Here is a 57,671-nt window from a genome sequence, read left to right as displayed (position 1 = left end):
CGCAGGTTGGCCAGGACCAAAGGACGCTGGACCTCGACTGCCTTCAACAAGACGTTATGGACGCCGGGCTTGGTGTTGCCTTGCTCATCGAAGACAGCGTTGTGGGCTGTCTCCTGGGCGATCTTCACCGCCGGGTTGGGTCGCTTGGGCATCTTCACCTCTCCTTGGCAGCTGGTTCGTCATAAGGGGAACTACTGGATTCAGCCTATGCCACACCCCAGGCGGACGAGGCTTCGCCGGGGGCCTATGTGGATACTATTCCGCGCACAGCTGACCTCGCACCAGCCATTGTGCGGCGTAGACTGGGGGCACTCACGGAAGCAGTCCACGCAAGGACAGGGAGTATCCGCCATGAACACCCCGGACAAGAACGACGACGCTGCCAGGCGCCACGCCGACGCCCCTGCGGAGGGCCAGCCGGAGGGCTGGGTTCCGCACGATACCGGCCTCCATAGCCAGAACCCGGCGGAAGGTGCGGACACCGACGACGGCGACGCCCCGCCGTCGGACGCTTCATAACCGCAGGTTCCTTCCGCCCCGCGCCCACCGGCACGAGTGCCCTCCACCCCGTGCCCACCGGCACGAGGGCCTTCCGCGGCATCCACGCGCAGGCATAGGGTGGTGAAATGGCCGCGTTGAGAGCGCTGCGTCCCTTTGCGCACAGGGAATTCAGGGTGTTGATTGCCGCGCTGTCCATTTCCATTTTTGGCTCCGGCATGTGGGCAGTGGCCATGGTCTACGAGGTCATCCACCTCGGGGGCGGCCCGCTGGAACTATCGCTGGTGGCAACTGCGGCCAGCGTCGGCCTGGTGGCTTTCGTGCTGGCCGGTGGCATCGCTGCGGACAGGCTCCCGCAACGGCTCCTGATCATCGCGGTAGAGGGCGCCAACCTGGCCGTCATTGCCACCATTGCGGCGTTGGCCATGGTCGATGTCCTGCAACTCTGGCATCTTGCCATCGGCGCTTTTGTCCTCGGCGTGGGGCAGGCCTTCTTCTTCCCTGCCTATTCGGCGATCCTTCCGCGGATCCTTCCCGCTGACGACCTCCTTGCCGCCAACGGTTTGGAGGGCACCGTGAGGCCTGTCCTCCAACAGGCAGCCGGCCCCGCGCTTGCCGGAATACTGGTGGCCTCCCTGTCCCCCGCCCATGCCGTCGCGGGGGTTGCCATGTGCCATTTGCTGGCGTTTGGAATCGTGAACTTCCTGAGCCGGCAAACCCCAGGGTTTCCAGTCCAGCTGGGCGCAGAAGCCGCCGGGATGGTTGGTCCAGGTGGAGCCCCGGCAAATTCGTCCCTGTTCAAGGATCTCGCAGAAGGTTTCAGCTACACCATCCGGACGCCCTGGCTTCTGTGGACCCTGATCTGGGCATGCTTGTCCGTGCTGTTCCTCATCGGGCCCATTGAGGTTTTGTTGCCCTTCGTGGTGCGGGACCAACTGGGTGGGGACTCCAGGATGTTCGGTTTCCTGCTGGCCATCATGGGGGTTGGCAGTGCCATCGCTGCCCTGGCAACAGCGTCCCTGCGCCTTCCCCGCCGCTACCTGACCGTCATGGTGCTGACATGGGGCCTGGGAAGCCTGCCCGTTGCCGCGATTGGTTTCATGGACTGTTTCTGGATGCTCGGCGCCGCCATGCTCGTCTTCGGGGTCACCGAAGGAATTGGAACGGTTATCTGGGGCACGCTGCTGCAGCGGCGCGTGCCGCGGCACTTGCTCGGCAGGATTTCCAGCCTGGACTTCTTTGTCTCCCTGGCGCTGATGCCCGTTTCCATGGCCCTCGCCGGACCCATGGCCCAGGTGGTTCCCCTGTGGCTGATCTTCCTCATCGGAGGCCTGGTGTGCCCCCTCATGGCTTTCGTTGCGCTCTTCGTAGCCCGCATGATGACCGATGAGATCGGAAATCCTTTGACCCCGGATGCCGCACCTGACGAAGCTGCAGACACCCAGCCCGACGCTGTGTAGCGTGGGCACCACCACGAAAGGACACATCATGGCCGCAGGAACCAAGGACGATCCCTGGCAGCTCACCACTCCGCCGGGATCCTCCGACTACACCATGTACAGGGACGATGCTGCCGATCCCCCCGCCATTGTCTGCCAGGTTGGATCCACCAAGCTGCTGTACCAACTGCGTGCGATCGATGACCTCCATGCCTGGCTTATGGAACAGGGCGACTGGGTACCGCTGGGAGCCGCCGACGAAGGCAAGGATGCCGCGGCCGGAACGGTGGAGGCGTGGGGCCGCAGCGAGGACAACCCCGTGGGTGGTTGGTACGGGCTGCGCAAGGGCTACCGGGGCCGCTTCGGAATGTACATGCCGCCGCTGCTCGAGGCTCTCGGCCTGGCAGAGCTGACGCATGAGAAGCGGAACAACAGCATGCGGGGCATCGCGCAGTAGCTTTCGCTCAGGCATTCCCGGGCTTGGGCTCCTGTGGATCGGGGATCTCGTGGGGCCGGTACTTGGGCAGCTTGGTGGCGGGAAGGATCGCGACGGCGCTCACGGCTGCCAGGATCAGCAGTCCCGTTTTGAGCGCCCTGAGCCGGGCGTCGGTATTGATGGCGACGGCGGTCTCCACCTGCGCTTCGGTGGCGTCGGTGGTGTTGTTGAGGACTTCCCTGAGGTTGTCATTGCTGACGAAATTGACGTTGTCCAGATTCACCTGCTGTTTGAGCGGGTCCGGGAGTTCCACATTGTTCATGACCGCCTGACCAACGTTGAGGCTGAGGATGGTCACCAGCAGTGCACCGGCCAAAGCGGTGCCCACGGCCGAGGCCAGGTTCTGGGTGGTGCCACGGATCGAGCCGACGTCGCCGGCAAGTTCCTTGGGGGCAGCGGTGACCAGGACGTTGAAGACCAGGGTCACCAAGGCTCCCTGCCCAACGCCGAAGACGAACAGGCCCAGGATGGTTGGCAGCGTCTCCCAGTTATTGGTGACCACCAAGGCAAGCCACGCCAGCGCGACGGTGGTGAGGATGAAGGAAAACACGGCGATGGTCCGTGGGCTGTAACGCTTGTAGAACCGGACAACGAGGGTGGCGGTGATGAAAACCGTCAGGTTGAACGGCATCATGGCCAAGGATGTATCGAACGGGGTGCGGCCTTGGACGATCTGGATGTACAGGGGAACAGTGAAGTTCAGCGCCGCCTCCAGGGAAACCACAATGAACATGGCATAGACCGCCGCCCGTTCCCGGGATGATCCCAGAACTGCCAGGCTCACCAGGGGCACTTTCCCATCCTTGGTCCGTTTCCTGGTCCACATGAAGAAGGACTGGCCAAGGATGACGCCGATAAGGATCAGCAGGGGCGCGGGTGAGACTCCCAGGACATCGAAGGGTGCACCTTCGGTTGCGGCCAGCGGACCCCAGGCGTTGAGGTTGTTGAAGCCGAGCGTAAGGGAGACGATGCCCGCACCGATAAGGGCGGCAGCGACGACGTCGATCTTCACATCAGGGTTGCCGCGGTCTGAGCGGAGCTTGAAGCTGAACGCGAAGACCGCCACGGCGAGTCCCAGCACGATGCCGAACACGGGCCGCCAGCCCACCAGGGTGCCCAGGGTGCCGCCGATGAGGAAGGCGCTGACACCGGAGAGGGCACGGGCTGAACCGAGCGAGCCGATGGCGGTGGCCTGCTGGGCGCCGTGGTAATTTTCGGCGATCAATGCCACCAGCGAGGGCACGATGATGGCCGCCGACGCTCCCGCGAATGCCTGGGCCGCAATGGCCCATCCCACCGTTGGCGCGAAGATCATCATCAAAGCCGATGCGGCGAACAGCGCCACCACCACCCTGAAGATGACCACCCATCCGATGCGCTGACCGAGTTTGGCACCCACCATGACCAGGGCTGCCACCACCAGCCCATAGGTCACGATGACGGTGCTGACGGTGGTGGGCGGAACACCGAAATCCTGGACCATTCCGCCCAGTGATACCGGGAGCGCTGCAACGTTGAAGGACATGAGGACCTAGGCCAGGAACAACCCGATCATGGGAATCCAGGACGCTTTTTGTTCCGTGCTGGAGGAGACCGCCGTACTAGTGGACATTCGAGGACCTCCCGGTTGGTGTGTGGGCTTGGGACGCAAAAATGTTCAGGCCCAGGACGCGCGACAGATACGCGGTGGCCTGCTGGCCACGGACACTGTTCCCCGCGTGATCAAGCCGGGGCGAAAAGGCGCCGATTCCGGCCTTCCCGGGCGAGACCGTGAGGAGCCCCCCGGACACCCCGGACTTACCCGGGAGCCCGATCTCGAACAGCCATTCCCCTGAGCGTTCGTACAGTCCGTTGGCCGCCAGGACAGCCAGGGTATCCCGGCAAACCTCGGCTGAAACCACCCGTTTGCCGGTTACGGGATTGACGCCGCCATCGGCCAGGGTGGCGCCCATGATGGCGAGATCGCGGGCACTGACCTTCAATGAGCATTGCTTGGTATAGGTATCGACGACGCCCAGCGGATCACGGCCGATCCTGCCGTAGCTTTCCAAAAGCCGGGCAATGGCCCGGTTCCTGGTATTGGTGGCAGCCTCGGATTCATAGACTTCCCCATCCAGCACCAGGTCACGGCCCGCGAAGGCAGACAACCCGGATTGGATGGCGGCCCACTGCTCGTCCGGTGTTGTGCCTGGCATCAGCGCTGTTGTTGCCAGCGCGCCGGCGTTGACCATGGGATTCATGGGGTGTCCATCATTGAGCTCGATGGCTATCACCGAGTTGAAGGCCAGCCCGGTGTTGTTTACCCCCACCAGGTCAGCCACAGCCGCATGCCCGAATTCCTCACAGACCAGGGCGTAGACGAAAGCCTTGGAAATGGATTGGATGGAAAACTCCACGTCCGCATCACCCACCACATGCACTCCGCCGTCCACTTCAACCACGCAGACGCCGAACAGTTCAGGGTCGGCCTGCGCCAGGACGGGAATGTAGTCCGCCACCGCACCGTCCGTACACCCGCGGTTCCGTTCATGGGCGGCCGCGACCAGGGAATCAACCTGCTCCCAGCCGGGCAATGTTCCCGTTGAGGCTGTCTGCTCAACGCCATCAGTATTTGAATCCAACACAGCTACCCCCAAAGATTTCGTTGGAAAACTTCCTGCTGAGGAACTCCCTTACTTGCCGGCGGTGAGCGTGCCTATCTGGTCTTCTCCCTGATCGAAAACCGCAAGCTTTCCGTCTTCCTGGATCTTGGCTGTGGCGGCGTTCGAAAGCCACGCATCTACCCCTGGACATGCCATGCGGGTGGAGGAGAACCCTCCGAACGAGATGGTTTTGCCGTCCTCTTTCCAGGAGCCGACGAGCCTGTTGCAGCCGTCAGTCCCAGTGGCGGTGCCATCTGATTTCAGGTCGAGGGAGGGCTGTTTGGTGTCGCCGGCGTCACCCCACACACCGACGAATGGACTTGTACCGCTTCCCGCGCAGCCGCCCAAAAATGTGGCAGCAAGGAATGCCAGGGAAACAGCGCTAAAAATGCGGATCCGGGTCTGCACCATGCGGCCAGTTTAGGTTTGCAGCCCGGATCTTCACCACCAATTTGTGAATTTATCTGTAAACATTTGATGGCGTTCACAATTCAGCATGCCGGATCGTGCGGCCGGTCGCGACTCAGACGACCGACCGCACTAGCCCGGTTTACGCAGCGACGGCGCCCCGGGCGGGCCCCAGAACCCACCACACCCATCGCTGCTAACTCCGTCCTTGAACCGCAACGCAGCCGAAAAGGGCAACGGCGCAGTCCGCGGTTCAACGACATGGGCACTCATTATGTGCCTTGACCTGCGGAAACGTGACGCGGAGTTTGAAGAAATGTTTGATTGGCGGAAAAGTGCTCTGCAATCCGATGGTGCAAGCCTGCCCCTGATTGAGGGCCGCTCCCTGTTTAATGTCTTCCATGAGCACTGTGGATCCGATCGCCGCCAGGAAACTCCGCGCGAACAAACGCCCGGGTCCGGTGGGCATTGTGCTGGCCCTGGGCTTCCAATTCATCGGAGGACTCGCGGCAGGTTACGGCTGGCCCCATCTGGCAGTACTGGAGGATGCCGAGCCTCCGGCCCTCGCCCTGACGGCCATCATTGTGAGCATCCCGATCCTTGTCCTGAGTTCCATTGCGTGGACGGCCCTGGCCATCAGGAGCAGCAATCTGGGCCTGGCCCTGGGCGGAACCTTGGCTTGGCTGGGTGCCACCTTGGGGGTGGGAACCGCCGCTGCCCAATTGGACTATCCGCCTCTCCTGACGTGGGCGGGCGGTGGCTGCCTGCTGATCTTCCTTCTTCTGGGTTGCCTGGGCATCATCGGCGCCAGGGCCCGCAGGAACGCCGCCCGGCGTGAGGCTGACGTCATGAGGACCGGCACCATGACCCCGGCGAGAGTCACTGACAAGGGCTACGTCTCGTTCAGTGACAGCGCGAAGATCCTGACCACCGTCACGTTCACATTCCATGATGCGGGCGGCGTCCAGCGGTGGGTCCAGAGGGCCTTGCTGATCACTGCCGCAGAGCCAGTGGTGGACGGCCAGGAGACCATGCTGTGGTACGACCCCACAGATCCGGGCAACGACAAGAAGATCGTTGTGCAGCTGGCAAAGGATATGCCCTTGCGCCGGTCCTGAAGAACATTGGGTCCCGGAAACCGCATCATGATTCCGCTGTTCCGCCTACGTATCAGGTGACGGAAGAACAGCCAACGGATGCGCCAGGAGCACGATTGTGAAGTCACCCAACGGAATGGCCCTGACGGCCGCCCTTGCGTCCACCGACGCACCGGATATCCACCTCATGTTCATGGCCGGGGTGCTGGTCCTTGCCGGCGTGGCCGGGCTGGGTACGGTGACCCTCCTGCTGCTCCTGGCACCATTCGCCGCGCTGTTGCTTCCCCGCCCCCACGCGAAAAAGCCCCAGGAACGCACCACCGAACACGGGTTTGTCCCCCTGCAGCTCCAGAGTCGCGACGGCGGTGCGGTGCGGCTTCCGCCACCGCACAGCAGGCGGGACGAAGCTGCTTAGCGAGGCACCCACGGTAAAACGCAAGCGGACGACGGCGGGTAGTTCCCGGCGTCGTCCGCTTGCGTTGAGGCGTAGTGGGTTATCCGGCTTTTCCTGAAAGGGCTACCAGCACGCCCGCTGCGGCGAAGAACTTATTGCTGCCGAGGTCCCGGACTGTCTTTATGCCCAGATCTGCGAGCAGTTCATTGTGTTTGTCAGTCAGGCCGGCAAGTGCCGACGGTGGGGCGGCGAGGATTTCATCCAGTGTTGAGTTTTCGTAGGCTTTGTCGAGTGCTTTGCCCAATTCAACAGAAACAGCCACAGCATTTCCTTTCATCGATACGGAACAATTGCAAACGTACTAAGTAGCCTGTCAATTTGTGATTTCTCCACATGAAAGGCCACATAACGATCAAGATAGCCCACCATTGCCCGCCTTTGGGGCAATATCCGCAAAGCAAAGGAAAATTCGCGGCGAAGGATCCACAACCGCTCCCGGCGTGCCGTATAGCTAAGTATGCTTACTATGTCCTCAGGCAGTAACTCACCCCTACTGACGAGGAGCCCAAATGACGCAGCGAACAGTTTCAGACCTCATGGTGGAACGACTCCAGGCCTGGGGCGTGGACAGGGTCTTCGGCTACAGCGGCGATGGCATCAACGGTTTCATGGGAGCCCTTCGCCGGGCCGAAGACACAGTGGAGTTTGTCCAGGCCAGGCACGAGGAAGCAGCAGCCTTCATGGCCGTAGGGCACGGCAAGTACACCGGCGGCGTAGGCGTCGTGACGTCCACACAAGGCCCAGGCGCCGTCCACCTGCTCAACGGACTCTACGACGCGAAGATGGACAGCGTCCCCGTCGTGGCAATCATCGGCCAACAGAGCACCACGGTTTTGGGCTCGGCCTACATGCAGGAGATCGATCTGCTGACACTGTTCAAGGATGTGGCAGCCCAGTTCGCCCAGCTTGCCAGCTCGCCCGAGCAGGTCCCCATGCTGATCGACCGGGCCTTCCGCACCGCACTCGAGACCAGGTCCCCGTGCGTTGTGATTGTTCCGCACGATATCCAGTCCGCAGAGGCACCTGAGCTGGAACAACAACACGGCATTGTTGTCACGGCGCCCGTATGGCACCCGGCGCAGGTCATGCCCCGCGAAGAGGACCTGGACGCCGCGGCGGAAATCCTCTCCGCGGGGGAACGGATCGCGCTGCTCGTCGGCCAAGGTGCCCGGGGCGCCCAAAAGGAAGTCGTGGAGTTGGCCGAACAACTGAACGCCGGAATCACCACCAGCCTCCTGGGCAAGCCCTGCGTTGACGAGACCCTCCCCTTGGCAGCCGGAACGATAGGCCACCTCGGTACCACTGCCAGCGCCTACCTTATGGAGAACTGCGACACCCTGCTCATCATCGGCTCCAACGATCCCTGGACCGAGTTCTACCCGAAGCCGGGCACCGCCAAGGCCGTCCAAATCGACATCGACGGCCGCAAGATAGCCAACCGCTACCCCGTCGAGGTGGGCCTGGTGGGCGATGCCGCCGGAACGCTCACCGCCTTGGGCAAGCGCCTTGCGGGCAGGACCCAACCGTCCCGCGCCTCGTGGCGGGAGGACGTCGAACACCAGGTGCGGGCATGGCGCCGGCTCTCGGAAGAACGGGCCAACATTCCTGCCCGGCCGGTCAATCCCGAACTGGTGGTCCGCGAACTCAGCGGAAGGCTCCCCGGCGACGCCCAGCTGAGTATCGACGTCGGCAGTTGCGTTTACTGGTACGCCCGCCAACTGGTCCTTCCGCCCGGGGTTCCCGCCCACGTGAGCGGCACGCTCGCCAGCATGGGTTGCGCGATCCCCTACGGCCTGGCGGCGAAACTGGCCTACCCGGACCGGCCGTTGGTGGCACTGGCCGGGGACGGCGGCATGCAGATGCTGGGCGTCGCCGAGCTGATCACTGTTGCACACCGTTGGCGCGAGTGGGCTGATCCGCGGTTCGTGGTCTGCGTGTTCAATAACCGGGACCTTGCCGAGGTCTCGTGGGAGCAGCGGGAAAACGAGGTGGAACCAAGGTTCCCGGCCAGCCAGCAGATTCCCGACTTCCCCTACGCAGCCTATGGCGAGCTGCTGGGCCTTGCCGGCGTCCGGGTGGAAGACCACGCCAAGCTGGGCGAAGCGTGGGACTACGCCCTGGGCATGGACCGGCCCACAGTCCTGGAAGTTCTGACCGATCCGAACACCCCGCTGCTTCCGCCCTTCCCGGCCGGCGAAGAGAAGCTTGAGGGCATGAGGTCCGCTTTGTCGCAGGAGGGCCCGGACGGAGAGCATGCGCGCAAGCTGCTGGACACCTACGCGGAGGGTGAATCGGAGTTACGGGGCAAGTAGCCACCAGGCACAACGCAAAAGCCGCCCGCCGTCGTCGTGCGTTGGATGAAGCACGACGGCGGCAGGCGGCTTTAAGCGCAAACCGGAGCCTTAGAGGTTCTCGATCAGCGAAACGTCACGCACGGCGCCCTTGTCCGCGGACAGGGCCATGGCGGCGTAGGCGCGCAGGGCCGGGGACACGTGGCGGTCGCGGTCCTTCGGCTTGTAACCGCCGTTGACCTCCAGCTTTTCGCGGCGTTCGGCGAGGATCTCGTCGGAAACCTGCAGCTGGAGGGAGCGCTGGGTGATGTCGATGCTGATGATGTCGCCATCCTCCACCAGTGCGATGGCACCCCCGGAAGCAGCTTCCGGGGAAATGTGCCCGATCGACAGGCCCGAAGTACCGCCGGAGAAGCGTCCATCGGTGATGAGGGCGCACTTCTTGCCCAGGCCCCTGCCCTTGAGGAAGGAGGTGGGGTAGAGCATTTCCTGCATGCCCGGCCCGCCCCGGGGGCCTTCGTAGCGGATGACCACCACGTCGCCTTCCTTGATGGACTTGTTCAGGATCTTCTCCACGGCTTCGTCCTGTGACTCGCAGACAACGGCGGGGCCCTCGAAGATCCAGATGGACTCATCCACGCCTGCGGTCTTCACGACGGCGCCGTCCACGGCAACGTTGCCGCGCAGAACGGCCAGGCCGCCGTCCTTGGAGAAAGCGTGCTCCACCGAACGGATGCAGCCACCCTCAGCGTCGGTGTCCAGGGAGGTCCACTGGTTCGACTGGGAGAAGGCTGTGGAGGAGCGGACTCCGCCGGGAGCCGCGTGCCACAGTGCCTGCGCTTCCTCGGTGGCCTTGCCGCCGCGGATGTCCCAATCGTCCAGCCAGCCGTCGAGGTCGTTGGAGTGGACGGAGTGGACGTTCTTGTGCAGGAGTCCGCCGCGGTTCAGCTCGCCCAGCAGCGCGGGGATGCCGCCGGCGCGGTGCACGTCCTCCATGTAGTAGGTCTTGTCCCCTGCGACGTTCGGGGCCACTTTGGCAAGGCACGGCACCTGGCGGGACTTGGCGTCCATCTCGGCAAGGCCGTAGTCAACGCCGGCTTCCTGGGCCGCGGCCAGCAGGTGCAGGATGGTGTTGGTGGAGCCGCCCATGGAGATGTCCAGGGCCATGGCGTTGTCAAAGGCCTCTTTGGTGGCGATGGAGCGCGGCAGTACGGAGTCGTCGTCGCCGTCGTAGTAACGCTTGACGAGATCAACCACGGTGGCGCCGGCCTTTTCGTACAGTGCCTTACGGGCCGTGTGGGTCGCCAGCACGGAGCCGTTGCCCGGCAACGCCAGGCCGATCGCCTCGGCGAGGCAGTTCATGGAGTTCGCGGTGAACATGCCCGAGCACGATCCACACGTGGGGCAGGCGTTCTCTTCAATGAGGTTGATGTCTTCATCGGAGATGGATTCGTCCACGGCGTCGGAGATGGCGTTGACCAGGTCCAGGGAGCGCACGGAACCATCGGTCAGGGTCACCCGGCCGGCCTCCATGGGGCCGCCGGAGACAAACACTACGGGGATGTTCAGGCGCAGCGCGGCCATGAGCATGCCCGGGGTGATCTTGTCGCAGTTGGAGATGCACACCAAGGCGTCGGCACAGTGGGCGTTGACCATGTACTCCACGGAATCGGCAATGAGATCCCGGGACGGCAGGGAGTACAGCATGCCGGAGTGGCCCATGGCGATTCCGTCGTCCACGGCGATCGTGTTGAATTCGCGCGGCACCGCACCGGCGGCAAGGATCGCGTCGGACACAATCCGGCCCACGGGGGCCAGGTGGGTGTGGCCGGGGACGAACTCGGTGAAGGAGTTGGCCACCGCGACGATCGGCTTGCCGATGTCCGTGTTGGCAACGCCGGAGGCACGCAACAGCGCGCGGGCTCCGGCCATGTTGCGGCCGTGGGTGACAGTTCTTGAGCGTAGTGCAGGCATGAATACCATCCTGCTGGTCTACGCCACGGAGCGGAAGTCGGTGCTGCTACTAGTACTGAAAGTAACAGAGTAATAGTGTTGGGTGGTGAGTAATGAGAGACGCAAGGAGCTTGGCCTCTACCTGAGGACCCGCCGGACCCAGGCCCTGCGATCCGATTACGGACTGCCCCCGGTGGGCAGGTCCCGGGAGCGCGGCCTCCGCCGGGAAGAGATCGCTTTCCTCTCCGGAGTCAGCGTCACCTGGTACACCTGGCTGGAGCAGGGGCGGGACATCAGCCCCTCGCGGCAGGTCCTGGAATCCATTGCCCGCACCCTGCACCTCTCGGACACCGGCCTGAGCTACGTGCTGTCCCTGGGCGGATATTCATCGTCCCTGCCCAAAGGGCCGGTGGCCGCCGATGCCCCCGCCCATGTGCAGCGGCTGCTGGACGCTTTGGATCCCAACCCGTCCTATGCGTTGTCCCCGGACTGGGGCGTAGCCGGGTGGAATCGCGCCTATGAGGCGTTGTACCCCAACATAGGAACGTTCGACGCCGTGGACAGGAACCTGCTGTGGTTGGTGTTCACCGACCCCTATGTCCGGGACCTGCTCCCGGACTGGGACGTCACCAGCAAAAGGTTCCTTGCAGAGTTCCGGGCAGAGACCGGGCAGCGGCTGGGCGATCCGGACGTGGCCTACCAAGTGGAGCGGCTCAAGGAAGCCAGCCCGGAATTCCAGGAAAGTTGGGACCGCTACGACATCCTGGGCTTCGAGTCCCGCGAACGGCAGTTTCACCATCCCGCCGTCGGAGTGCTGCAGATGGAACACCATCAGGTCTCTCCCTCGGACCGGCCGGACCTGCACATTGTGGTGTACACCCCCGCGCCGGGGAGTGACGCCGGGGAGCAGATGCAGCGGCTGAGGTCGGTCTCCGGCTAGGGAGAGAGGGCTGCCTCGTCCGAAGTGGCCAATGTCAGCACAGCCTCTTCCACAGTTTCGTGGTCTTCGAGTTCGCGCTCGATCCTGCGCAGGGCCACGGCGACTTCGTGCTCCGGGTGGTCCCCCTGCAGGTCCACTGCCGCCACAAGGTAGAGCTTCCGCGGACCCACGAATTCCAGGTGCAGATAGGTGAGCCGGGCGATGTCCCGGTGTTCCAGAAGCCTCAGTGCCATGGAGCGCTCAATGTCCGGAGTGACACCCTGGCCCACCAGGAACCGCCGGTTGCGGTCGATCAGCACCACGGCAACTATCGCCAACAGGACCCCAACAACGATCGAGCCAACGGCATCCGGCAGGGGTGATCCGGTGATTTGATGCAGGAAAACACCAATGAAGGCCACTACCAGCCCTATCAGCGCGGCAGCATCCTCGGCGAAGACGGCGCGCAGGGTGGGATCGGAGCTGACCAGGACCTGCTCCAGGGTGCGGCGTTCCAGCTGCCGGGCGGCTTTCCTCGTCTGCCGGAAGGCCTGCGCAAAGGAGAATCCTTCCAGGACAAAAGCCACTGCGAGCACCACATACGCGATAGTGAAGTCCGAGGCCGGTTCCGGCTCAATGATTTCCTGGATGCCGTGCATGATGGACACCACCGCTCCGGCGGTGAAGAGCCCGAAAGCGGCAAACATCGACCACACGTACGCTTCGCGGCCATAGCCCATCGGATGGCCCTTGTCCCGCGGGCGTTGGGAGCGGCGTTCGGCGATGAACAGGAAAACCTGGTTGCCGGTGTCAGCCCAGGAGTGTGCGGCTTCGGCAGTCATCGACGCCGAACCCGTCAGGGCAGCCGCCACCGACTTTGCCGCCGCAACCAGCGCGTTCGCCACGAACGCGATGATGACCGTGAGCAAGGTGGAGCCGGACTCTGTTCGCTTCTGGGATGCCGCCATAGGGAAACCGTACCCAACCGCTGCCGGAAGGTGTCCCGGCGTCGCATATTTTCCTCAATGGCGGCAGCCCGCGCCAAGCGGACTCCGGAGACTGCTCAGTCGTCCAGAACGCGATAGTTGAAGTTCCTGAACCGCACTTCCCCCGCCCCGGAAGCAAACAGTGCCGGGCGCAGGCTGAGGAGTTCGTCGGCCGTATTTGTGTTGTAACCCTCCACGTTGAAACGAAGTCCATGCCTGGTCCAGTCGATCCCGTCCAGGCTGTAGTACTGGGTGACGATGTGGTTGTCATTGACTATCCGAAGGTGCATGGTCCGGGCTGCAGGGGCTGGTTCACGCCAGTAAGGGATGGCCCTGCCGGCACGGTAACTCGTCATGCGGCCGCCGTCGTGGCCCATGCCGCAGAACAGGCGGTCGCTGTAGTACAACAGCATCCCGCCCTGGGCATCGCCACGCACTTCCATTTCCACCGTGATCTCGTAGCGCTTGTCGCCAACAATGCACGTTAGCGGCGAGCTGTCCGAGGGGGCGGTTCCGCGGGACTGCAGGACCAGTCCGTCGTCGAAGGATGCCCGAAGGTATTCATCCTTGGACGGTGAGTGGAACGACCACTGGGTTCCAAAGCGCTCCGTGGAAAAGTCGTCGGACAAAGGAACTCCGTGGCCCTGGCCGGGTGCCGGTGAGGCAGCCGGAACTGAAACCGGCACTGGCAGTGGCGCAGGCAACGGTGCTGAAAGGTCTCCCCCGCCTGCCCTGGGCCATCCGTCCCCGTCCCATTCGATGGGTTCCAACAGTGTCTGCCGGCCGAGGGTGGCGAAGCCCTTCTCATAGCCGTGATAAATGCTCCACCATTGGCCGTTGGGGCCCTCAAACAACGTGGCATGGCCCTTGCTCCACCAGGGCTCACCTGCATCCCACGTCCTGATGATGGGGTTGCGGGGACAGTCCTCCCAGGGGCCATCAATGGAGCGGGACCTGGCCACGGTGACCATATGCCCGGTGGGCGGACCGGAGGTGCCGCCAACCGCCGTCGTGAGATAGAAGTACTCGCCGCGGCGGGTCAGTTTTGGCCCCTCCAGGGCGTAGGCCTCAACAACCCAATCGTCGGGGTAGCGCCAGCCATCGTAGGCGTGTTCCACGGGGCCGGCTGTGGCCAATCCGTCGTCGGTAAGCCGGACACGGCTGACACCGCTGAGGAAAAGATAGCGTTTCCCGTCCTCCCCCACCACATGCCCGGGATCGATGTGCCCTTCGATGCCCAGGCTGATGGGCTCACTCCAGGGCCCGGCCATGTTTTCGGCATGGATGACATAGGTCAGGACAGGCGCTTTGGGGTCCGGGGAGACGGCAGTGGGGATGACCGGAATGTAGATGAAGTACCGGCCGTCCACCTTGCACATGTCCACTGCGAAGACACAGCCGATCGGCGTCGAAAGGGCCGGGCCCAGCGGTTGCCAGTTCAGCAGGTCCTTCGAGTGCCAGATGACCAGTCCGGGCGTGGATTCAAACGACGAGAAGGTCACGTAGTAGTCGTCACCGTCGCGCAGGATTGCCGGGTCCGGGTGGTCCCCGGCAAAGATCGGGTTCAGGTATGTTCCGTCGCCGAGGTCGGCCTGGCGTTGGCCCTCCAGCGCCGCGGCGGAAGTCATTGCTTGGTTTTTCATGCATCCAGTCTTTTCACTAGTGGGGATCATGGGCGGTCTCCGTAGACCAAATGCAGTGGTCCCAGTAACCCTGCGGGCAGGATCCCGGCTTCATTGTTGAACACGGCGGTCATGGGCGGGAAGAGCGTCCCGGTGCTGCTGCGGGCTTCAGCAATCAGCCGGTTGCGCCACGGGTTGGTGACGCTGATCCGGATGCGGTTCATCCCTGGCTTGAGCGCGTTGGTGGACACCCTGTAAGGAGCGGTCCAGAGAATTCCGGACTCTTCTCCGTTGATATTGACCTGCGCTACATCAGAAACCTCGGCGAACTGGATGGCGTGCGGGAGTTCGGGGCCGTGGAGCTGGAAATCAACCTCGTAAGTGGCCGTTCCAGAGAAGTCCACCGCCCCGATTCCGGGATCTGTCCAGAAGGCGGCGTGGGCCAGCTGCACAGGATCCGAGCCCGGGATGGTGAGGGTCCATTCTCCGCTGACCTCCGCGAGCCACTCCTTTTCGGGACGAGGCCCGGCTTCACCCGTGAGGATGAAGAGCGAACCATAAGGGGGCAGCCATACGTCGAAACCCTCTCCACCTTCCGCGGGTGTGAGGGCATGTTGTTCCAGTGTCACCGGGTTCCAGGCAACGAACGTGCCATCGGAGTCCGGCAGGGTCACCGTGGTGCGCAACTCTTCATTGGCTGGGTTGGCGATGAACAGCAGAGGCTGGTCATCACCGAGCCAACGGGCGATCCGCCTTACGCGGGGGTCCCCGATTATCACCCGGGGTGGAAAATGATCCCGCAGCACGGATGCCAGGTCTGCGGTGGCGTAAACTTGGCCGCTGTTCCAGCTGCCCCAGATCGCCTCGCAGAGCCGTTGATGTTCATGAGGGTCGTCAGCAAGTGAGCGCAGGGCCGTTGGACGTTGCCCAACGACCACAGCCCCCTGTTCCACCAGTCGCAGGATTGCGCGCAGCGCGCCTGTGCTCATGCGGTGGCAGGCGCCGCCCAGATAGAGCAGCTTGTAGCGGGAGGCGCCTGCCCGCAGCTCCCCCTCTTCAACATCCATGACAGTACCGAGTGCGTCCGGGCCGATGTAGTCGTAGTCGTAGTCAACGGGAACATCGTGGTTGAAGGTGTTGCCGAAGAGGGCGGTGACAGGGGCTTCCTCCCCTATGAAGTAGGCAATATCCACCGCCGGCCTGCCCAAGGACAGCAGATGGGAGCACCGGGCCAAGTAGTCCACCCAAGGCCTGGCACTGGATGCCCAGGTTTCGTTGCGGGTAAAGGACTGCCCGAGCGAGGGCGCCAGGGCGATCCCGGGTGGCGGTACCTGGCTGGGTTGGTGCGGGGAAGTATGGAGGCAGAAGCGGGTCACCCCCAAGGTGAGCTGGAGGTCGGCGACGTGTTTCAACGACTTAGGCGAATCACTCCACGGGTTCCGTCCTGAGGTGAAAGCTTCAGCGCCCGTGCGGCTGCGCCCGTAAACGTGCGCCACCGACGACGCCCCTTTCAGGTCCGCCACGTAGGTGGGGGCCGGGCCTCCTTCAGGACTGAAGGTCCACATGGCTCCCATCGGAACGTCTGCGTGCGAGCGCATGGCAAGATCATCGCCGAGCTGCGGCCTGCGGTCTTCCAACGCCTCGGCGTAGTAGATCGCGCCGCGCTTGTGCGCTTCTTCGGACAACGTTCCGTAGTACGACTCAGCGAATACCTCAGCGATCGTCCGCCGGAAATCGGCAAGGAAGAGGTCAGTGGATGCCGGGTCCTCCACCAAAAAACCGGCCACGGAAAGCATCCAGGGGATCATGTCGTAGCCCCGGCGATCGAAGAACCGGTGGTGGAGCTGGTCCGTGATGTTCTGCAGCCCGGCCTCAATGCTGTCGCTCAGGAGGCCGTCAATCGGGGCGTCACCGAACTGTGCCAGATGGGTGGAGATATAGCGCCGCACCCTTTCGCTGTCGAGTTTGTCGACCTCGAGCCCGGTGGCTTCCGGGAGGGCCGGCCCGTTGGTCTGTCCCGTCAGGGAGGCCCCGAAGCGAATGACCCGCCACGTACCCTCCGGGAGCGGGCTCGAAAGCATTCCCCGTGAAACCCGGCTGCTGACATCAAGGATCCCGGCCAGCGGAACCACCCCGGTTCCTGCCCGCGGATCAGTCTCCAGCTCGTCGTAGTCGGTTGCCGTTGCGAAGCCGCTCTTGGCCTCCCGGTGCGCGGGCATGCCGGCTTCGTAGAGTGCAAAGGTGGTGACCACGTACTCGCTGAGCGGCCGGAACACCGGCGGGGGCACCACGCCTTTCTCGAACGCTGCCAGGACGGTCGATATCCCCTCAGCCTGCAACAGCACCCGAAAGTGGGTACCGCTGACCGGGGCGAAGGACATGCTCCGGGACGGACACTGCGTCGCCGGGAGGGTGCAGACGGTGACGTAACCGCCGTCGGCATCCCGGACCTGAAGCGTGGCACTGGCGGGCGGAGCCGCACCGAAGCCGTGGGGGCCCGGGAGCTCGATGACGCACGAACGCACCGTCACCGGCGCGGCAAAGGACTGTTCAACCCAGGCGACCGAATGGTTGTCAGGATCGCGCGCCAGGCGGAAACCTTCGACGACGGCGGCATGGCCGACGCTGACCGCTTCGGCGGGCGAATCGGAGCTGCGCACGAAAGCGGGCTCCAAAGCATCGTGGACGCTGTGGAAAGGGATGGCCAAGGCAAACAGGTCTTTCGCATCTCCCGACCCTTCATCCGGCTCAATTCCGGGGCCCGATCCCCATTTTGGGATGTCCTGGTACGGCCCTGCGATGTCCGGCAGATGGTTGAGCTGGGCCGGTTCGCCGCCTTCGACCACAGTCTGCGACCACACCAGCTTGCGCATGGCATCGGCCTTATCAACCCACGGAGCCCCCGAGGCACTCCAACCGGCCGATGTGGCAACAGTGAAGTCCAAGCCGAGCTCGTGGGCGGTAGCGACGGCAACGTCAATGGCTTCGCGCCACTGCTTGCTTCCGGGAATCACGGCTTCCTCCACCACGAGCGGATTCCCCAGCGCGCCGTCGAAGGCCTGGACGCCCCGGACGCCCACCGAGTGGAGCCAGCGGAGGTCAGCGCGGATGCCTTCATGTTCTACGTTGCCGTCCATCCAGTGCCACCAGGCACGTGGCCGCGCCGAATCCGGGGCATCGACGAACTCACTCCAGGAAACCTCGCCCGATTGATGTTTTCCGGTCATCCCGTTCACGTGTGCATTCCGGATTCGCTCCGGGCAGTTGATGGCAGGCTGAGGCCGGCACCGTAGGGGTAGAGCGGGTCTTCGGTGTCATTGGGCACGTCAGGATGTGAAGCTTCGACGGCGGCCATGGAGCGCGGCAGCTCAATCGGCAACCGGCCTTTGGGCGGGATAGCGCCCGTTAAGGCGTCGAACAGGGCAGCGTCGGAGGCACCGAAGTTAGCGGTGATGGCCGAGGCAATGTCCACGAAGGGGGTCAGGATTCCTGCCCGTTCCAAGTAGACGTCCAGGATGACAGGGAGTTCTTCTGCCAGGGCCCTCACCCGCGCTATGTCTTCCTCCGGGAAGTCGAGGCTTCCCTGGTGCGTCATGGCGTCCAGGAAGTACTCGTTGCGGGGTTCGTAGGGGACCGTGAGGCGGACCAGAGCCATGTCGGCATCCTTCGCGTCATCCACAAGGGTGACCCGATCCCCGACGACATCCGGGTTGATGCCTTCGACATATACCCGGGTGTCTGCCGGCAGCGGCAGCAACCCATCGTTCTTGAGGATCGTCACTGATTCCGCCTGGGCGCGGTGTCCGGCGTCACGGAACGGGGCCGAACCGACCACCGCGCTGACAGCATCCACGTCAACGTAGGGATTGTCGAAGAGACCGAGCTCGAATTTAACCTGGAGGATCCTCAGCACAGAAGCATCAACCCGTTCCGGGGACAACCTGCCGTCGGCCAGCAGCTCAAGCACCAACTCGGTGCAGGATTCGCCCCCAAGCTGGTCCACACCGGCGTCGAAAAGCCTCTCCACCCGCTCCAGCGGGCTGAGGTGCTCCACGCCCCACGCTTTGGCAGGGAAGGGCAGGCCGAAGACCTCGAGGTCCGTGACCAGCTGCCAGTCAGTGAGGATAACCCCCTCGAAGCCGAGCTGCCCGCGAAGAAGGGAGGTGATCAAATACTTGTTGTACGAAAAGCCCACCTCCTCCACTTCGGTACCGTCGATAACCAGGTCTTTCGCCAGTGAGTAGTAAGGCATGATCGCGCTGGTGCCGGCGGCGATCGCCTCCCGGAAGGGGGCCAGGTGCTCTTCGAAGTTCCCGCCGGGGTAGACCTGGGCCTTGCCCGAGGGGAAGTGCGGGTCCTCTCCGTCTTCCTGCGCGCCACCGCCCGGGAAGTGCTTGGCGGTGCAGGCGACGCTCGTGGAGGACAGCTTTTGGCCCTGCAGTCCTGCGATGAGCAGCGCACCGTACTCCGAGGCAACCGCAGGAATTGAACTGAAGCTCTGCAGTTGACGGGCCCAGCGGGGATCAGATGCCAGGTCAAGCTGTGGATGAAGGGCCGCGCGGAGTCCGACCGCGACGTACTCGCTCCTGGCCGTCTGTGCGAAGTCGCTGACGACGGCGGCGTCGCCGAGAGCGGCCAGCCCCATGGGCTCGGGCCACTGCGAGAACGAGCCGGCGGCAAAGGCCATTCCGTCATTTTGTGCGAAACCGTGGCGGGGATCGGTGCCAAAAGTAATGGGGATCCCGTGCGGGGTGAGCTCGGCGAGTTCCTGCATGGCGTTCTGCCAGCGGGCCATGTGTTCCGCCGAAGGGAAGTGGCCAACGTTGAAGTGGTTGATGGACCTGCCCACCACAAAGTCGCGGGGAGTCTCGGGCCCGAAGGGGCTGGCGGCATCGTGGTCCCCCGGCTCACCGACGACCATGACCGTGTTGAACAGCAGTCCGACTTTTTCTTCCACCGACAAACGCGACAGGAGATCCGCGGCGCGCGTTGCCGCATCCAGGCGGGGATCTTCGTAGGGATCCAGTACACCGTTCCCGTTCAAGTCCCGGTACTGGACACCGTCTTCAGTGGTTGAAACAGATCGCCGCACGCGGCCTCCTTGTGTGATGGGTTTCATATAGTTTATCCGATGACCGGTAAAAGTTGCTAGACTTTTATTGTTTGGCGACGCGAAGCTGGAGGATGATGGCACGTGGAAGTGCCCGAACGGCTTCGCTTTGCGGACTGGATTCATCACCACGGCACTGACGCGGTGGGCGACGGCATGCAGGAAGAGATCTGATGGCAATAGAGCGATACACCGGACTGGCATCCGTATTGGAAACCATCCGGTGGGAAGAGGGCATAACCCAAGCCACCCTGACCGACCAGGTGGGCCTGGGCCGGAGCGTCGTTGCCGAGCGGGTTGCAGAACTCGAACAGATCGGGCTCATCCACTCCCCCGGCCGCGCCCCCTCTACAGGAGGGCGGACAGCAAAGCTCTTGTCCCTCAACGCCCAGGCGGGCTACGTGGTGGGCGTGGACATCGCATCAAATGAAATGGTCATCAGCGCCTCGGACCTTGCCGGCGCCCTGCTCGGCACCCGCCACCGGGAACTATGCGACGTCGGCGAAGGGCCCGCCCGGATCCTGGACCAGGTCAACGTGATCATCCAGGAAGTGGTCAGGGAACAGGGCCACAACAACATGCTCGGAATCGGCGTAGGCCTCTCAGGGCCGGTCAATTTCGATACCGGCACCCCCGTTGGCGTGCCGGTCCTGCCCGGCTGGGACGACTACCCGGTGCGGGAAGAGTTCGCAGCGCGGTGGCCTGTTCCAGTATGGGTCGACAACCGCGTCAACCTCCTCGCCCTGGCTGAGATAGAGAGCAATCCGCGGGCCGCCAAGGCAAAGCACCTGCTCTATTTCGGAGCCGGAGCTGGAGTTGGAGCCGCCCTCATCACCGACAGCAGGCTGTACAGGGGCTCGCATGGACTGGCCGGCTCCATCGGGCACGTCGCCGTTCCCGAAGCCGGGGTAGTTGCCTGCAGGTGTGGACGCACAGGGTGCCTTGAAGCAGTCACCAGCGGGTGGGCGATCGAACGGGATGGCCTGATGCTGGCCGAAACCGGGCGCAGCCCCTACCTGGCGAAAGTGTTCAAGGAATCCGGGCGCGTTCGCGCCTACGACGTCACGCTGGCCGCCGAGCATGGGGACGCCGCGGCGACTGAACTGCTCAGCCGGACCGCTGCGCTCCTTGGCAGCAGCCTCGCAACGCTTGTCAGCTTCTTCGCGCCGCACATGCTGGTTGTGGGCGGTGGCATTGCCCGGGCGAAAGACATCGTGCTCAAGCCCATCCAGCAGGCGGTCCTGGAGCGACTGCCATCAACGGGCGCACCTGACCTGATCGTGGAGTTGTCGGCAATCGACGAACAGGTGGGCGGGGTTGTCGGAGCAGCCCAGCTGGTGCTCGGCGAGCTCTTCTCCAAGCAAAACCTTCCCGGGCTCCTTGCCCGGCTGACCGAACCGCTGAAGCGGTCCTTGGAGCAGGACCAGAAGCAGGACCAGGGCCCGGTCACCGAGGACCTGTCCGCCTAAGTCCGCTCATCGGAATAAGTCATTGACTTATTCCGGTGACCGGATTATCTTTGTAATAGACGCCACAAAGCGTCCACTGAGCAACATTGACCTCGACGGCGAGGGAGACCGGGATGAAGCACACCACCTGCATCCCGTGGCCCTGCGCCAGTACAGCATTCAAGGAATCCGCAGGATTTCCTGTGAAGCAAGGCGCCTTCCAGAGGCATTCCAGCCAGCATTTACCGCCATACCTATCCATCTCCGTTGCGTCGTTGCCGGAGACCAGTCGAATCCCTCGAAGCTGAGCTTTCGACGCCTTGTCTAGGAGAAACATGCGCAAATTAGTCGGCATTGCCGCCGTCACAGCCGTCATGGCGCTTACCGCCTGCACCGGCTCTTCACCTGGCGGTTCCGCCGCCCCCACCGAATTGGACATTGCAGCCATTGCCCCGCCCGAGTCCTTCTCTCCGGGAAACTTCGGAACCGGCCCCACCACCCAGTTCCTCCAGCCCGTCTACGACTCCCTCTTCAGGAACACCAACGAGGGAGAACCGGCCGAGAACATCGTGACCAAGTGGTCTTACGATGACACCCGGACGAAGCTGTCCCTCACCATCAGGGAAGGCGTCAAATTTACCGATGGCACACCCCTGGATGCGGCTGCAGTCAAAGCCAACCTGGACTCGGCCCGCAAGGGGACGGGCGAAGCCGGCGGCCAGCTGCGCTTCATCCAGGAGGTAACCGTCACCGACGCCACCAACCTCATGGTCACCCTCTCCGCTCCGGACCCCTCGCTCGTCCCGAACCTGGGCGGAACCGCCGGTGTCCTTGCCAGCCCGAAGGCCTTGGGAACACCGGCGCTGGACACCACTCCCATCGGTTCCGGCCCTTACATCCTGGACGCAGCAAAATCCCAGACCGGCATCAAGTACGTCTACACGCGGAACGCTGACTACTGGAACGCCAAAGACTTCCCGTTCGACACCGTCGAAGTCACAGTCTTCAACGACAACAACGCAATCCTCAACGCGCTGCGCGCCGGTGAAGCAGACTTCGCAGTAGTGACCGATAAGGATTCAAACAGCCTCAAGTCCGCAGGCCTGAATATCCAGACAAGCCCCGCCTACACCACCAGCGGCCTCTACTTGTTCGACCGCAAGGGTTCCCTGGTCCCTGCGCTCGCCGAGCCGAAGGTCCGCCAGGCGATCAACATGGCCCTGGATCGCGACGCCATCCACGCGAAGGTCTTTGGCGGTAAGGGCAAGGCCACCAGCCAGGTCTTCAGCTCCACCAGTGATGCCTTCATTCCTGAGCTGGATAAGAAATACCCCTTTGACGTCAACGCCGCGAAGAAGCTCCTGGCCGACGCCGGCTATGCGAACGGCTTCACGCTGCCGATGCCGGATGTATCCCCCGTCTACCCCGACCAGCAGGCAGCGGTGACCGAAGCGCTGACCGCCATCGGCGTCACACCGCAGTACCAGCCTGTGAACGGCCAGACCTTCATCTCGGACCTGCTGGCAGGCAAGTACCCCGCCGCAATCTTCGGACTCAACAGCCCGCGTCCGTGGGATTTCGCGCAGATCGCGCTCACGCCTGAATCACTGTGGAACCCGTTCCACGTCTCCGATCCCACCGTGGTTGACCTGATCAACAAGGCCCAGGGCGAAACCGGCGACGCACAGACCGAAACGTTCCGGAAACTGAACACCTACCTGGTGGACCAGGCCTGGTTTGCCCCGTACATCCAGTCCGACAACGTCTTCGCAAGCACCACTGAAATCACCGTCACGCCGCAGCGCTATTCCACGCTGCCGCCCCTCTGGGGCTTCACAGCCTCGAAGAAGTAGGTGGGTGGCCGGCCCGTTCCCGGGCCGGCCTCCCCCTGCCAATCCATTCATCTTCCGAAGCCCAAGGAGCTGCCGTGCTGATGTTTATCCTTCGCCGCCTGGCCTCAGGACTGGTGCTCATGTTCGTTATTTCCACAGCGACGTTCTTCCTCTTGAACCTCACGGGGCAGGACCCTGTACGCCAGGTGCTGGGGCCTGTGGCTTCGGCCGAACAAGTGGAGGCCAAGCGCCAACAGCTGGGCCTTGATGAACCGTTGATCACCCAATACTTCCAGTGGCTCGGATCGGCCGTGCGCGGAGACTTGGGCCGGTCCTGGTTCACCAACCAGCCCGTAGGGGAATTGCTTTCCCAAACACTTCCTCCCACCTTGTCCATGGTGATCGGATCACTGATCCTCGCCGCCTGTTTCGGAACGTTGATCGGGGTTACCGCGGCGTTGCGCCGGGGCCGCCTGGATCGCGGCCTCCAGGTGGCATCCACCCTGGTCCAGGCAATTCCCGGCTTCCTGGTAGCACTGGTCCTGGCTTTGGTTTTCGCTGTTCAACTTCGCCTCCTGCCGGCCACGGGCTTCACGGCCTTCACCGACTCCCCCGGCAAATGGCTGGCCTCCATCACGCTCCCGGTCATTGCACTGGCGTTGGGTTCCCTGGCTTCCATTGCACTGCAGGTCCGTGGATCGATGATCGATGTCATGCAGCAGGACTTTGTCCGGACGCTTCGCAGCCGCGGTCTCCCCGAGCGAAGCGTCGTGGTCAAGCATGCCTTGCGCAGCGCAGCGGGTCCGAGCCTCACCACCGTGTCCCTGATGTTCATCGTGGCCATCTCCAGTTCGGTGATCATTGAGAAAGTTTTCAACATCCCCGGAATCGGCACCCAGGCCAACAACTCTGCCGGCCGCGGCGACCTTCCCGTTGTGCTCGGGATCGTCCTGGTCACGGTGGTGCTGGTGGTCGTCGTCAACCTCCTCGTCGATCTGGCACAAGGCTGGATCAATCCGAAAGTTCGTGTCTCATGACCGATAACCTTGTCACCGGCACCCGAAAGTCGCTGGAAGTGGTCGGCTCCGCACCCCAGGCCGACAACCTGTTCAAGAAGTTCCTTCGTGAACCTGCCGCAGTGATTTCACTGGTGTTCCTGGTCCTGCTGGCCGTGGTTGCGGTCCTCGCACCGTTGATCTCCTCCTACGACCCCACCGCCACGCGCCTCGCTGATGTACTCGCGCCCCCGTTCACTCCCGAGCATCCGCTGGGCGCTGATGGTGTGGGCCGCGACGTCCTGGCAAACCTCGTGTACGGCGCCCAAACCAGCCTTTTGAGTGCCGCGATCGTCATCGCCGTGAGCTTGCTGATCGGCGTACCCACCGGACTCCTGGCAGGTTACCGCCAGGGATGGATCGACGGCGTCAGCATGTGGATCAGCGGCGCGCTCCTCTCCCTGCCGGCCATCGTGGTGCTCCTGGTGGTGCTGGCCCGAGTTGGACGCAGTACCTCACTGGCACTGGTGGTGTTCGGCATACTGATCGCCCCATCGGTGTTCCTACTGATCCGTGGCTCGGTCCGGGCCGTACGGGAAGAGCTGTACGTGGACGCTGCCCGGGTCTCCGGGTTGAGCGACATCCGCATCATGGTCCGCCACATCCTTCCGGTGGTCATCACGCCCACCATCATCCAGGCGGCCCTGTTGGCAGGTGCCGGCATCGGCATCGAGGCAGGCATTGCCTTCCTTGGCCTCGGCTCCTCCGACACAGCCAGTTGGGGCCTGATGCTCAATGACGCATCACAGAACATCTTCAACGCTCCCTGGTTGCTGCTCTGGCCAAGTGTCGCACTGGTGTTGACCGTCATGGCCTGCACCCTGGTGGGCAACGGCTTCCGCGACGCCCTGGCGAATTACGGCTCTACGGCCGGCCGCGCCAAGACTGCCAAACGCACCGCTTCCACTCCGGAACCGGCACGGCCGCTGGAAAAGGCACCCGTGGACCCGGGAGACACGCTCCTGGTCATCAACGACCTCCGGGTTTCCTATCCCCGCCCCAACGGTGGGAAGGCCGACGTCGTCAAGGGCATTTCCTTGAGGGTGGAGCGCGGCCAGATCCTTGGCCTGGTGGGAGAGTCCGGTTCGGGCAAATCGCAAACTGCCTTCTCGGTCCTCGGGCTCCTGCCCGGACAAGCCGACATGACTGCGGGAACCTTGAGTTTCGCCGGAGCGGACCTGCTGGGGATGACTCCGAAGGAGCGCAACCGCCTGCGCGGCGCCCGGATCGGCTACATTCCCCAGGAACCGATGAGCAACCTCGATCCCGCCTTCCGCATAGGGTCCCAACTCACCGAGCCAATGCAGCACCACCTGGGCATTTCGGCGAAGGCCGCCAAGGACGAAGCCCTCAAACTCCTCGCCCGCGTTGGCATTCCCGATCCCGAGCGCGTCTTCAAGTCCTACCCGCATCAAGTCTCCGGCGGAATGGCGCAGCGGGTGCTCATCGCAGGAGCTGTGTCCTGCAATCCGGAGCTCCTGATCGCCGACGAACCCACCACCGCACTGGATGTCACAGTCCAGGCGGACGTGCTGGACCTCATCCGCAGCCTCCAGGCAGAACGCGGCATGGGCGTGGTCCTGGTGACGCACAACTTCGGTGTGGTAGCCGACCTCTGCGACCAAGTGGCCGTGATGCGCAACGGAGAAATCGTGGAGGTAGCCGCAGTCAATGACCTGTTCGCGAACCCCCGGGAAGAGTACACGCGCCTCCTCCTGGACTCTGCGCTCGATTCGACGTCGGACACTCCGGGCCACCACCCCATCGACCCAGGCCTGACCGCCGAGACAGAAGGTGCACGATGACTTCCGTCAACCAAACCCCAACCCTCGCTGAGCCCCTCCTGCGGATCACTGACCTGACAGTGGACTACAAGGTGGGCGGGTTCGGCCGGAAACGCACATTCCGGGCCTTGCAAGGGGTAAGCCTGGACATCAAGCCCGGCGAAACCCTGGGGCTGGTGGGCGAGTCCGGCTCGGGCAAATCAACAATCGGCCGTGCCGTGCTGGGCCTGGCTCCCGTGAGCGGTGGAGACATCCATTTCGATGGCAGGTCCATCACCAAGCTCAACAAGAAGGAACGCCGGGCCCTGAGCAGCGATATCCAGGTGGTGTTCCAGGATCCCTACACCTCCCTGAATCCTTCAATGACCATCAGCGACATCTTGTCGGAGCCCATGCAGGTATCGGGCACCTCCAGGGCTGATGCCCAACGGCGGGTCCGGGAACTCCTGGATGTGGTGAATCTGCCCTCCAACGCCAGCACCCGCTACCCCCGGGAGTTCTCCGGTGGCCAGCGGCAACGCATCGCAATCGCCCGGTCCTTGTGCCGGAGTCCCAAGCTCATTGTGTGTGATGAGCCCGTCAGCGCACTTGACCTGTCCACCCAGGCGCGGGTCCTCCAACTGTTCGCCGACATACAGGAGCAGACCGGTGTTTCGCTCCTGTTCGTCACGCACGACCTCGACGTGGTGCGGCATATCAGCCAGCGCGTCGCGGTGATGCGACGCGGAGAAATTGTGGAGGCAGGAGCCACGGACCACGTTATTGCCCAGCCGGACCACGCTTACACCAAGGCCCTCCTTCTCGCCTCGCCCATCGCCAACCCGGCCCGCCAAGCCGAGCGTCGTCGGGAACGGCGCCTGTTTCTCGACACTCAACCCGCACTTTCCACAAATGCCGGCTGAGTAATCCCCCAAGGGCCCTGGCGCCCTCCCTTCTACAGACTCCTGGAGAACAGCATGACCACCACAGCAGTACCTTCAGCGCGCCCTTATCCAGCCCGCGTCGACGTCGCAATCATTGGAAGCGGCCCCGCCGGTGCAACGTATGCACGCATCCTTTCCGAACTCAGCCCCGAGGCATCCATTGCCATCTTCGAGGCCGGTCCAACCATCAGCGATCCCCCCGGTTCGCACGTGAAGAACATCGCCAGCGTGGAGGACCGCGAAGCCGCCCAGCGCCGTTCGGAAGGAAAAGTCAGTGCCGTGCCAACAGGAGGGGACCTCGCTGAGTATGCCCGCGATGTTGCCCGGCCGGTGCGGCCAGGCACTTTCCTCCTCGACGACGGTTGGCAGCAGCCGGGCGAGGCAGGACTGCCTGGCCTCGCCTTCTCCAGCAATGTTGGCGGCATGGCAGCCCACTGGACCGGTGCGTGCCCCCGTCCCGGCGGAAGCGAGCGCATCGCCTTCCTCCCGGACATGGATGAGCTCCTGACGGAGGCAGAACGCCTCCTCTCCGTGAGTGCTGAGGCCTTGGCTGACGCTCCGCTGGCCGACCTCGTCCGCTCGCGGTTGTCCGCAGCGCTCGACGGCGGCCGCGCACCCGGGCGTCAGGTCCAGCCCATGCCGCTGGCGGTCCGCCGCACCGATGACGGCCGGTTCATCTGGTCCGGAGCGGACGTGGTGTTCGGCGACGAAACGCGAAACAATCCCCGGGCACAGTTGTTCGACGAAAGCGTTGTCGTCCGGGTGCTGACCGCCGGGAACGAGGTCAGCGGCGTACGGGTGCGTGACGACAAGACCGGAGACGAGCACGAAATTGCGGCCGGGTACGTCGTGGTTGCCGCGGATGCCCTGCGCGGCCCGCAGCTGCTGTTCGCCTCCGGTATCCGCCCGGAAGCACTGGGCCGTTACCTCAATGACCAGCCGCAGATTGTCCACGCTGTCCGGCTGACCGGCGTCGGGGACGATACTCCGGCGGCCTCCTCACGCGACACCACCATCACCGCCCAGAGCGGTGTCAGCTGGGTGCCGTTCACCGATGAGCAGCCCTTCCATGGGCAGGTCATGCAGCTCGATGCCTCGCCGGTGCCGATCTCAGGTGACGTCATCCCGGGTTCGATCGTGGGGCTTGGATGGTTCTGCGCCAAGGACCTTCAGGCCTCCGATCGCGTTGAGTTCTCCGAAGACACCACGGACGCATACGGGCTGCCTGCGATGAACATCCACTACACCTTCACCGAACGTGATGAGCAGACGCTGTCTGCTGCGCGCGAATCTGTGATCGCCGCTGCGCGGTCCCTGGGAGAGCCGCTCGGGGAAGAACCGCTCACATTCCCTGCCGGGGCCTCACTGCATTACCAAGGCACCTTGCGCATGGGCACCACCAACGACGGAACTGCCGTCTGCGATCCCACCGGGCAGGTCTGGGATGTCAGGGGCCTGTTCGTTGCCGGCAACGGTGTCATTCCGACCCCCACGGCCTGCAACCCCACCTTGACCGGTGTGGCCCTGGCCGTCGCCGGCGCACGCCATATTGCTGAATCAATCAACACCACGTCAACAGAGAAGTGAGGAAAAACATGGTCCTCGAACGAGAACTGATCCAAAGCCGGGGCTTTCGCAACGTCCAGGAAGGAACGGACACGGTGGGCTTCGAAATAGCCCTGCGCATGCCCAATTACCGGGGCGTCTGGGGAAGCCTCATCGACGGCGTGGCTGTCACCGTAGACGGCCAGGAATGGAGCCGGGAAGTACCGCGCTGGACACTCCAGGGACGAACTTTCAGCATCCAGGAACTGCGCCGGTCCACCGATGTCCGCTGGCAGCTCGATGAACTGGCCACCGTCATGGTGCCGCTCGCAGGCGGCCTGGCCGTAGGTGTCCACGATGTGCGCGTTGATATCGCGCTGCACGCACCTTACATTCCAGCTGAATTCCAACCGTCAATTTTCACGTCCCAGCGAAAGGTCACGGTCCTCGCATGAGCAACCTCAAGTACGGCGTCTCCCTCTACAGCTACACCGGTGATATGAACACCGTCCTCACCCTCGAAGACGCCATGGCACAAATAGCTGACATTGGCGCCACCGGGATCGAGATCCTGGGCGAAGGTCACGTGCCCAACTATCCGGAACCGTCCACCACGTGGATCGACCAATGGTTCGGGCTGCTCGAAAAATACCAGCTGGAGCCTACCAACTACGGGTCCTGGATCGATTCCAGCATGTGGCGCCACCGCGACCTCACAGCTGATGAGGGTGCTGTGATGCTTGCCCGCGATCTCCGGCTGGCCCATCGGCTCGGATTCACCTCGGTCCGCCCCAAGATCGGTGTGGTGTCCATGGACCTGCGCCCGCATCCGATCTGGGAAGAGGTGATCGAACGCAACCTGGACCTGGCAGCCGAGCTGGACCTCATCATTTGCCCGGAAATCCATGCGCCCACTCCCATCAAGCACCCGGTGGTGGACGAGTACATCGAATTCATCGAGCGGACCGGGTCCAAGAACTTCCGCCTGTTGATCGATACCGGCATCTTCCAAAGGGCAATCACCACCGCCAAGCATGACGGCCTCAGCGAAGAAGCCCAGGAGGAAGGCTGGCGTAAACCCCTCGCCGTCCCGATGTCGGACCTGGTGGATGTCCTCCCCTACGTGTCGTTCATCCAGGCAAAGTTCTTCGACATTGACGAGAACCTCGTTGACGGCCAGATACCGTGGCAGGAGATCCTTCAAACCTTGAAGGACAACGAATGGTCGGGCTACCTGTCCAGCGAGTATGAAGGTGACCGCCTGCCGTACCGTTCCATCGAACAGGTGCGCCGGCAGCATGCCCTTCTCCGCCAATTGGACGCCGGAATCGCCGGGGCGCCGTGACCGGAGTCCGCAACAGCACCAGCACCAAAAGGCTCCCGATCTCCGCCACACGCCTCCGGCTCCTCATGGCAGCGCTCCTGGCGGTGTCATTCCTTGGAGCCCTGGACCACACCATCGTTTCGACGTCATTGGCCACGGTGGCCGGCGAGCTTGGCGCCCTCCAGCACATGAGCTGGGTGGTGGTGGGCTATACGCTGGCCAGCACTGTCCTGCTCCCGGTGCTCGGAGGGCTGGGCGATCGGGTCGGCCCGCGGCTTGTCTTCCTGGCTGCGCTGGCCGGCTTTGTTGCTGCGTCGTTCCTTTGTGGCTTCGCGCATGACATGACGCAGCTGGTTGCGGCCCGGGTGTTCCAAGGCATGAGCGCCGCCGGCCTCCAACTGATGTCGCAGACGATCGTTGCCGAGGTCACCACGCCGAGGCAACGCCCGCAGTACCTCTCACTCATTGGAGCCGCTTTTCCGGTGGCAATTCTGATCGGGCCGCTCCTGGGAGGCCTGATCACGGACAACTGGGGGTGGCCCTGGGTCTTCTGGATCAATGTCCCGGTGGGGTTGGCCGCACTTGTCCTGGCGTTGATCGCCGTTCCGCACATCGAACCGGCAGGCAAAAAACGGTTCGACGGCGTTGGTGCACTTTTGCTTACAGCTGTCCTTGTGTCGGTGGTTCTGGCAGTTGCGTGGTTCAGCTCGGCAAACTCCTGGGCGTGGATCGCAGTGGGTGCCGGCGCCGCGGCGCTGGCGGGCCTGATCGCCGTCGAGCGTGGCCAACGCAACCCGATCATCCCGGTCCGCCTGTTCCGGAACCGTACGTTCAGTGCGGGCGTGGGTCTCTCGGCGGTCATGGGTGCCGGGCTCATCTCGGCCACGGCGTACCTGCCAACATATTTCCAGATGGCTTATGGCGTCAGTGCCACCATTTCAGGGTTGGTTCCCATCGCCACCGTGCTTGGCATGTTGGTGGGCAACCTTCTGACCGGTTGGCTGGCATCGCGGACGGGCCGCTACCGCGTCTTTCCGCTGGTCGGGACAATAATGGGAGCGCTCGGGCTCGGGGCTATGTCCTTGCTCCCGGCGGGCGTCCCGCTGTGGGTTCCGGCGTCGATCATGGCGTTCGTGGGCCTGGGCACGGGAGCGTTCATGAGCCTTGCCGTTGCAATCGTGCAAAGTGCCGCACCACGCAGTGAACTCGGCACCGCCACGGCAACTGCAGGGCTGAGCGGCCAGATCGGATCCACCATCGGATCCGCAGTCGTGGGTGGAGTGGTGGGCTTCGGTGTCGCGTCGCTGCTGCCGGCCGGGCTGGATGCCCACACGCTCACCCCGGCACTGGTCCATGCCGCCGGGCCGTCTGTGCAGGCAGAGATCGCCTCGATTTACCACGACGTGTTCTCTCCCGTTTTCCTGTCCCTGGCGGGCGTCTACATCCTGGGCTTCATTGCCGCGCTGTTGCTGCCTGATGGACGCCTTTCCGATGAACCCGCGATCCCGGCAGAGGACTCTGGTCTGGAGGACCCTGCCGATCTGGACAGGGCTGCCGATCTGGAGGACCCTGCCGATCTGGAGGACCCTGCCGATCTGGACAGGGCTGCCGATCTGGCACTGGAAGCAAAGGAATGACGTGCCCAACAACAACAACACCGTGAGATGGGGGCTCGCCGGCACGGGAACCATTGCCCGTGAATTCGCGCAGACCCTTGCCGAAGTCCCCTCTGCCTCCCTGGCTGCTGCAGCGTCCCGGACCGCCACGGCCTCGGGGAAGTTCTGTTCCGAATTCGGCGTCCCCAAACAGCACCTGTCCTTCCAGGACCTTGCCGATGACCCCACCATTGATGCGGTGTACGTTTCCACCCCTGCAGGATTGCATCACGAGCATGCCACTCTGTTTCTGGAGGCGGGCAAACACGTCCTGGTGGAAAAACCCTTTACGTCCACCCACGCCGAAGCCCTCGATCTGTCCCAAACCGCCAAGCGAACCGGGACAGTGCTGATGGAGGCCATGTGGTCCCGGTTCCTTCCTGCGTTCGTTGAGCTGAAGCGGCTGGTGGACGACGGTGCGATCGGAAAGGTCCGGAAGGTTGAAGCGTCCTTCGGTTTCCCGATTCCGGAGGCTGGGCCGCGGGCGCGGCCGCAGTTGTACGATCCCGCCCTTGGCGGCGGAAGCCTGCTGGAGATGGGCGTCTACCCTGTTCAGCTCTCGCACTGGCTCCTGGGCGATGAACCGGCCGTCGCCGCGTTCGGCCGCAGCAGCACCAGCGGGGTGGACCTGGACGCGACGGCGCTTTTGTCCTTCAGCGACGGTGCAACCGGATACATCAGCTCATCAATGTCCACAGTGCTGCCCAATAACGCACGGATACTGGGCACCGAAGGCATCATTGAACTGCCGGCCCCGCATCATTGTCCCAACGAGCTGACCGTTTCACGCTACAACCCCTCAGGGCCGGGACTCCAGCAGTCCCACACCATTCACGCGCCCATTGTTGGCGGCGGACTGAGGTACGAAATTCTCGAGTTCCACGGGCTTATCGAAGCCGGCAAACCCGAGAGCTCCGTGATGCCCTTGAGCGACTCACTGGCGATCATGCGCACACTGGACCTCATCAGGCACCAGATCCACCAACCGTCCCAGGAGGATCCTCACCGTGAAAGTTAGAGTACAGCCGGAACAGATCCTGGCATCAATGACCCATGCAGAGAAGCTTGCGCAGCTCCAGATCGTCTGGAGGCCCGACTCCGCAGAAGCGGGGGACCTTGCACGAAGCGGTGCCGGTGCGCTTTTCTGGCCCCCGTCGGCGAAGGCCACCAATGACCTCCAACGGATCGCCGTTGAGGAGAGCCGGCACGGCATCCCGCTCCTCATCGGCCTGGACGTTGTCCACGGACAGTTCACCATCTTCCCCACCCCTTTGGCGCAGGCGGCCAGCTTCGATCCCGAAGTCGCCGCAACAGATGCCAGGCTCTCTGCCAAAGAAGCCCGGTCCAGCGGGGTCAACTGGACTTTTTCACCCATGATCGATGTATCCCGGGACCCGCGGTGGGGACGCGTCGTGGAAGGGTTTGGCGAAGACCCCTTCCTCAACGCCGTCTTCGGGGAGGCCAAGATCCGGGGGTACCAAGGTGGGGACCTTGCGTCGAATACGTCCATAGCCGCCTGCGCCAAGCACTTTGTTGGCTACAGTGCGGCAGAAGGAGGCCGCGACTACAACACCACAGACATCTCTGTTCAACGGCTCCGCAACGTGTATCTTGAGCCATTCAGGGTCGCGGTCAAGGCGGGGGTTGCCAGTGTCATGGCGAGCTTCAATGCAGTTTCAGGGGTGCCGATGCACGCCAACCGGGAGCTGCTCACCACTGTCTTGAAGGACGAGTGGGGACACGCCGGGATCGTCGTTGCTGACGCCGGTGGCGTCGGCGAACTGGTTGAGCATGGCGTCGCCGCCACCGCGTCCGACGCCGGGCGGCTGGCACTTTCCGCCGGGCTCGATGTGGAGATGGGCGGCTCGTTGCTGAGCGGGGGTGAGCCCCTGATCGAGGAGGGCATGGTGGATCCCGCGCGCCTGGACGACGCCGTACTCCGTGTGCTGCGGCTCAAGGAAGCGCTGGGCCTGTTCGAGAACCCTTATGTGGACGAGTCCGCAGCCGCAACCGGTCCTGATGAAGCCTCCCTGGCGGCCGCCAGTGCCACTGCCGCGCGTTGCACCGTCCTGCTGAAGAACGACTCCGACGTCCTGCCGTTGAAGCCACGTGGACAACGCGTCCTGGTGGTGGGTCCTTACGCTGAAAGCAAGGACCACCTGGGCGCGTGGGTGCAGTACTTCGCCAGCCCCACCACCACTTCAATTGCCGAATCGCTCGCCGCAGCCCTGCCGGAGTCCGTAGTGACCACCTTGCCCGGTGCCACCTTCTTTGATTCCGATCCCGGCCTTCAGGCTGAAGCAGCTGCTGCCGCCGCTGAGGCGGACCTGGTGATCGTCGCCGTCGGGGAACCCAGTGACCTTTCCGGGGAGGCGAGCTCGCGGAGTTCATTGGACCTGCCCGGAGACCAGGAAAAATTGATCCATGCCATTGCCGGCGCGGGCACCCCATTTGCCGTAGTCCTGATGACGGGCCGTCCGTTGGTGGTCAGCGGATGGATTGACCAATGTCCTGCCCTTCTCCTGGCATGGCACCTGGGCACAGAGGCCGGAAAAGCGATCTCGGATGTCCTCACCGGCACTGTCAATCCCGCCGGCAAACTTCCCATGTCCTTCCCGCGATCAGTGGGTCAAGTGCCCGTCTATTACAACCACGAATCAACCGGCAGGCCCGCCCGCACGGGAGGCTCCCTCGCCCACCAACGGCCGGACGTGGGGCTGACCGGTCCCAACAACACCGATGACTACTTCAAGTCCAAATACCTGGACCTGGAGTTGGGCCCGCAATTCGGCTTCGGATACGGGCTTGGCTACACCACTTTTGAGCTGGAGTCGTCCCCGGACCAGGAACTATCACTGACCCTGGACGAGCTCAAAGCCGGAGCACGGCTCTCTTTCACAACCATCCTTCGCAACACCGGATCAAGGGACGGCGAAGAGGTGGTCCAGCTCTATGTCTCCGACCTCCTGGCAAGTGTGACCCAGCCCGTCAGGCGTTTGCGCGGCTTCAAACGCGTGTTCGTACCTGCTGGAGAAGAACGGCGGGTGTCACTGTCCGTGGGCTTCGATGACCTGGAGTTCTGGACCAACAATCCCGGGACCGGTTACGTCGTGGAGCCAGGTTCCTTCCGGATAGGAATTGGCGACGGCACTGCCACCCAGCTGTTCGACCTCATGGTCACACCCCCTTCCCCAGGTTTCCCTGCAGACATCCCTACCCGGCCCTCAAGCATTAAGGACTGATCACCATGCCACACCAGAACCTCCCGCACCTCGAACGCACAGGCAGCCACACCCGCCTCATTGTGGATGGGAAGCCGTTCCTCTGCATCGGAGGCGAACTGCACAACTCGAGTTCATCAAACCGGGATTACATGTCGCCCATCTGGGAGAAGCTGGCAAAGGCCGGAATCAATACCGTGATCGCTCCTGTGTCCTGGGAACAGGTGGAACCAGTGGAGGGGGAACTCGACTTTTCGATCGTGGACTGTCTGGTGGAGGACGCCCGGTCCACCGGCGTCCGCCTGGTCATGATCTGGTTCGGGGCCTTCAAGAACGCTTTCTCCACCTATGCCCCCAGCTGGGTTCGGGCAGATCGTGAACGTTTCCCTCGCGCTGACAGGGGCGCCAAACCCCTGAAGACACCCTTCTCCTACCCCGGGTCCATGCCGCGGCCAAGCTTGTCCGTCTTCTCCCGGGACCTTTTCGAAGCGGACCGGGCTGCCTACGTTGCCCTGTTGAAGCATGTGGCCACGATCGATCCGGACCATACAGTCATCATGGTCCAGGTTGAGAACGAAGTGGGCCTGCTGGGTGCGGGAAGGGACCACAGTCCGCTCGGCGAGGCCGCATGGAACGCACCGGTCCCTGAGAAATTGATTGCTGCGGTTTCCCAAGCTCCGGAATCCTTTGACCAGGAGTTTGTGCAGGCCCTTGGGTTGAGTCCGGACAGCAGCAAAAGCTGGGCGGACTGTTTCGGCGATGACAACCCTGTTGCTGAGGAAACCTTCATGGCGTGGGGATTCGCTTCCTTCGTAGGAGGTTTGGCGGCTGCTGGAAAGGAAGTGCTGCCCCTCCCCGCGTACGCAAACGCCTGGATCGGCCCGCAACGTGGACAGGAGCTGCCCGGCCAGTACCCCAGTGGGGGACCGACGGCCGGCATGGTCCCGGTGTGGCGGGCTGCCGCGCCGGCCATCGACTTCCTGGCACCGGATATCTACGTTCCCAACGCAGAGGAGGTCATGCGCCAATATGCCTCCGCTTCCAATCCGTTGTTCATCCCGGAAGCGCGTTTCCGCGCCGGAGATGCATTCCTGGCAATTGGCGGCTTCGGAGGCCTGGGCTACAACGTCTTCGGCGTGGAAGAAGGCAGGGAAGGCAACCAGTTCAGTGCAGCCTGCTCCATCATTACTTCCCTGACTCCGGAGATTGTGGACGCCCAGCGCGACGACCGGATCTTTGGTTTCGCCCTTGACCCGGACCAGGAATCCCTCAGCACCAGCGTGGCAGGTACCGACATTACTGTCCGTAATTCAAGGAAGCTCCTCGAAGGCATGCTCCTGGACGCAGGTGTGCGGGTCCCCCCGGCGCCGGAACTCCTGGAAGAAACCGTGGCCGCCACCCACGGCCCCACCCCGGGGGACGCACGTCCCTTCGGGATGGTCCTGGCCCTCAATCCCACGGAATTCATCGTGGTGGGCCAGGGGGCACAGGTGGACTTCCACAAAGCCGGTTGCGACGTCGAGATTGACTCAGTGAGGGAGTTGACCGCTACCGGCTCCGGGCTGAAGGAAGGACGGTTCCTCAACGGGGACGAACGCCTGGAGATCCTCTCCGACAAGCACATCACCGCCGTGAGGGTCCGTATCCTCGTCAACGCCGGGATCCAGCAGTAAGCACAAGGCCGTAAGCACAAGGAAAGGAACTCCATGCCGTTTCACCCTGACATCGCCCATCGGCTGCCCTTGCTGGACGGGATCCCATCATTGGAAGCCGGGCTCAGCGATCCGTCCATGAGGGCGCAGATGGAGGCCTTTGACGCCTACCCCGATGCGCCTCCCCCACCAGCTGCCACCACCCGGATGGTTTCCGTGCCCGGCCCCCACGGGCCGGTTCCCGTCCGCATTTACACCCCTGCAGGACTGTCCCCCGCACGACAGTCCCCCGCAGGACAGTCCCTGGACACTCGTCCAGGACACGCACTGGTGTGGATGCATGGCGGTGCCTTCCAATTCGGGGACCTGGACACCAAGGAGGCCGACTGGACTGCCCGTCAATTGGTCCAACGGGCATCGGCGACGATCGTCAGCGTGGACTATCGGCTGGCAGTTAACGGCGTGCACTACCCGGTGCCCCTTGACGACGTCGTCGCCGCCACCCGATGGGTGCAGGCAAACATGGCGGACCTGGGCATCACGTCGCTTTCCCTCGGCGGTGCCAGCGCCGGTGCCAATCTGGCCGCTGGCGCTGCCCTGAGGCTCCGGGATGAGGACAACTGGGTGCCGGACCAGCTTGTGCTGGTGTATCCGTTGATGCATGCCGTGCCTCCTGCGCCCTCGGCCTCGCTCAGGACCGCATTATCGGAACTGCCGGACGCCATGCGGCTCACGCCGCGGATGATCGACTCTGCATCGGAGAACTATCTGGGAACGTCAAGCGATGTTCCCGCTCCCGGCTACGCCATGCCCGCCAACGCAGACCTGGACGGTCTCGGACCAACCTTGGTACTGAACGCCGAATACGACGAATTACGGGCTTCCGGTGAGGCGTTCAGTGCCTTGCTTGCCGCCTGCGGCGTGGACGTGGAGCAGGCCAGGATTCCGGGAATGCTGCATGGCTTCCTGAACCTGCCGGCAACTTTCGCCCCAGTGAACCAGGCATTGGAACGAATCGCAGACAGGCTGCGCCCGCGGGGTCGGTAACGTCAACTTCCGGAGCGGCCCCGCCGTTCCCGGCGCAAGAGCCGCCTGCCGCCGTCGTACTCCTGATGGGAAGGCACGACGACGGCGGGCACCCGCCGTTCCCGCGCGCGAAAGCCGCCTGCCGTCGTCGTACTCCTGTTGGGAAGGCACGACGACGGCGGGCGGCTTCGGCGCGAAAGTCCCAGGCAGGCAGTTGGCTGGCAAACCGAAGGGGCGTCTGGAGCCGGCCAACCCGTCGGAAATCCCCGCAGCACCCCTTGGATCCAGGCCTTGATCCGCGCACTATGGGGAGATGAACGCTGGCCGGCACCCGTGGAGCCGTTATGTGGCGTTGGGTGACTCCTTCACCGAAGGCTTGGGCGATCCCGAGCCTCGGAGCCCCGGCGGCCTTCGCGGCTGGGCGGACCGGGTTGCCGAGGAACTAAGCGTCGGCCATCAGGACTTCGCGTACGCCAACCTGGCCATCAGCGGGAAGTTGCTCCACCAGATCCTCGAGGAGCAGGTTGGACCGGCACTGGCCTTGAAACCGGACCTCATCACCCTCAACGCCGGCGGCAATGACCTGCTTTTCCATAGGAGCGATCCCGACAAATTGGCCCTGGAACTGGATGCCGGCGTGGAAACGCTCGCCTCCACCGGCGCCACGATTGTCCTGTTCACCGGGCCGGACTGGGGCGCCACCCCGGTGTTGGGGCTGGCCCGTGGCAAGGTGGCCATCTACAACGAGAACATCCGTGTTGTGGCTGCCCGCCATGATGCCGTGGTGGCCGATCTGTGGGCGTTGCGGCAACTCACCGACCCGCAGATGTGGGACCCGGACCGGCTCCACTTCTCCCCGCTGGGGCAGCACACCATCGCCATCATGGTGCTCGACACCCTCAACGTCCACCATTCCCTGGAGCCCTTGATTCCCAAGCAGTTGCCCGAGCGCAGTTGGCGCCAGGCAAGGGCGGGCGACATCGTTTGGGCCCGCGAACACCTCGTCCCCTGGGTGGTGCGCCGCCTGAGGCACCACAACGACGACGACGGCAGGCACCCCAAGCGGCCTGAACCGGGGCCGGTCTTCGGCGCCGGGATGCTTCCCGGAACTTTCTTGGGCAGCGATTCCCACAACATGCCAGGGGGCGCCCTGAAGTAAGCCCCCGGCTTCACGTCAGCTGGCCGGTTGGGCTTCTGTCTGTGCCCGGATGCTCCACGCCGACCAGTCCAGCGGGTGAACCGAAGGCCGTCCAAGGAGGTATCCCTGTGCGGCCGTGATCTTGAGCGCCGTGACTTCCTCAAGTTCTTCAGCCGTCTCAACGCCGACGGCAATGACTTCGGCCCCGATCTCCCGTGCAAGCTCAACAATCGCCCTGGCCCGGACCCTTTGGCCTTGGCTGCTTTCGATGCCTTCAATCAGGTGGCGGTCCAGTTTGATGATGTCCGGGCGCAACTGTTCCACCCTTTCCAGGGAGACCAATGCCGCTCCTGAAGCGCTGATGGCCAGGCGCAGGCCCAAGGCGCGCAGCGGGCCAAGTCCCTCGCGGCCGGTTTGGCCTCCGACGTCGGCGAGGCTGCCTGTGAGTTCAACGATGATCCGGTCCGGGGCCAGTGCCGCGGCGGCCAGCAGGTTCCGGACCCGGGGATCACTTGATGTTGCCGGGGTGAGGTTGAGGGCCACGGACATGGTGTGGGGAACGTCGTGCGCCGCGGTAAGGGCACAGTGGAGGGCTGCGATCTCCAGCTCGGTGCCCAGACCCGCAGCAGCAGCCTCACTGAACCAGACATCGGCTCCGGCGCCGTCTTCACCGACAAACCGGGTGAGCGCCTCCACGCCCACTACCTCGCCGTTGGGCAGGGCATGGACGGGCTGGAATGCTGTCAGGAGGAGTTTGTCCGCAAGGACCGATTGGATTCCTTCGCGGACCTCATGGCTGACAGGGACCGATACCGTACGAGCCGCGTCTGCGGATTCCAGATGCACGCTGGCGGACTCGAGGTGAACCGGCACGGTGGACGCAAGTGAGGTCTCTTTGCGCGTTTCCAGCAAGTGCTCCAACAGTGCCCGCCGGGGGTCCTCGGGATACGCCTCAGTCAAGGCGCGGAGCCTGGTTCTGGCGGCTTCGCTGCGGGGCTCGGTGTCGGCAAGGATGGAGTCGATAATCTCCTCCACCTGCTCCTGCATGGTGGCATCAGCAGGTGGTGCCTCAGGCGTTTCAGCGTGTGGTGACGCTGCAGCAGGTGGTGACGCGCCGGCGTCGTCAGGGAGTGCGGAGTCCGCACCGCCATCCGGTGAAAGAGAGCCCTCTTCTTGAGCCATCAGCTATTCCTTTATGTGTATCCCCCGCTGGCAGAGCCAGACAACTACAAGACCGGCCCATGTGTGGGCCCTGTCACGAATAATACAGAAGAACACTTCGCCGTTGTGTCGCCGCCCCTCCGGAAGCGCAAAACCGGTGCGCGCAAAACCGGTGCCGTCCAACCACCGGCCCTGAGATGCTTAGGGGGTGACGTCCCTTTCAACGGAAGCACCCCGGACCGCGCTCAGCTGGAAGCTGCTGCCGGCGGCGCTGCTTTCCCTGTCCGGCATCCCCCTCTTTGCGTTGGAAAATGACCTGCCGGGCTACGGTTTGCTGCTGGCAAGTGTTGCCACCGCCGCGGTTATTGACCGCGAATTGATGCAGCATCTCGCCTTGATCGCGGCAGGGATGACCATTTTCAGCCTGGTCCCGCTCAATGCGGACCTCAGTACGCAGCACATGGCCCTGATGGGTGGCGCGTTGGCGTTGGCAGTCCTGGTGCCGTGGCTGGTGTCCCGCTTCGTTTACCGGGAAGACATCATCAAGTTCCCCGTTAACACGGGACGGAAATGGCCCCTCGCAGCGAGGCTGTACCTGGTGGGCGTGGTGGCGTTGGGCTACTTCATCCTGCCCGTGTACCTGATCAGCACCGGCGTCTACCAAAACTGGCCGGACGCCTCGGATCCTGACATCTTCTGGCGGCTCTTCCTGGGCGTAAATGCCGTGGGAATCTGGGATGAGCTGTTCTTCATCTGCACCACGTTCACGCTGCTGCGCCGGCATTTTCCCGACTGGCTCGCCAACCTGCTGCAAGCCGTGGTCTTCTCCTCATTCCTGTGGGAGATCGGCTACCAGTCCTGGGGTCCTTTGCTGACGTTCCCGTTCGCGCTTCTCCAGGGCTACACGTTCAAGCTGACCAAGTCATTCACGTACGTCGTGTCCGTGCACCTGCTGTTCGACTTCGTGTTGTTCCTGGCGTTGGTGCACGCCCACAACAGGGACTGGCTGCCGATTTTCCTGTACTAGCCTCTTGCCGGTACCAGGACTACTGGATCCCTGACCATGCCTCTTCGGAGACTTCGATCTCCTGTGCCATGTCATCGAGGAAGCGCATCACGGTCCTGCGTTCATCGGGAGTGAGCCTGGCTGCAGCGAGGAACCGCTTTGCCTGCTGCCGCCCGACTGTCCGCATTGCTGCCTCGTGTGTTTCGGGAGTGATGGCGATCGCGAGCGCCCTGCGGTCCGAGGGGTGGGCGCGTCGGGTGACGTGACCCGCGCGTTCCAGCCGGTCGAGCAGCTTGGTGGTTGACGCCGTCGATATGTTCAGTCGTGAGGCGATTGCGCCAGGGGTGGCGATCACGCCGTGGTTGGCGCAGACAATCAGGTAGTGCAGCGCGCGCATGTCTGATTGATTGAGCTTCATGTACCGGAGGGAGGCATCGGTGAGGCGCTGCTCGGCATCGCGGAGCCGCCCGAGCGCCGCCATGAGGTCGCTGATTTGCTGGACGTCCTGGTCCGAAAGTCCGGAGCGGTCCACAAGTTCCCCATGGGGATCGTTGGCGTCCAGGTGATAGATGCCGGAGGAAACCGGGGTACCGGCTTCTTCAGGAATCTCTTCAGGACTGGACATGTTGAGTATGTTACACCTAACTTCCTACATGGTAGCCTTTCTTCTAGCTTGTCTAGCAATATTCAAGTTTCTCTAAGGCACCGGGTGTAGGAGGTAGGCGCAGGATGAACGCGACAGAGATGGTGGTCCTCCTGGACGACGCCGGAACACCCATCGGGGAGGCAGCAAAAGCGGGGGTGCACACAACGGACACCCCTCTGCACCTGGCCTTCTCCTGCTACCTGATCAACGACGCCGGCGAGGTCCTCCTGACCCGCCGCTCACCGGAAAAGAAGACCTGGCCCGGAGTATGGACCAACAGTTTCTGCGGCCACCCGGCACCCGGCGAGGAGTTCGAGGACGCCGTAATCCGGCGGGCACAGTTCGAACTCGGGGTGGATGCCAACAGGATCGAACTGGTCCTCCCGGACTTCCGCTACAGGGCGGTGGACCCCACCGGCATCGTCGAGAACGAGGTCTGCCCGGTATTCGTCGCCCGGATCAGCGGGCCGCTGAAACCGAATCCGGCCGAGGTTGCGGACTGGGCCTGGATCTCCCCGGCGCTGCTCGAAGATGCCCTGGCCCACACCCCGTCCGCTTTCAGCCCCTGGCTCGGGCTGCAGTTCCCCCAGCTGCTTGATGTGCAGGCCCTGCCGGTCCACGACGCAGCCCACCTCCACGAGGCAGCCCACCTCCACGACGGAGCCCACCTCCACCACGGGGCCCAGGCATGACCGTCACCTCCGGAGCCGTCCGCAGCCGCACAGACCTTTGCGGCGCCATCGAGGACGAGCTGACCGGATTGATCGGGAAGCGGACCAGCGCCGCCACCGCATACGGACCCAGTTTCGCCAGGCTGTGGGGACTGGCCGGCCAGAACGTGCTCGGCGGCAAATTCGTCCGGCCCCTGCTGCTCATGGAAACCTACGACGCCCTCCAGCATGGCAGCTCCACCAGGAACCAGGAATCCGGCCAACGCGAAACCGCCATCAGCATCGCAGCCGCCATCGAGCTCCTTCACTACGCCTTCCTCCTGCACGATGACGTGATCGACGGCGACCTCGTCCGCCGCGGGCATCCCAACCTGATCGGCTCACTCCTTGCAGAAGCCGGGGAACTCCCCCGCCCGGACGGCGGCCTCCATTGGGCCCAGACCGGTGGAATCCTGATGGGAGACATGCTGCTCGCCGCCACCCACCAGGCGTTCGCCCGCGCGGACCTCCCGCACGAATTACGTCTCCGCCTCCTGGATCTCCTGGAACACACCATCAACGAGACCGTGGCCGGCGAACAATTGGACGTTGGGCTCGGGGACGGTGTCATCGCCCCTGACCTCGAAACGATCCTGGTGATGTGCGGGTACAAAACCGCCACCTATACATTCGAGCTCCCGTTGCGTGCCGCCGCAGCGCTCGCCGGTGCGGACTTCGCCGTCGAAACTGCGCTCGCAACTGCCGGCAGGCACCTTGGCCTGGCATTCCAGTTGCAGGATGACCTCTTGTCCACTTTCGGGGATCCCCGCCGCCACGGCAAGGATCCCTTTTCCGACCTGCGCGAAGGCAAGGAAACGGCCATCATCGCCCATGCACGGACCACCAGCACCTGGCCGCACATCGCTCCCCTCTTCGGCAGGCCCGGGCTCAACGGCGAGGAAGGCGAGCACGTCCGCCGCCACCTCACCGACTGCGGAGCGGAGGCGTTTGTCCAGGGCCTCATCGAGGAACAGATGGAGGCCTTCACCCATCAGCTCACCAGCACCATCCCGCAGGGTGCACGCAACGTACTGCTTGATCTCGCCGGGCAGCTGGAAGGACGGCAATCATGAGCGTCGCCACCGATACCTCGTTCACCCATTTCACCCGGACAGCCGAGCGCGCAGCCAACCAGGTGATCGCCGCCTATTCAACGTCCTTCGGCCTTGCCTGCAGGCTGCTGGGCAGCCGGCACCGCCAGCACGTCCGCAACATCTACGCCCTGGTGCGCGTGGCGGATGAACTGGTGGACGGCGTCACTGCCGAAGCCGGCCTCAGTTACCAGGAACAGTGCGATGCCCTGGCGCACTTCATCGATGAGACGCACCGCGCGGTCAAGCTCGGCTACAGCAGCGACCTCATCATCCATGCTTTTGCCCAGACCGCCAGGACCGCGGGGATCGACGAGTCACTCATCGATCCCTTCTTCGCTTCAATGCGGATGGACCTCGGCGAGCGCACCTCAGCCACCACTTCCGTTCAGGAGCAAGCGCAGCCGCTCCGTTTCGACGCGGACGCCCACGACGGCTACGTGCACGGTTCCGCCGAGGTGGTGGGGTTGATGTGCCTGCGCGTTTTCATGCGGGATGAAAACATCGACGACGGCGACGCCGCCGCGTTGCGCTACGGTGCCAGCAGGTTGGGCGCTGCTTTCCAAAACATCAACTTCCTCCGTGACCTGGCGGACGACACCTCCCGGCTGGGCCGCAACTACCTTGGTACTTCGGACTTCCTTGAGGAGCACGACAGGGTGGAGTGGGTCAGGACTGTACGGGCGCAGCTGGCTGATGCCAACGCTGTTATTCCGATGCTTCCCCGGGACGCCAGGGCCGCCGTCCGGAGCGCGTTGGCATTGTTCCAGGCCCTCACGGACAGGATTGACCAGACCACGGTGGACGAGCTGTACCGTTCCCGGGTCCGCGTGCCGGACGCCGTGAAGGCCGGGCTCGCCGCCCGCGCCGTAGCCTCGACATGGATGGAGCTGCACCGATGACCCGGACCGTAGTGATCGGCGGCGGCATTGCCGGCCTTGCCACCGCCGCCCTGCTTGCCCACGAAGGCCACGAAGTCCAGCTCCTGGAGCAGCGCGACACCGTGGGCGGCCGCGCTGGAAGCCTCGAACGGGACGGCTTCCGCTTCGATACCGGCCCCTCCTGGTACTTAATGCCGGGAGTCTTCGACCATTTCTTCAAGCTGCTCGGTACCAGCGCAGCCGAACAACTGGACCTGCAGACCCTTAGTCCCGCGTACCGCGTCTTCAGCGAGCCAAACCACGACGGCATCCGGCCGGATCCGCTGACAGTCCCCCTGACAATCCCGTTGGGTAGCGAACAGGTTCTGAAAACCTTCGAGCAGGTGGAGCCGGGCAGCGCCAAAGAGCTCAGCTCCTACCTCGCTTCTGCGCGGCGCACCACGGAAATGGCTGAACGGTTTTTCCTGTACAACCCGTTCACCAGGCCGCAGGGACTGCTGCATCCGGAAGTGCTGCGCAGCCTGCCCAAGCTGGCGCAACTGCTCCTCACACCGCTGGATAAGTTCGTGTCCCAGCGGTTCCAGCACCCCGTGCTCCGCCAGGTGCTGGGCTACCCGGCCGTCTTCCTTGGCACCAATCCGGCTGCTGCTCCCGCCATGTACCACCTGATGAGCGCCCTGGACCTGGGCGACGGCGTGCAGTATCCGATGGGTGGCTTTTGGGAGCTCGTGAACAGGCTTGAAGCCTTGGCCGTGGACGCAGGCGTCAGGATCCACACCAGCTCAGAAGCCTTGAAGATCACCACACGGGAAGCTCCGCTGACAAGGAAGGTGGGCCGCTTTGACGGCGTGAAGCTCCCGCCTGCGCTTTCAGGCAAGGACCGCCGCGAAGTCACGGGGGTCAAGTGGCGGGATGGTTCCGGCGCCGAGCACTACAGCGTTGCGGACCTGGTGGTTTCCGGTGCGGACCTGCACTACACCGAAACCCAGCTGCTGGGCGTCCGGGACCGGAGCTACAACAACAAGTACTGGTCCAGCCGCACCAGCGGCCCCGGCGCCGTCCTGGTGATGCTGGGCGTGAAGGGCGCAGTGCCGGAACTTCCCCACCATTCCCTGTTCTTCACCAAAGACTGGGAAGCCAACTTCGAGGCCATCTTTGGTGCGGAAACAAGCATCCCGGACCCCGCATCCATTTATGTCTGCAAACCCAGCGAGACCGACCCAGGCGTAGCGCCGCAGGGCCACGAGAACCTCTTTGTCCTGGTTCCTGTCCCCGCAGATCCCCAGCTGGGAGCAGGTGGTCCCGACGGCAACGGAGACGCCCTCATAGAACGGACAGCGGACACAGCGATCGATCAAATCGCCCAATGGGCCAACATCCCGGACCTCCGCAGCAGGATCGTGGTCCGGCACACCATTGGCCCGGCCGATTTCGCCCGGCAATACAACTCGTGGCGCGGCGGCATGCTGGGCCCGGCGCATACCCTGCGCCAAAGCGCCATGTTCAGGGCCCAGAACGCCTCCACGCGTGTGCAAGGCCTGTACTACGCCGGCGCCACCACCGCGCCGGGCGTGGGAGTGCCCATGTGCCTGATCAGCGCAGAACTGGTCCTCAAGCGAATCCGCGGCGACCACAGTGCCGGACCTACCACTGTGAAGCCTGTAGCCAGCAGGATTGGCTGATGGGTGTTCTTTATCTTCTCTCGCTGCTGGCAGGCATCACCTGCATGCTCCTGCTCGACCACCGCTTCCGCCTGTTCTTCTGGCGCGATGCCACAGCGGCGGCGATCGTCACCGCCGTCGGCGTCTTGTTCCTGCTGGCTTGGGACCTGGCCGGAATCGGCCTGGGAATCTTCCTGCGAGGCCAAGGCACCATCGCCACGGGCTTGTTGATCGCACCGGAACTTCCCATTGAAGAACCGGTGTTCCTGCTGTTCCTGGTGCTGTGCACTATGGTCCTCTACACGGGAGCCCGGCGGTTGATTGACAGGCGGGTTGCGCGGCATGGCGGGCATGGGGGGACGACGGGCGGGATCGACACCAACCCCGCTGCCCCCGCAGGCACGACAGGCACCCCCGTCACGAAAGCGCGGGAGAACGTATGACGTACCTGTGGCTTGCGCTCGCCTTCATCGCCGCAGCAGCCGTTGCCGGCCTGGTCTTCGCCCGCCGTGGCGCCCGCCCCGGGGAAACGGGCAAACACTGGAAAGCCGTAGGACTCGCGTTCGCGGCGTTGGCCGTCCTGACCGCCGTGTTCGACTCGGTCATGATCGGCATGGAACTCTTCCACTACGACCCATCCCACATTCTCGGCATCAAAGCAGGGCTCGCTCCGATCGAGGACTTTGCTTACCCCCTGGCCGGCGTCGTGGCGCTTCCAGGGTTGTGGATGTGGCTGACACGCAAGCGGGAGCAAACCAGCGAAGGCCGTGCCGAATCGAGGCTCAAAGGCCTCGTCCCCCAGGCGCTCCTCGCGTCCCGGCCCGTCAGCTGGATCAACACCGCCTACCCGTTCGCGGCGGCGATGCTGCTCACTACCCGCGAGATCGACTGGGTACTGATCGTGGGCACCTTCTACTTCCTCATTCCGTACAACCTGGCCATGTATGGGATCAACGACGTTTTCGACTACGAGTCGGACCTGAAAAACCCGCGCAAGGGCGGCATGGAAGGCGCCCTCCTCCAGCCCCGCCTGCACCGGCCCATGCTGTGGCTCGCGGCGATCACCAACCTGCCGTTCCTGCTGGTATTGGCGTTCGCGGGGGGACCTGCCGCGTGGATCAGCCTGGCAGTAAGCGCATTCGCCGTCGTGGCATACTCGGTGGCCGGGCTCCGCTTCAAGGAACGCCCGGTCTTGGACTCGCTGACGTCCAGCACCCACTTTGTGAGTCCCGCCGTCGTCGGTTTGGCCATAGCGGGAGCCGACGTAACGCCGGGCCTGGTCATCCTGCTCGCGGCCTTCTTCCTGTGGGGCATGGCCGCGCATGCTTTCGGCGCCGTCCAAGACATCGAACCCGACCGTCAGGCCGGCATCGGCTCCATAGCAACAGTCTTCGGCGCCCGGCGGACGGTGAGGGTCGCCGTCGGACTGTGGCTTGTTGCGGGACTGGCCATGCTGGCCACGCCCTGGCCCGGGCCGCTCGCGGCGATTATTGCCATACCGTACATCGTCAATTGCGCGCCCTATTGGAACGTCACGGATACGACGGCGGCACGCACCAATGTGGCGTGGCGGCGGTTCATCTGGCTCAACTACGGGTCAGGGTTCCTGGTGACGCTCGTCTTCATCCTGCAGTGGAGCCTCACCTCATGATTCGGCGGGTTCTGCGGCGGTTCCGGTCTTCACGGGGTGTCCGGTCTGGATGGGGTCGCCGGTCTTCACAGGGTGTCCGGTCTGTACGGGGTCGCCGGTCTGTGCAGTGTCTCCAGGCTCTTCATCGATGGTGTCCAAGGCCTCACGCATGTGCTGCAGGAAGTTCACCACGATCCTCGACTCGTCCGGGCTCAAGGCGGACGCCGCATCCAGCATCCGGCGGTGCATTCCGCCCAGGGTGTGCCGTACTTCCTGGTCCGAACCGGGCGTCGCCTTCAGCACCAAGGCACGACGGTCAGTGGGGTGGGGTTCGCGCCGGATATGGCCCGACTCCACCAAACGGTCGATCAGGGTGGTCATGGACGCCGACGTTATACCAAGCTTGTCGCCCAAATCCTTCGGCTTCATCACCGCCCCCGAGGCCTCGGCTTCGAACAGGTAACGCAAGGCCAGCAGGTCCTTCTCACCCATCCCCATGGACGAGCGGGTCCTGCGGCGCATCGCCTGTTCGGAGGCCCGGTAATCACGCAAGGCATTCAGCACGTCGATGGCTATGGCCTTCTGACCTGGGTCTTTGCCGTACCAGTAGCCCTTTGCGTGGCCTTCCGAGTCCATCCGATGTTCCTTTGGTAAGCGTAAAGCTTGTTTCACTAGCAATTTGATAGTAAGTCACGCGGGACGTGAATGCATGACAGTGCTCAGCGGCCCACGTGAACAGCGCGTCCTAGGCACGACCCCACGCACGACCCACAAGGAAAGAGGCACTGCACATGGCAACAGAACGTTCGGACCTCGCCCGGCAGATCACTGTCACCGCCAGCTTGGTGGTCTGCATCGTTGGCTCGATGATCGGCGTCGGAGTTTTCGGCGGAACCCCCATCGCCCAGGCAGCAGGCGGCGCGCTGGCCGCCGATTCCACCCTCCTGGCGCCCGCGACTCCTGCCTTCTCCATCTGGTCGGTGGTGTACACCGGGTTGCTGGCCTATACGGTGTGGCAGTGGTTGCCGTCGCAGCGGACCAATCCCCGGCAACGGTCCCTGGGTTGGATCGTGGCCGTGTCCATGATCCTGAATGCTGCCTGGATCCTGTCGGTTCAAGCCGGTTGGCTCCTGGTCAGCGTCGTCGTCATTCTGGCGTTGCTTGTGACGCTGGTTCTGTCATTCCTCCGCTACAGCCAGAGCCGTGCCGCCTCGTGGATTGAGGCAGTGGTGGTCGATGGAACGTTGGGCTTGTACCTCGGGTGGACCAGCGCGGCCGTATGCGCCAACATCGCAGCTGCGTTGAAGGCCTCCGGATTCGCAGGGTTCGGTTTGCGGCCCGAGTTCTGGTCAGTAGCGGTGTTGGTTGTAGTGGCCGCCGTGGGAGTCGCTTTGGCCATCAAAGGCCACGGGCGCCTGGCCTTGGCCGCCGCCATTGCCTGGGGCCTTGCCTGGATCACCGTCGGCCGCAGCGCTGACGCACCCGAGTCGTTCCCCACCGCGATTGCTGCGGCCGTCGCTGCTGCACTGGTCCTCGGGGCCGCGATCACCGTGCGTACCCGGGTGGTTCTGGCGGGGGCTGGGGCGCGGGCTAGGGCCGGGGCTCCGACGTCCGGCCTTAGGTAGCCCAGCTGTCGGAAGCAGAGCCCACGGAAGCTGAGTCCGGGGGCTTGGCCCTGCTGTCGGTAGCAACGACCAGCGGGCTTGGCCCTGCCGTCGGTAGCAACGACCAGCGGGCTTGGCCCTGCCGTCGGTAGCAACGACCGGCGGGCTTGGCCCTGCCGTCGGTAGCAACGAACGGCGGGCTTTGCCCTGCTGATCCGGGCCCGTCAGCCCAGCGTCGCTATCCTGGCCCTGCTTATCCTGCGCTGCTGACCCGCCCGGGTCCCACCACTTGATGGCTCGGTCATGTTTGGGTCACCGCGGGCCCGATGGGGGTCTGGACGGTGGTCATCCAGCCTTCCGACGCAAAGACCGGCGGGCTTGGCCCCTGCTGACCCGGGCCCGGCGGGGGTCTGGACGGTGGTCATCCAGCCTTCCGACGCAAAGACCGGCGGGCTTGGCCCTGCTGACCCGGGCCCGGCGGGGCCTGGACGGTGGTCATCCAGCCTTCCGACGCAGAGAGCGCCGGGCTTGGCCCTGCGGTTCTGTTTGTGGGCCCGTGCAACCGGACAAGCACACAGCGGCTGCTGAAGCACGGCCTGTGTCGCTTCAACACCCGATGTTTTCCACATAGATGAATTCACACCTGATGGGCGCTTCCCGTGGCTGGAAGAGTTGGCACATGGAGCGGATTCGGCACGGGCAAGCGGGCGGCAACGAGCTGCCCCTGCCTGTCGAAGCCTCGACGCTTTATGAGCCGGCTCAGCCCGGTGTTGCGTTGAGTGCCCTGGCCGCCGCACTTGCTTCGGTGCCCGCGAGTTCCAACAGCCAAGAGCTCGTCAACGAGATTCGCGTCCTCGAAGACCTGAAATCCGCCATTACCGCCCGGCAGGCCAGGGCAGCTGTCGCGTTGGATCTTGCTCAGCGCAGGGAACAGGCCGAAGCCGGCGTCCCCACAGCGGAGCAGGGCCGGGGAGTCGCTGCGCAGGTAGCCCTGGCCCGGCGTGAATCGCCCAACCGTGGGTCCCGCCTGCTCGGACTTGCCAAGGCTCTTGTCACTGAAATGCCACGAACCATGGCAGCGCTTGAAACGGGTCAGCTCAATGAATGGCGTGCCACCCTATTGGTCAAGGAGACCGCCTGCCTCAGCGTTGAAGACCGTTTCGCCGTGGATGAAGAACTTGCACCAGACGCGGGGACATTCAACGGATCCGGTGACCGGAACATCGTCGCTGCGGCGAAAGCTGCCGCTTACAGGCGTGATCCGCGCTCGGTCACCCAGAGGGCCAGCCACGCCGCTGCAGAACGGAGGGTCAGTCTCCGCCCGGCTCCGGACACCATGACCATCCTGACCGCCTTGCTGCCGGTGGCTCAAGGGGTCGCGGCCTATGCTGCCCTTACCCGGCAGGCAGATTCGGCCCGTTCGACAGGCGACGGCCGAAACCGTGGACAGATTATGGCCGATACCCTCGTCGAGCGCGTCACCGGAACGCCAGGCGGGATCTCAGGGATCGACCTCCAGCTCGTCATGACAGACCGCACCCTCTTCCAAGGTGACAGCGAACCGGCCCGCATCCAAGGGTACGGAATCGTCCCCGCTGAATGGGCAAGAGTCCTGCTGACCGACGGCTCCGGCGGGCATGGAGCACCACCCGCGTCAAAGAGGCAGGACACATCCGAAAAGCTGGTCTGGTCGGGCGCAGACTCCGCACGCACGCCGCTCACCACACCCCACGAACAGCCCGAACCCACGCGGCTATCCACATCCCGCGACCAACCCACCCCGCACACCACACCCCACGAACAACCCCAACCCACGTCCCGCAAGAGGGCTGGGTCCACGTCACTGGCCGGGACCCCACCCGCGCCCTCGAATGCGGCGTTTGCCGGGTCCTCCAGCCAAAGCCACCTGGATACGGATGCGCTGGAGCAAGAAGAGTTCCGGGTCTTGATCCGTCGCCTTTACACCGCACCGGGGAGTGGCGAACTCCTGACCATGGATTCCAAAGCGAGGATCTTCCCACATCGGTTACGTCGCTTCATCGAGACCCGCGACCACACCTGCCGGACCCCTTATTGCGATGCCCCCATCAGGCATCTGGATCACGTGGTTCCCTGGCACGACGGCGGGACCACCACCATGAACAACGGTGCAGGGCTGTGCGAGGCGTGCAATCACAACAAGGAAAACCCCGGATGGAGTTCGAGTACTTCCGACGGCCAAACGCACACCTTGGAGGTCCGAACTCCTACCGGACACGTCTATCAGTCAAAAGCGCCACCGTTGCCGGGGCACGAACACACCCTGCCACCTGCAGGGCACGGCAGCCTCCCATCGGCAGGGCACGAACACACCCTGCTACCTGCTGGGCGCGGCAGCCTCCCATCGGCAGGGCACGAACACACCCTGCTACCTGCTGGGCGCGAGGAGCCTTGACACCTGCGGGGCGCGGCAGCCTATGTCCGGTCGAACATCCCCAGCCAGCACGCGTGCGCCATGCCTGGGAGAACTGCCCAACTGACTCCGCAGGATCTTGAACAGCTTTAAGCCGGGCAAGCACTCTTCAGTGCCTGGACGGACTCGGCCGGAACCTGGTCTCCGGCGTCGGCGATCTGGCGAAGGGGCGTGGTGATGTCCGACGGCACGCCTGCGGCATCGGCAGCTGTTACCAGGCCCGCCAGCACCTGCTTATCCTCGACACCCACCAATCCGTCCTGGACCACGGCGCAGATCTGCTTGGTTACTTCATCGGCAGCTGCGGTAGCGACCTTGGATGCGGCGTCACTGGCCGCGCTGGTGGCTGCTTCCTCCACGGCTCCGCAGCCCGCGAGCAGCAACACGACGGGGACGGCGGACAGGGCTGCAAGGCGACGGGTCATGACTTCAGACTAGCAATCCCACACGCAGTGCCTTTTCGCCAGCGTTGGCTCATCTATGGTCAGCTGTGCCGGCAGCCAAAGCGGACCACCGGCACAGCGCAGCAAACCTCGCCTGTCACGCGGCTTGTCTGGCCTGCAGCACAATCCTCCTGCCCGGCAGCCCAGCCCTATCGGCCCGAAATGAGTTCCTTGACGGGGCCTTCGTGCAGGGCCAGGTAGACATCGTCCCGGACCCGATTCGCTTCTGGATCGGTCATTGTCCTGGCAAGGGGACGCATCACCATCCGAATCAGGGCGTTGGACTGCCCGTCGCGGATACGGAGCCGATTCCTCGCGGCCTCGGGAAGCTCCTGGCTTGGCGTGAGTGCCATAAGCTCCACGCTTTCCAGGTCCTCAGCCCTCTCCCCCAGAGCCGAACGAACCCGGTCTCCGAGCACTTCATCGTCCATACCGCTGTCAACAACAATGGAAAGGTCTCTTCGGATCGAAGGCATCCTGGAGGACGGTTTCCACGGTGACAAGTCCAGCATTTGCTGTTGGATCCCCGGGGCCGATGACCTGAGCAGCCTGATATCGGGAATGCCTTTGCGGAGCATGAGGGCACGGTCCAATCCCATCCCCAAGGCCAGGCCCGACCACTTTCCCGGATCCAGACCCGCATCCAGGAAGAGCTTCGGGGCCATGAGCCCGCACTCCGCCAGTTCCAGCCACTCGCCGTCGCAGCGGACGTCAATCTGCAAGCCCCCGTACGTGTAGGGGTGCGGAGACGGGACTGCCCTCCATTGAGCGTCCGGGAGTACCGCTGTCACCAAGGTTTCGATCATCTCCTGGAGATGCTTGGAGCCCAGGGCACTGGTGGAACCAACGCGCCACAAGTCCACCTGATGGGGCGTGCTGACGTGGGTGCGGTCTATGGAGTCACGCCGATAGACAAGGCCGGGGATCACCCAGAGCTCGTCCAGGGGCTGGGACGGATCAAGCCCCCGCAGGAGCGCAGGAATGGAAGCCGATGTGTGACTCCGCAACATGACCGTAGGGCTGACGTAGCGGGAATACCGTTGGTCGCGAGTGACGTCGGCCGGGCTGAAACCCAGTCGATCGTAGTTGTCGGCAACGCTGACCAATGGACTGTGTCGAACTGTTTGCTGAGGCACGTTCCACTGCTCGCGTAGACCGTGCACCACGTCGCTGAGGAGCGATTGCATTGCATGGTGGCCCTGATCGGGATTCGAAAGGTCCCGGACGTTCAAGGCTGCGTGAAGCTGTGCAGGGGTGAGATAGGTAGGCATTGCTGGTCCTTGGGTTGAGATGGTTGAGGGGCTTCCTCCCCCGACCCGCTCCGCCGCCAGGACCTAGGCGCGCGCCATCCAGCCCTCGCGACCGGAGACCGGTCGGGGGCAAGTAAATCGGCGCGTTGAAGGCATGCGCCGACTCTACCCCTGTCAGGGGAACTGGCACAGCCCCGGAGCGTTTCCTTAACCCGCGGCCTACCCACCCGCGGCCTACCCACCCGCAGGCTACCGACCCGCGGCCTACCCACCCACGGGCTACCTGTTGATGGGTTTGTTGAGAGCCAGGCTGACGGTTTGTCCGGGCGCGAGCACCCCGTTCGGCCGGTCGACAACCTCGTACCAGGAGCCAGCGGTGCCCGACAGGGGCCTGTTCGCTGAACTGAGGTCAACTACGCTGAACCGGAAGGCGACTTGCCGCTCCGTGTCTCCAACCGCCGTCGTGTACGTCAAAGGGATTCCATCAGCGTCTGCGGTGAAGGTGCCCCGGGCGCCCTCGATGGCAAGATCTCCGGGAATCAACCTCATTTTCGTGCCGGCAGGGATGGGCATGCCGGCTGAGAGGGAAGGGTTGTACATCAGCAATTGTTCGGTGGTGGACCTGAACTGGTAGCCGAGGCTGTCAAAGGAATCGCCGTCCACTGTGGTGTAGAAAATGGGCTGACCGAAGGAATTGTGGATGGTGTCGCCGGCACCTGAACGGCTGTCCACAGGCTTCTTTTGCAGCTGGATGGTGTGTCCTGAACGGATGAAGTACGTGTTGCCTTGCTCGTACACGTAAGGGACCTTGTTGGCTTCGGCCAACTGCTTGCCGCTGATTCCGAAACGGTAGGAGATCCCGTCCAGGGTGTCGCCCGCCGCGATGACGTAGCTCGTAGGGATGCCGGATGCATCCTCGGTGGCTTCTCCCGTGGCACCAGTGATTGGCCCGGGTCCCGGGATGAGGCGGAGCTTGGTTCCGGATCCGAGTGGCGTGTCAGCTACGACTCCGTTGAAGCCGGCAAGCTTCGCGGAGGAGAGCCCAAAGGAGGCCGCGACGTTGGTGAGGGTGTCGCCGTCGACCGTCGTGTAAAAGAGCGCGTTGCCGAAGGAATCGGCAACGGTGTCGCCCAGCGCAGGTGGGGCGTCGTCGGCAGCGGACGCTGTGGGGGCGTGCGCCGCGGCAGTGGGTGCGTCGGCGGCGGAGTCTGTGGGGGAAGCCTCCGTGGGCATCGGCGGATTCAGGTCAGTGGGTGCATCCTGCGAGGTGCACGCAACCAACCCGGTGGAAAGAACCACCGCGACCAAGGCAGCCTTGAATCTGAATTTCACTATTCCCCCAATACGGCGTGCCGCGGCGTCATGCCCGGCAACCATTCGAGCATAATGCCGCGCTGGTCATCCGCCGCCCTGGTCATCCGCCGCTCAGGTCATCCGCTGGTCAGGCAGCCGGTACACGGACACGTGGCTGCGGGACTCTGCAGTGAACTCGCTGCGATCCCAATCGGCCCAACGGGATTCGAGCTCAAATCCGGCTATCCGTGCCATGAGGTCGAGTTCGGCCGGCCAGATGTAACGGTGTGGAGTCCGCCCGATCTGTGCTTCGCGCCCGTCCGAAAGTTCGGGGCCGAACTGCACGTGGTGTGAGATGACGTGCTGCCGAAGAACGTCGTAGGTGTCCACCAGGAGGTACCCGGGCCGGCTCACTTCCACTGTCCCGCCGTGCCCGGGCGGCAGTGAACGCAGCTGCGGTACCCAGAGCTCGACGACGAACCGGCCGCCGGGTGCCAAGTGGCGGGCAGCGTTGTGGAAACCCCGGACTTGTTCCTCCTGTGTCAGGAGATTGGCGATGGTGTTGAAAACCAGGAATGCCAACGTGTAATCGGCGCCTATCGAAGCCTCGGCCATATCGCCCTGGACCACCGGGATGCGCTCCTCCCCCACTTTCTCGCGCAGGCGCGCGATCATCGCGTGGGATAACTCAATACCGCTGACCGGCACCCCCGCTTCCTGCAGCGGTATGGCAACCCGTCCGGTACCAATGGCAAATTCGACGGCGGGACCGCCCGCCGCAAGTTCCGACAAGACCTCAACAGTGGGACCAAGCACCCCAGGGGAGAACATTCCCTCGCCGGGAGTGTCGTACTGCTTTGCGGCATGGTGGTCCCAGAGTTGTTGCTGGTTGATCATGCTGCGAGTATCGCAGGCGACGGCGGGCAGATTGAAGGGGTCCACCCCCACCTATGCTTGTGGAATGGGAAAAGAGACCGTGGACCATAAGGCCTTGGCCGCCTGCATGATCGACATCTCGTCCGACATCCGGCGCAAGTCGCTCAACGAGACCGGCCTGCCTCCCATTTCGAACGGCATGCTCGAGATACTGCGGGTTGTTGAATCGCATCCGGGCATCACCGTTGCCGAGGTAGCGGCCCGGCTCGGCCGGCAGTTGAGCAACGTGAGCTCGCAACTGCGCGAACTCGTGGCGGTCGGGATGGTCACCCGCGTCAAGGATGCCTCGGACAAGCGTTACGTGTCCCTCCACCCAACAGACGAGTCCCGGCGGATCAAAACGCTCCTGGAGGGTTCTTGGGCGGACGCCCTCATCGCCGCGAGCGCCCGCCTGCTTCCGGAAGAACGGGAGCAGATCGCGGCGAGCCTCCCGGCGTTGGAGCGGCTGGCGTCGTTCCTGGCCGAGCCTGAACAGACGCCTGCACCAGTTGTCACTGCCGGGGTTGGCAGGCCTCCCCGGGACCGAAGCGGAACCAGCCCGGGAGCGCTGCGGTAAAGGAATCACGAATCCCGGGCGCGTTGGTTACGGTCCAATCCACCCGGCCCTTTACTTCCACTTCATCCTTGTCCCACTCGAACCAGTTGATCATCTTGAGTTGCGGGAATTGCTGATGCGTCCCGGGGCTGAAGAGCTGGCCCCACCACGCTTCCTTGATGGCGGCTTCGGACTCGCCACCGGCTGATGGTGCGAAGAGGGCGGCCGTCTCAGGGATGGCCACCGGTTTGCCATGCTGGGTGCCGTATACGCCGTAGAAATCCGGGAGCAGGCTGTCATCACCATTGGCACCGCGGTAGTTTCCGGTGAGTTGATCGGCAAACTTGTGGGGTTCGGGGAGTTCGTTCTCACCCCACGGATATGTGTTGCCCCAGTGGTACAGCGACATGCCGACCCAGTCCACAGCGTCATCGCCCGGGTAGTAGGGCGCGTAGGAGTCATCCTCCATGGTCAGTGCGGAGTCGCCGTTGGTGTCCAGGGCGGCAAATTCCGGCGTGCCTGGTTTGGCTTCGAACTGCCCTCCGGCGAAGGGGTAGCCGCCGCCGTAGTTGGGCGCCCACATCATTGCCGACCCCGGCGCGGTGGAGTGCACGGCGTTGGCAAGCGTCTGGAAAGCTTCCTTATACGCTTGGGGCTGCTGGGACCAGGCGTACCAGGAACCGTTCATCTCGTGGGCGAACCGCACGATGACGGGGACACCGTCGTCGTTGAATTCGGCGAGGTCCTTCGCCAAGGCTGCGGCGGTTTCCTCAGTGATGGTGGCAAGTCCATTGTGCGGTTCCAGCGTCAAAAGCATCATCTGGCCGTCGGCCCGAATCTGTTCTACTGCCCGCCGGAGATCATCCTCGTCCTTGGTAGTCAGCGGAAAGCCGGTGAACGAGACGCTGACTGCCGGTTTTTGGCCCAGGTCCTTGGCGAAATCGGCCAGCGATTTGTTATGCCAGTCCAGGTTTACGCCGAACAGTGCGCCGGACTCCGGAGCGAGGGCAGCACGGGGAAGGACTTCGCAGGCTTTCAACCCGGATGCGGTTTGGGCTTGCTTTTCCGTCAGGCCATTTGCGAAGTTCACTGCCGCAATTCCAAGGACTGCCAGACCAATCACAGCAGGCAAGGCAAAGGCCCGCCACAGTTCGGCGCGGTTAGCCTTCCGGGCATCCCGACCCGCTTCCGGTTGTTCCCCCACGATAAATCCCAACCCTTTCCCGCCTGCGTTTTCCCCATCCTAGTAAGGTGCCTGCCTTTGATGGAACTGGGACGCATCTCACTGTCTGATCGCTTACGCCCGCACCCCGGAGTACTTATACTTTTATAAGTATTACTACTTTCAAGAATGGGTGACGCGTGGCATCACAAGTACTGGGGACATCGGGCACTCAAGCCCCAACAAGCAACGGGACCCCGCCGGGCGGAAAAAACAGCAAAAGCATCGGCTGGCGGGCCCTCCCCTTCCTGGCCCTCGCCCAGTTCATGGTGGTCCTGGACGGCACCATCGTGAACCTGGCACTCCCCCGGCTCCAGCTGGAAATGGGCATCAGCGACTCCACCCGCTCATGGGTGGTCACGGCCTACGCCCTGGTTTTCGGCGCCTTCCTGCTGCTGGGCGGGCGGATCTCCGACTTCTGGGGACGGAAGCGGACCTTCCTCACCGCCTCAGCAGGCTTCGCAGTGGCATCGCTCATCGGAGGCCTGGCCCAGCAGCCCTGGGAACTGATCGGCGCCCGCGCCCTGCAAGGCATCTTTGCAGCGCTCCTCGCCCCGGCCGCCCTGGCGCTCCTGACGGTGGCCTTTCCCGGCGGCAAGGACCGCGGTACCGCCTTCGCCATCTTTGGATCA

The 57,671-nt window shown here is 63.7% G+C and carries 50 protein-coding genes and 1 pseudogene (2 of these 51 cut by a window edge); 32 read left to right on the top strand and 19 right to left on the bottom strand.

All coding sequences use genetic code 11. The features are described from left to right. Nucleotides 1-152, bottom strand: the 5' portion of a protein-coding gene (locus LDN85_RS02170; RefSeq protein ID WP_091552664.1) for a hypothetical protein. Its footprint begins 685 nt before the window's first position; the window shows 152 of its 837 coding nt (coding positions 1-152); the start codon lies at nt 150-152; its stop codon lies beyond the left edge, outside the window. Nucleotides 153-351: 199 nt separating this feature from the next. Between LDN85_RS02170 and LDN85_RS02165 the strand changes: the two genes are divergently transcribed. From LDN85_RS02165 to LDN85_RS02155, 3 genes are all read left to right on the top strand, one after another. Next, nucleotides 352-519, top strand: coding sequence for a hypothetical protein (locus LDN85_RS02165; protein WP_223944465.1), 168 nt, complete (start codon nt 352-354; stop codon nt 517-519). 107 nt (nt 520-626) lie between these two features. Further along, the gene (locus tag LDN85_RS02160; protein ID WP_223944464.1) at nt 627-1,958 is read left to right on the top strand and encodes an MFS transporter; all 1,332 of its coding nucleotides are present in this window, start codon (nt 627-629) and stop codon (nt 1,956-1,958) included. Nucleotides 1,959-1,986: 28 nt separating this feature from the next. Further along, complete coding sequence (locus LDN85_RS02155) at nt 1,987-2,394, top strand: DUF6855 family protein (protein WP_223945409.1); 408 nt, start codon at nt 1,987-1,989, stop codon at nt 2,392-2,394. Between the two features lie 7 nt (nt 2,395-2,401). On the opposite strand, the gene LDN85_RS02150 is transcribed toward LDN85_RS02155, so the two are convergent. From LDN85_RS02150 to LDN85_RS02140, 3 genes are all read right to left on the bottom strand, one after another. Then, complete coding sequence (locus LDN85_RS02150) at nt 2,402-3,958, bottom strand: MFS transporter (RefSeq protein ID WP_223944463.1); 1,557 nt, start codon at nt 3,956-3,958, stop codon at nt 2,402-2,404. A 76-nt stretch (nt 3,959-4,034) separates the two neighbouring features. Further along, entirely contained in the window at nt 4,035-5,057 is a 1,023-nt protein-coding gene (gene glsA, locus LDN85_RS02145) for a glutaminase A (protein ID WP_223944462.1), read from the bottom strand. Between the two features lie 48 nt (nt 5,058-5,105). Beyond that, nucleotides 5,106-5,486, bottom strand: a complete 381-nt coding sequence (locus LDN85_RS02140) for an META domain-containing protein (RefSeq protein WP_026542112.1) — start codon at nt 5,484-5,486, stop codon at nt 5,106-5,108. A 398-nt stretch (nt 5,487-5,884) separates the two neighbouring features. Between LDN85_RS02140 and LDN85_RS02135 the strand changes: the two genes are divergently transcribed. Both LDN85_RS02135 and LDN85_RS02130 read left to right on the top strand, forming a co-directional pair. Beyond that, complete coding sequence (locus LDN85_RS02135) at nt 5,885-6,601, top strand: DUF3592 domain-containing protein (protein WP_223944461.1); 717 nt, start codon at nt 5,885-5,887, stop codon at nt 6,599-6,601. Between the two features lie 97 nt (nt 6,602-6,698). Beyond that, complete coding sequence (locus tag LDN85_RS02130) at nt 6,699-6,995, top strand: hypothetical protein (protein WP_026547436.1); 297 nt, start codon at nt 6,699-6,701, stop codon at nt 6,993-6,995. Nucleotides 6,996-7,074: 79 nt separating this feature from the next. Here LDN85_RS02130 and LDN85_RS02125 read toward each other — a convergent pair whose 3' ends face one another. Beyond that, entirely contained in the window at nt 7,075-7,296 is a 222-nt protein-coding gene (locus LDN85_RS02125) for a hypothetical protein (protein ID WP_026542114.1), read from the bottom strand. 247 nt (nt 7,297-7,543) lie between these two features. Between LDN85_RS02125 and LDN85_RS02120 the strand changes: the two genes are divergently transcribed. Further along, nucleotides 7,544-9,346, top strand: coding sequence for a thiamine pyrophosphate-requiring protein (locus tag LDN85_RS02120; RefSeq protein WP_223944460.1), 1,803 nt, complete (start codon nt 7,544-7,546; stop codon nt 9,344-9,346). Nucleotides 9,347-9,436: 90 nt separating this feature from the next. Here LDN85_RS02120 and ilvD read toward each other — a convergent pair whose 3' ends face one another. Continuing rightward, nucleotides 9,437-11,299, bottom strand: a complete 1,863-nt coding sequence (ilvD, locus tag LDN85_RS02115) for a dihydroxy-acid dehydratase (protein ID WP_223944459.1) — start codon at nt 11,297-11,299, stop codon at nt 9,437-9,439. 85 nt (nt 11,300-11,384) lie between these two features. Here ilvD and LDN85_RS02110 point away from each other — a divergent pair, with 85 nt between their 5' ends. Further along, the gene (locus tag LDN85_RS02110) at nt 11,385-12,218 is read left to right on the top strand and encodes a helix-turn-helix transcriptional regulator (RefSeq protein ID WP_223944458.1); all 834 of its coding nucleotides are present in this window, start codon (nt 11,385-11,387) and stop codon (nt 12,216-12,218) included. Here LDN85_RS02110 and LDN85_RS02105 read toward each other — a convergent pair. From LDN85_RS02105 to LDN85_RS02090, 4 genes are all read right to left on the bottom strand, one after another. Then, entirely contained in the window at nt 12,215-13,165 is a 951-nt protein-coding gene (locus tag LDN85_RS02105; protein WP_091552649.1) for a cation transporter, read from the bottom strand. The two genes, LDN85_RS02110 and LDN85_RS02105, sit on opposite strands and share 4 nt — an antisense overlap. Nucleotides 13,166-13,260: 95 nt before the next feature. Next, nucleotides 13,261-14,826 carry a family 43 glycosylhydrolase gene (locus LDN85_RS02100; protein ID WP_223944457.1) on the bottom strand — a complete coding sequence of 522 codons (1,566 nt, stop codon included), beginning with the start codon at nt 14,824-14,826 and terminating at the stop codon, nt 13,261-13,263. Between the two features lie 26 nt (nt 14,827-14,852). Beyond that, complete coding sequence (locus LDN85_RS02095; protein WP_223945408.1) at nt 14,853-18,032, bottom strand: glycosyl hydrolase; 3,180 nt, start codon at nt 18,030-18,032, stop codon at nt 14,853-14,855. 5 nt (nt 18,033-18,037) lie between these two features. Then, on the bottom strand, nt 18,038-19,897 hold the full coding sequence (locus LDN85_RS02090) for a glycoside hydrolase family 3 N-terminal domain-containing protein (RefSeq protein WP_223944456.1): 1,860 nt from the start codon (nt 19,895-19,897) through the stop codon (nt 18,038-18,040). 191 nt (nt 19,898-20,088) lie between these two features. Here LDN85_RS02090 and LDN85_RS02085 point away from each other — a divergent pair, with 191 nt between their 5' ends. After that, nucleotides 20,089-21,384, top strand: a complete 1,296-nt coding sequence (locus LDN85_RS02085) for an ROK family transcriptional regulator (protein WP_223944455.1) — start codon at nt 20,089-20,091, stop codon at nt 21,382-21,384. A gap of 19 nt (nt 21,385-21,403) precedes the next feature. On the opposite strand, the gene LDN85_RS02080 is transcribed toward LDN85_RS02085, so the two are convergent. Further along, entirely contained in the window at nt 21,404-21,700 is a 297-nt protein-coding gene (locus LDN85_RS02080) for a hypothetical protein (RefSeq protein ID WP_026542122.1), read from the bottom strand. Here LDN85_RS02080 and LDN85_RS02075 point away from each other — a divergent pair. From LDN85_RS02075 to LDN85_RS02015, 13 genes are all read left to right on the top strand, one after another. Next, nucleotides 21,699-23,216, top strand: coding sequence for an ABC transporter substrate-binding protein (locus tag LDN85_RS02075; RefSeq protein WP_026542123.1), 1,518 nt, complete (start codon nt 21,699-21,701; stop codon nt 23,214-23,216). The two genes, LDN85_RS02080 and LDN85_RS02075, sit on opposite strands and share 2 nt — an antisense overlap. 80 nt (nt 23,217-23,296) lie before the next feature. Then, nucleotides 23,297-24,232: an ABC transporter permease gene (locus LDN85_RS02070; RefSeq protein ID WP_223945407.1), complete on the top strand. Its 936-nt coding sequence runs from the start codon at nt 23,297-23,299 to the stop codon at nt 24,230-24,232. Next, nucleotides 24,229-26,055: a dipeptide/oligopeptide/nickel ABC transporter permease/ATP-binding protein gene (locus tag LDN85_RS02065; RefSeq protein ID WP_223944454.1), complete on the top strand. Its 1,827-nt coding sequence runs from the start codon at nt 24,229-24,231 to the stop codon at nt 26,053-26,055. The genes LDN85_RS02070 and LDN85_RS02065 overlap by 4 nt, the downstream gene beginning before the upstream one ends. Beyond that, nucleotides 26,052-26,936, top strand: a complete 885-nt coding sequence (locus LDN85_RS02060; RefSeq protein WP_026542126.1) for an ATP-binding cassette domain-containing protein — start codon at nt 26,052-26,054, stop codon at nt 26,934-26,936. Before LDN85_RS02065 ends, LDN85_RS02060 begins: the two co-directional genes overlap by 4 nt. Nucleotides 26,937-26,990: 54 nt before the next feature. Further along, a complete protein-coding gene (locus LDN85_RS02055) occupies nt 26,991-28,544 on the top strand; it encodes a GMC oxidoreductase (protein WP_223944453.1) in 1,554 nt (517 codons plus the stop codon). Nucleotides 28,545-28,552: 8 nt separating this feature from the next. Further along, entirely contained in the window at nt 28,553-28,957 is a 405-nt protein-coding gene (locus tag LDN85_RS02050) for a DUF6379 domain-containing protein (protein ID WP_026547425.1), read from the top strand. Beyond that, the gene (locus LDN85_RS02045; protein ID WP_223944452.1) at nt 28,954-29,847 is read left to right on the top strand and encodes a TIM barrel protein; all 894 of its coding nucleotides are present in this window, start codon (nt 28,954-28,956) and stop codon (nt 29,845-29,847) included. Before LDN85_RS02050 ends, LDN85_RS02045 begins: the two co-directional genes overlap by 4 nt. Next, nucleotides 29,844-31,463, top strand: coding sequence for an MDR family MFS transporter (locus LDN85_RS02040; RefSeq protein ID WP_346347056.1), 1,620 nt, complete (start codon nt 29,844-29,846; stop codon nt 31,461-31,463). The genes LDN85_RS02045 and LDN85_RS02040 overlap by 4 nt, the downstream gene beginning before the upstream one ends. A 1-nt stretch (nt 31,464) precedes the next feature. Beyond that, nucleotides 31,465-32,499: a Gfo/Idh/MocA family oxidoreductase gene (locus LDN85_RS02035; RefSeq protein ID WP_223944451.1), complete on the top strand. Its 1,035-nt coding sequence runs from the start codon at nt 31,465-31,467 to the stop codon at nt 32,497-32,499. Continuing rightward, entirely contained in the window at nt 32,489-34,723 is a 2,235-nt protein-coding gene (locus LDN85_RS02030; RefSeq protein ID WP_223944450.1) for a glycoside hydrolase family 3 N-terminal domain-containing protein, read from the top strand. The genes LDN85_RS02035 and LDN85_RS02030 overlap by 11 nt, the downstream gene beginning before the upstream one ends. Before the next feature lie 5 nt (nt 34,724-34,728). Beyond that, entirely contained in the window at nt 34,729-36,375 is a 1,647-nt protein-coding gene (locus LDN85_RS02025; protein ID WP_223944449.1) for a DUF5597 domain-containing protein, read from the top strand. A 33-nt stretch (nt 36,376-36,408) separates the two neighbouring features. Further along, a complete protein-coding gene (locus tag LDN85_RS02020; protein ID WP_223944448.1) occupies nt 36,409-37,401 on the top strand; it encodes an alpha/beta hydrolase fold domain-containing protein in 993 nt (330 codons plus the stop codon). A 292-nt stretch (nt 37,402-37,693) separates the two neighbouring features. Beyond that, on the top strand, nt 37,694-38,539 hold the full coding sequence (locus LDN85_RS02015; RefSeq protein ID WP_223944447.1) for an SGNH/GDSL hydrolase family protein: 846 nt from the start codon (nt 37,694-37,696) through the stop codon (nt 38,537-38,539). Between the two features lie 15 nt (nt 38,540-38,554). Here LDN85_RS02015 and LDN85_RS02010 read toward each other — a convergent pair whose 3' ends face one another. After that, on the bottom strand, nt 38,555-39,700 hold the full coding sequence (locus LDN85_RS02010) for an EAL domain-containing protein (RefSeq protein WP_223944446.1): 1,146 nt from the start codon (nt 39,698-39,700) through the stop codon (nt 38,555-38,557). A 187-nt stretch (nt 39,701-39,887) separates the two neighbouring features. Between LDN85_RS02010 and LDN85_RS02005 the strand changes: the two genes are divergently transcribed. Next, nucleotides 39,888-40,706, top strand: a complete 819-nt coding sequence (locus LDN85_RS02005; protein ID WP_223944445.1) for a CPBP family intramembrane glutamic endopeptidase — start codon at nt 39,888-39,890, stop codon at nt 40,704-40,706. Between the two features lie 19 nt (nt 40,707-40,725). Here LDN85_RS02005 and LDN85_RS02000 read toward each other — a convergent pair whose 3' ends face one another. After that, nucleotides 40,726-41,310 carry a MarR family transcriptional regulator gene (locus LDN85_RS02000; protein WP_026542133.1) on the bottom strand — a complete coding sequence of 195 codons (585 nt, stop codon included), beginning with the start codon at nt 41,308-41,310 and terminating at the stop codon, nt 40,726-40,728. 104 nt (nt 41,311-41,414) lie between these two features. On the opposite strand from LDN85_RS02000, the gene idi reads away from it, so the two are divergent. The 6 genes from idi to LDN85_RS01970 are packed head-to-tail and all read left to right on the top strand — an operon-like array spanning nt 41,415 to nt 47,325. Continuing rightward, nucleotides 41,415-42,023, top strand: a complete 609-nt coding sequence (idi, locus tag LDN85_RS01995; RefSeq protein WP_223944444.1) for an isopentenyl-diphosphate Delta-isomerase — start codon at nt 41,415-41,417, stop codon at nt 42,021-42,023. Continuing rightward, the gene (locus LDN85_RS01990) at nt 42,020-43,114 is read left to right on the top strand and encodes a polyprenyl synthetase family protein (RefSeq protein ID WP_223944443.1); all 1,095 of its coding nucleotides are present in this window, start codon (nt 42,020-42,022) and stop codon (nt 43,112-43,114) included. The genes idi and LDN85_RS01990 overlap by 4 nt, the downstream gene beginning before the upstream one ends. Next, complete coding sequence (locus tag LDN85_RS01985; RefSeq protein ID WP_223944442.1) at nt 43,111-44,034, top strand: squalene/phytoene synthase family protein; 924 nt, start codon at nt 43,111-43,113, stop codon at nt 44,032-44,034. The genes LDN85_RS01990 and LDN85_RS01985 overlap by 4 nt, the downstream gene beginning before the upstream one ends. Beyond that, complete coding sequence (gene crtI, locus LDN85_RS01980; protein ID WP_223944441.1) at nt 44,031-45,695, top strand: phytoene desaturase family protein; 1,665 nt, start codon at nt 44,031-44,033, stop codon at nt 45,693-45,695. The genes LDN85_RS01985 and crtI overlap by 4 nt, the downstream gene beginning before the upstream one ends. Next, nucleotides 45,695-46,117: a lycopene cyclase domain-containing protein gene (locus tag LDN85_RS01975; RefSeq protein WP_223944440.1), complete on the top strand. Its 423-nt coding sequence runs from the start codon at nt 45,695-45,697 to the stop codon at nt 46,115-46,117. The genes crtI and LDN85_RS01975 overlap by 1 nt, the downstream gene beginning before the upstream one ends. Continuing rightward, complete coding sequence (locus LDN85_RS01970; protein WP_223944439.1) at nt 46,114-47,325, top strand: prenyltransferase; 1,212 nt, start codon at nt 46,114-46,116, stop codon at nt 47,323-47,325. Before LDN85_RS01975 ends, LDN85_RS01970 begins: the two co-directional genes overlap by 4 nt. 114 nt (nt 47,326-47,439) lie before the next feature. On the opposite strand, the pseudogene LDN85_RS01965 reads toward LDN85_RS01970, so the two are convergent. Continuing rightward, nucleotides 47,440-47,940, bottom strand: a pseudogene (locus tag LDN85_RS01965) (MarR family transcriptional regulator); the annotation flags it as partial. Nucleotides 47,941-48,095: 155 nt separating this feature from the next. On the opposite strand from LDN85_RS01965, the gene LDN85_RS01960 reads away from it, so the two are divergent. Beyond that, nucleotides 48,096-48,929 (top strand): TspO/MBR family protein, encoded by an 834-nt coding sequence (locus tag LDN85_RS01960; protein ID WP_223944438.1) that lies wholly within the window; start codon nt 48,096-48,098, stop codon nt 48,927-48,929. A gap of 658 nt (nt 48,930-49,587) precedes the next feature. After that, nucleotides 49,588-51,342 (top strand): HNH endonuclease signature motif containing protein, encoded by a 1,755-nt coding sequence (locus LDN85_RS01955; RefSeq protein ID WP_223944437.1) that lies wholly within the window; start codon nt 49,588-49,590, stop codon nt 51,340-51,342. A gap of 107 nt (nt 51,343-51,449) precedes the next feature. On the opposite strand, the gene LDN85_RS01950 is transcribed toward LDN85_RS01955, so the two are convergent. The 4 genes from LDN85_RS01950 to LDN85_RS01935 all read right to left on the bottom strand — a co-directional run bounded on the left by LDN85_RS01950 (nt 51,450) and on the right by LDN85_RS01935 (nt 55,243). Beyond that, complete coding sequence (locus LDN85_RS01950; protein WP_026547411.1) at nt 51,450-51,785, bottom strand: hypothetical protein; 336 nt, start codon at nt 51,783-51,785, stop codon at nt 51,450-51,452. A gap of 167 nt (nt 51,786-51,952) precedes the next feature. Next, nucleotides 51,953-53,074, bottom strand: a complete 1,122-nt coding sequence (locus LDN85_RS01945; protein ID WP_223944436.1) for a hypothetical protein — start codon at nt 53,072-53,074, stop codon at nt 51,953-51,955. 258 nt (nt 53,075-53,332) lie between these two features. Next, nucleotides 53,333-54,430: a LysM peptidoglycan-binding domain-containing protein gene (locus tag LDN85_RS01940; protein WP_223944435.1), complete on the bottom strand. Its 1,098-nt coding sequence runs from the start codon at nt 54,428-54,430 to the stop codon at nt 53,333-53,335. A 48-nt stretch (nt 54,431-54,478) separates the two neighbouring features. Beyond that, nucleotides 54,479-55,243: a class I SAM-dependent methyltransferase gene (locus LDN85_RS01935; RefSeq protein WP_223944434.1), complete on the bottom strand. Its 765-nt coding sequence runs from the start codon at nt 55,241-55,243 to the stop codon at nt 54,479-54,481. 64 nt (nt 55,244-55,307) lie between these two features. Here LDN85_RS01935 and LDN85_RS01930 point away from each other — a divergent pair, with 64 nt between their 5' ends. After that, nucleotides 55,308-55,838, top strand: coding sequence for a MarR family winged helix-turn-helix transcriptional regulator (locus LDN85_RS01930; RefSeq protein WP_223944433.1), 531 nt, complete (start codon nt 55,308-55,310; stop codon nt 55,836-55,838). On the opposite strand, the gene LDN85_RS01925 is transcribed toward LDN85_RS01930, so the two are convergent. Next, on the bottom strand, nt 55,774-57,021 hold the full coding sequence (locus tag LDN85_RS01925) for a glycosyl hydrolase (RefSeq protein ID WP_223944432.1): 1,248 nt from the start codon (nt 57,019-57,021) through the stop codon (nt 55,774-55,776). The genes LDN85_RS01930 and LDN85_RS01925 overlap by 65 nt on opposite strands. Nucleotides 57,022-57,179: 158 nt before the next feature. Between LDN85_RS01925 and LDN85_RS01920 the strand changes: the two genes are divergently transcribed. After that, on the top strand, nt 57,180-57,671 hold the beginning of the coding sequence (locus LDN85_RS01920; protein ID WP_026542143.1) for an MFS transporter. 1,002 nt of this gene lie beyond the right edge of the window; only the first 492 of its 1,494 coding nucleotides appear in the window; it begins with the start codon at nt 57,180-57,182; its stop codon lies off the right edge, out of view.

The sequence above is a fragment of the Arthrobacter sp. StoSoilB20 genome (assembly GCF_019977295.1).
Taxonomy (GTDB): Bacteria; Actinomycetota; Actinomycetes; order Actinomycetales; family Micrococcaceae; genus Arthrobacter; species Arthrobacter nicotinovorans_A.
The sequence above is the reverse complement of the archived record's forward strand: the minus strand, read 5'-3'. Positions and strand labels throughout refer to the sequence as shown.

Excerpts from the sequence above, each read along its gene's own strand:
- LDN85_RS02165 (WP_223944465.1), top strand. The coding sequence starts at position 352 with ATGAACACCCCGGACAAGAACGACGACGCTGCCAGGCGCCACGCCGAC.
- LDN85_RS02160 (WP_223944464.1), top strand. The coding sequence starts at position 627 with ATGGCCGCGTTGAGAGCGCTGCGTCCCTTTGCGCACAGGGAATTCAGG.
- LDN85_RS02155 (WP_223945409.1), top strand. The coding sequence starts at position 1,987 with ATGGCCGCAGGAACCAAGGACGATCCCTGGCAGCTCACCACTCCGCCG.
- LDN85_RS02150 (WP_223944463.1), bottom strand. The coding sequence starts at position 3,958 with ATGTCCTTCAACGTTGCAGCGCTCCCGGTATCACTGGGCGGAATGGTC.
- LDN85_RS02140 (WP_026542112.1), bottom strand. The coding sequence starts at position 5,486 with ATGGTGCAGACCCGGATCCGCATTTTTAGCGCTGTTTCCCTGGCATTC.
- LDN85_RS02135 (WP_223944461.1), top strand. The coding sequence starts at position 5,885 with ATGAGCACTGTGGATCCGATCGCCGCCAGGAAACTCCGCGCGAACAAA.
- LDN85_RS02120 (WP_223944460.1), top strand. The coding sequence starts at position 7,544 with ATGACGCAGCGAACAGTTTCAGACCTCATGGTGGAACGACTCCAGGCC.
- ilvD (WP_223944459.1), bottom strand. The coding sequence starts at position 11,299 with ATGCCTGCACTACGCTCAAGAACTGTCACCCACGGCCGCAACATGGCC.
- LDN85_RS02105 (WP_091552649.1), bottom strand. The coding sequence starts at position 13,165 with ATGGCGGCATCCCAGAAGCGAACAGAGTCCGGCTCCACCTTGCTCACG.
- LDN85_RS02100 (WP_223944457.1), bottom strand. The coding sequence starts at position 14,826 with ATGAAAAACCAAGCAATGACTTCCGCCGCGGCGCTGGAGGGCCAACGC.
- LDN85_RS02095 (WP_223945408.1), bottom strand. The coding sequence starts at position 18,032 with ATGACCGGAAAACATCAATCGGGCGAGGTTTCCTGGAGTGAGTTCGTC.
- LDN85_RS02085 (WP_223944455.1), top strand. The coding sequence starts at position 20,089 with ATGGCAATAGAGCGATACACCGGACTGGCATCCGTATTGGAAACCATC.
- LDN85_RS02075 (WP_026542123.1), top strand. The coding sequence starts at position 21,699 with ATGCGCAAATTAGTCGGCATTGCCGCCGTCACAGCCGTCATGGCGCTT.
- LDN85_RS02080 (WP_026542122.1), bottom strand. The coding sequence starts at position 21,700 with ATGTTTCTCCTAGACAAGGCGTCGAAAGCTCAGCTTCGAGGGATTCGA.
- LDN85_RS02070 (WP_223945407.1), top strand. The coding sequence starts at position 23,297 with ATGTTTATCCTTCGCCGCCTGGCCTCAGGACTGGTGCTCATGTTCGTT.
- LDN85_RS02065 (WP_223944454.1), top strand. The coding sequence starts at position 24,229 with ATGACCGATAACCTTGTCACCGGCACCCGAAAGTCGCTGGAAGTGGTC.
- LDN85_RS02060 (WP_026542126.1), top strand. The coding sequence starts at position 26,052 with ATGACTTCCGTCAACCAAACCCCAACCCTCGCTGAGCCCCTCCTGCGG.
- LDN85_RS02055 (WP_223944453.1), top strand. The coding sequence starts at position 26,991 with ATGACCACCACAGCAGTACCTTCAGCGCGCCCTTATCCAGCCCGCGTC.
- LDN85_RS02050 (WP_026547425.1), top strand. The coding sequence starts at position 28,553 with ATGGTCCTCGAACGAGAACTGATCCAAAGCCGGGGCTTTCGCAACGTC.
- LDN85_RS02045 (WP_223944452.1), top strand. The coding sequence starts at position 28,954 with ATGAGCAACCTCAAGTACGGCGTCTCCCTCTACAGCTACACCGGTGAT.
- LDN85_RS02025 (WP_223944449.1), top strand. The coding sequence starts at position 34,729 with ATGCCACACCAGAACCTCCCGCACCTCGAACGCACAGGCAGCCACACC.
- LDN85_RS02020 (WP_223944448.1), top strand. The coding sequence starts at position 36,409 with ATGCCGTTTCACCCTGACATCGCCCATCGGCTGCCCTTGCTGGACGGG.
- LDN85_RS02015 (WP_223944447.1), top strand. The coding sequence starts at position 37,694 with ATGAACGCTGGCCGGCACCCGTGGAGCCGTTATGTGGCGTTGGGTGAC.
- LDN85_RS02010 (WP_223944446.1), bottom strand. The coding sequence starts at position 39,700 with ATGGCTCAAGAAGAGGGCTCTCTTTCACCGGATGGCGGTGCGGACTCC.
- LDN85_RS02000 (WP_026542133.1), bottom strand. The coding sequence starts at position 41,310 with ATGTCCAGTCCTGAAGAGATTCCTGAAGAAGCCGGTACCCCGGTTTCC.
- idi (WP_223944444.1), top strand. The coding sequence starts at position 41,415 with ATGAACGCGACAGAGATGGTGGTCCTCCTGGACGACGCCGGAACACCC.
- LDN85_RS01990 (WP_223944443.1), top strand. The coding sequence starts at position 42,020 with ATGACCGTCACCTCCGGAGCCGTCCGCAGCCGCACAGACCTTTGCGGC.
- LDN85_RS01985 (WP_223944442.1), top strand. The coding sequence starts at position 43,111 with ATGAGCGTCGCCACCGATACCTCGTTCACCCATTTCACCCGGACAGCC.
- crtI (WP_223944441.1), top strand. The coding sequence starts at position 44,031 with ATGACCCGGACCGTAGTGATCGGCGGCGGCATTGCCGGCCTTGCCACC.
- LDN85_RS01975 (WP_223944440.1), top strand. The coding sequence starts at position 45,695 with ATGGGTGTTCTTTATCTTCTCTCGCTGCTGGCAGGCATCACCTGCATG.
- LDN85_RS01970 (WP_223944439.1), top strand. The coding sequence starts at position 46,114 with ATGACGTACCTGTGGCTTGCGCTCGCCTTCATCGCCGCAGCAGCCGTT.
- LDN85_RS01960 (WP_223944438.1), top strand. The coding sequence starts at position 48,096 with ATGGCAACAGAACGTTCGGACCTCGCCCGGCAGATCACTGTCACCGCC.
- LDN85_RS01955 (WP_223944437.1), top strand. The coding sequence starts at position 49,588 with ATGGAGCGGATTCGGCACGGGCAAGCGGGCGGCAACGAGCTGCCCCTG.
- LDN85_RS01950 (WP_026547411.1), bottom strand. The coding sequence starts at position 51,785 with ATGACCCGTCGCCTTGCAGCCCTGTCCGCCGTCCCCGTCGTGTTGCTG.
- LDN85_RS01945 (WP_223944436.1), bottom strand. The coding sequence starts at position 53,074 with ATGCCTACCTATCTCACCCCTGCACAGCTTCACGCAGCCTTGAACGTC.
- LDN85_RS01940 (WP_223944435.1), bottom strand. The coding sequence starts at position 54,430 with ATGGTTGCCGGGCATGACGCCGCGGCACGCCGTATTGGGGGAATAGTG.
- LDN85_RS01935 (WP_223944434.1), bottom strand. The coding sequence starts at position 55,243 with ATGATCAACCAGCAACAACTCTGGGACCACCATGCCGCAAAGCAGTAC.
- LDN85_RS01930 (WP_223944433.1), top strand. The coding sequence starts at position 55,308 with ATGGGAAAAGAGACCGTGGACCATAAGGCCTTGGCCGCCTGCATGATC.